Genomic DNA, 57671 nt, shown 5'->3' on the forward strand with positions numbered 1-57671 from the left:
ATGAATATCCCGGGCTATAAGTTGCATTCGCTCAAGGGCGGTCTGGCCGAGCATTGGTCAGTCTGGGTCAACGGCAACTGGCGCGTGACATTTCGCTTTACCGAGGCCGGTGCTGAACTGGTCGATTATCAGGACTACCACTAGGAGCCAATCATGATGCACAACCCTCCGCATCCGGGTGAAATTCTCCGGGAAGATGTAATTGCCCCCTTGGGGCTATCTGTGACCGAGGCTGCTGACCGGCTGGCCATGTCGCGGGTGGCACTTTCCCGGGTGCTCAATGGCAAGGCTGGTATCAGCCCGGATCTGGCTGTCCGGCTGGAGCATGCTGGGGCCAGTACTGCCCAGGCTTGGGTCGCAATGCAGGCCAACTATGATTTGTGGCAAGCGCTACAGCATGAGCAGCCGCCTGTTCGGCCCTTGGCCTCAACGGCAGCAGCGCACTGACCTAAACCATCCGCCAAAGCAAAAGGCCGCCCTAGGGCGGCCTTTTGCTTTGGATGTACCAACGGGTTTGGTATGGGGCGGCCTTTCCCACCGGCTGCGCCGGCGGGGCCGTCCTGCGGACTTCGTGAGCGTCCCCCGGACGCTCACAGGTGGCTTTAAGGCCCCCGCCGCCAGGGCGGCGGCGGGTCCCTTAAAGCCACCACACAGGACGCACCCTCCGGGTGGGTTCATCTCTTTGATTTTTTTGGGTTTCTCCTGAGTGGAGTTGTTTTCTTTTGTCTGACAACGAAAACGCGGAGGGCGGCGAAAGCCGCGTGCCTTCGAGCTGGTGAGGCCGTGCCCTCGTATACAAGATAGGTTTCGGACGCGCACGGCAGGAGCCCGGTGACACAACCGCGACATAGCCGCGACATAGCCGCGACACAACCGCGACACAACCGCGACACAACCGCGACACAACCGCCACATTACCGTGACATATCCGCGACACAAGCGCGACACAAGCGCGTCATCGTCCATTCTTTTGCGGCGGCCGGACGATCAGTGGGCTTAGCCACGCCCCGACAGAATCCGCAACGACACCGACTACCCAATCGACAAATTCCCAAGCGCCGAGACCTTGCCGTTGCCGTGAGCAGGAGCGCCTTGGCGACGGCACAACCAATCCGGACGAGGACTGGGGTGGCCGGTTGGCTCGTGTCATCAACATCTGATTGCTCAAGCAGCGGCGGGCAGACGCGCACGTTCACTGCTCCAACGAAAGCAACGGTTTCGATGTCCGCATATGGCCGGGAGCCGTCCTTGGCGAAAGACCGCGCCCGACCCATTGCTGCCGTCGGCTCTCGATGGCGGCGCCTTTCAGCACTGCGACTGACGGGCGTGCATGCGGGAACCGATCGTGCCCCCACGGCGCGTCAACAAGCGGACGCCGGAACCAACCCCGCTTTCATTGTTCGAGCTGATATTCACTAATCCATAGCCTGCGCCGCGCACGGCCTGCGCCACGTTATAACGGGCAGAACGGGCTATCCAAGTTCGTCGAGATTGATATTCGGTTTATCGAACTGACTATGAAACCCCTCGCACGGCTCCTCAGAACGCGCGATCGTGACTGCGCCGGCGCCGGGCGAACCGCCGGCGGCAAATTCTGCGCGATGGCTGCAGGGGGCAACGGCGACTGATGTTAGGTGCATCTACGCGGGCCGCCTCGCTAGCCTCGCACCCGGCGGTCGACGCCGCCCGGCGTTGGCCGTGGTCCGTACAGAAGACACTACGACCTCTGACAGCGCGCTCGTCCCGGCGACAGCTGAGCTGCGGCCGCTTTCGATACGGAGTTGAAACTGTCGACGTTATATCGAAGCTGTGCACCAAGGCTACTCGGCGCCCCTTTGTGTGCAGCGAACCAGGCGTCAAATTTTGCGATTTCGCTTTTCTGCGCCGTGAGGGTCTCCTTTGCCATTTGTCTCATCTCTGGATCTTGCGCAGCTAATCTCATGCCCACCAACGCGCGAATCGGTTGCCGAGCACTCCTCCTGCCAACAATCGCGACCCCGTAGCCCGATCGGCGAGGGGAGCGAAGCAAATGAAACCTCTCGCGATATTCTTTGATGGTTGGCCCAATCGCGCCGCTGCGCGTGAGCATTTCTCATCGACTAGGCATTAGGAACGAAGCTGTGCTCGCCCCACCAAAAATGGTCGCTCACGATCTGGCGGCGGCTGTGCGGTGACCTTCCCGGCGGTCGAGTACGACCTAGGCGATTGTTGAAGAGCACAAAGCCGAAGCAACTTCGAACTTATACCGGTTTCTGATCAACGAGCTGCGCATGGATATGAGATGAGCCGATGTTGAAGATGCTGCCACAGTGCGATGGGCGCAAGTCTGGAGCTCGTCCTCGGTCCATCTCCGTAGCAAGTCGCGGAGGCTTGCCAAGAGTTCGGCCCCTGTTGGGACCGAACCGGCTATAGCCAACAAACGCACCCACGCCGTGCTCCGCACGCTGTGCGAGCCAAGCTCCAGATAGTTAGCCGTTAGTTTCCGGATAGTCCAGTTCACCGAAAGAGATCTGGCCGGCGGCGTTAGCCGCATCGAGTTCAGCGCGAATTTCCCCGCGAGGTCTGGATTGGGACATCGTCTCGAGAAGCGCCGTTCGGATAGGCCTGTCCGCGTCGCTCACAAGCCCAGCAGCTTTCGCCGCGCGCAATTCCGTACCGCCCTGGGGCGCGTCTTCGAACTCGTGTGCGAACAGACGGGCGCATATGCCTGCTTGCAATACGTAATTAGCACGGCTGCCCGAGACTGTTGCAACTCTTGCAGGACCTGTTCTCTTGTCTTCGACTGTGCGTACGCAGTGGACGCTATGCCGACTGATGGCACAGAGACGAGAAGGGCAAATGTGAAACGATTCAAGAGTTTTTTGATAGTGAATAGACGTCCGCTGGAGGGCGAAACGAGCTTTCCATCGCCCAGCGACCGACCTCCAGTGCACGGCCTACGGTTGATCCGGGCTTCGGCCGCGCTTCGAGTATGCCGCTGAAGAACTCCGCGGACATGGACCACGGTGCGATCACAAATCTGAGTGCGATGGAGGAAGCGTCGTGCCTCAAGTTCCGAGGGCATTGACCCAACCCGCTTCGCCGTCCACAGCTTGCCAGTGTGGATGGGACGTCCGCGACAGAATGCTGGGTCGGTCACCCGGTGCCTTGCTTCTTCCGAAGGCGGCTGTCCATCCTTCCTCGCCGTCGGTCAATGTCCATCCATCGGCCGCAAATGGCCGCTTCTTCCAAGCTGCCAGGTCTTGAGCGACCTGCTCGCGTGTGACAGCAGAGGGCGCATAATGTGTCGCGACGCCGATTTCGTCGTTGGTAACTTCGAAGGTAGTGGATGCGCCGGCGATGGCCGGCCCGAGCGCTGCCGCAGTCACAATAAGTGAAGTGATTGATTTACGAGTGCTCATAAATAGTCCTTGGGTTCAGAGTTGAACGGCGTGGTTGTCTTACAGGCTGAACTCTACGTGGGCTGTCCTGACATGACTCGGACTGGCTGATTACATTTATGCAATGAATTGAGGTGGACTATGCGTATTCTGGTCATCGAAGATGAGCGCAAGCTTGCGCACTATCTTCAGAAGGGATTGAGGGAGCACAACTACGTCGTCGACGTTTCACTGGACGGGACAGACGGCAGGCATGCTGCACTGGAGAACAACTACGACCTGATAGTGTTGGATGTCATGCTTCCCGGTATCGACGGGTTCGGTATCTTGAGCGACCTGCGCCGGAGTAAGGACACGCCTGTGCTCATGTTGACTGCGCGCGATAAGGTGGAAGACCGCGTTCGAGGTTTGGAGGGTGGAGCGGACGACTACCTTGTAAAGCCATTCGCGTTTTCTGAGCTCCTTGCTCGGATACAGGCATTGCTGCGCCGCGGCCGAGGGCAAGAATCCACGCTGTTGCGACTGGACGACTTAGAGTTGGATCTAGCCCGTCGCAAGGCTCACCGTGCGGGAGTCAGACTTGAATTGACCGCGAAAGAATTTTCCTTGCTCGCGTTGATGTTGCGCCGTCAGGGTGAGGTGCTGTCCAGGACAATGCTCGCGGAGCAGGTGTGGGATATGAATTTCGATGGCGACACAAACGTCATTGAAGTGGCAGTGCGCCGACTCCGCGCGAAGATTGATGACCCATTCGAAAGAAAACTCCTTCATACCGTTCGCGGGATGGGCTACGTGCTTGAGGCTAGAGCATCGTGAGAGGCTGGCGCATACCGTCGATTGAAATTCGCCTGACGGTACTGCTGGGCGTGATCGCTTTCGTCGTTTCCTCCATTGCCGGCTATACCTTGTTCTGGGCACTTAAGCGGGAAGTGCAGCGCCAGGAGATGACTGAGGTGGCGGGAAAGTTGGAGCTAATAGACCATCTAATCGATATGCTCGATACGCCTCCGGACATGGAGCAATTTCGAGAGACTCTCGGCAATATCCTCGTCGGCCATGTCAATCTTAGGGTGTGGATCTTGAGCCGTGATGGAAAGGTTCTCTACGGCGCCGACGCGCCTCCCTCGCTGCGGCAAGTGGGCAAGGACGAAGTGTGGCTAAAGACTCAGGACGGATGGGACATGCGAGGTTTGAGTTTGAGGATTGACAGTCCGGTTCTCAAAGACGCCAACCTGATCGTCGCGGTGAATATTCGGCCAAGCATGCAGTTCCTGTATGCGTTCGCAACTGCACTGATTCTCATCTGTGCACTGTGGGTCGGCGCCACGGTGGTGTTATCCGCCTGGGCGGTTCGGCGTTCGCTAGTGCCGATACGCCGGCTATCCGTCCAGGCCTCCCGTATCCAGCCTGAGAACTTGGCGGTACGACTTCCTGAGCACGGGATCGACCGGGAGCTACGCGAATTCACGCATACGTTCAATAACACACTGGATCGTTTGCAAGCGGCGTATCAGCAGATGGAGGGCTTTAACGCAGATGTAGCGCATGAACTGCGCACTCCGTTGGCGACGCTAATCAATGGTACCGAGGTCACACTTTCCTCGGCTCACTCCGTTGATGAGCTGAAGGATCTGCTGGCCTCAAACTTGGAAGAACTGCAGGGCCTGACGGCCCTTGTCAATGATATGTTGTTCCTCGCTCGCGCAGATGGCGGGGAGCTCGCTCAGGATCGGCAACAAGTCCACCTGCTTGATGTAGCAACGCACGTCGTCGAGTACTACGAGGCGGCATTGGAAGAAGCCGGACTGTCGGTCACGATTCACGGTGGAGGGATGGTTGGAGCAAACCCGCGCTTGTTGCGCCGGGCTTTGGCAAACCTGTTGAGCAACGCCATAAAGGCGAGCCCAAGAGGTCTCAACATTGATATTTTCTGCAGCGGCAGTGGCAGCGAAGGCGACATCAAGGTCCGCAACATGGGCACCCCCATCGAACCAGAGGCGTTGCCCCGAATCTTTGATCGCTTCTTTCGGGCTGACACTGCCCGCAGCGGGAGAGCAGAGGGACATGGGCTAGGTCTGGCGATCGTTCATGCAATAGCACGTATGCATGGTGGTGCCGCGTTTGCGGTATCTAATCGAGGCGGCACAGAAGTGGGCATATCGATCGGCCATACAGCTAACATTACAAAAAAGTAATCTTTCTGACAGCTTGGGGTTGGGCGCGGCTATCTATAGTGCGAATACGACCTCCCCATCTAAGCACAGAGGATTGCGATGGCTAAGAAAAAGATATTGGCTAAAGTGGCTACAGCCACGGCGGCGTTGATGATCTCCCTGGGTGCGGTGGCTTCTGACGACCACGGCGGGGGGCATCGCGACGGCCATAACACGGCCACGATGATCGGCAAACCTGGTTTGTCCGACAAGGTGTCTCGAACGATCGACGTCAACATGACAGACGCCATGCGGTTCATGCCGAGCGACGTTGAGGTCAAGGCTGGCGAGACGGTTCGGTTCAACGTGACCAATTCGGGGAGGATTCGTCACGAAATGGTGTTGGGGACAGAAGCCAATCTCGATGCCCACTATCAGATGATGCTGAGCGATTCCGGTATGCGCCATGAAGAACCCAACTCGATTTCATTATCGTCCGGAAAGACGGGCGAAATCGTATGGCAGTTCGACAAGGCGGGGCGAGTCGCGTTCGCATGCCTGGAACCGGGCCACTATCCCGCAGGCATGAAAGGCGCAGTGTCGATCAAGTAACCAAGGCCGGGGGCCTAATGAGCCGCTCGGGGAGATAGCGAATGACAAGTGCAGTTTCAAACCATCGCCGCCGCTTTGTTCAGGGCTTGGCGGCCGGAGGCACGTTGGCCGGCCTCGGTCTTTGGCGCACGCCCGTCTGGGCAGCCGCCAACGCGTCGCAGAATTCAGTGCTGTCTGGCACCGACTTCAAGTTGGAAATCGCGCAGACTCCAGCGAACCTCACGGGTGCGCCCCGTATGGCCACAACGGTTAACGGGACACTCCCTGCTCCGACATTGCGCTGGCAGGAGGGCGATACTGTCACGCTACGCGTGACTAATCGCCTGAAAGAGGATACCTCGATTCACTGGCATGGGATCCTTCTTCCCACGGGCATGGACGGCGTGCCGGGGCTCAGCTTTCCCGGTATTCGTCCGGGGGAGACATTTGACTACCAATTTCAAGTGCGCCAAAGCGGCACATATTGGTATCACAGTCATTCGGGCTTCCAAGAGCAAACCGGGCTGTACGGCGCGATCGTCATCGATCCTGAACGTCCCGACCCGGTAAGCGCAGATCGCGAGCACGTCGTACTGCTTTCGGACTGGACCGACGAAGATCCGATGAATGTCTTCCGCAAGCTGAAGGTGATGCCCGATTACTACAACTACATCCAACCATCGGTCGAGAGTCTCCGAGAGGATGCGAAGAGGGTCGGATGGAAGCAGGCATTGAATGAGCGTCTGATGTGGCAGCAGATGCGCATGAACAATACGGACCTCGCCGATGTGTCCGGCGCCACATACACCTTTCTGACGAATGGGAAATCGCCCGCTGCGAACTGGACTGGACTCTTCAGGCCAGGAGAGAAAGTGCGCCTCCGCTTTATTAACGGTTCGGCAATGACCTATTTTGATGTCCGGATCCCCGGTCTGAAAATGTCGGTGGTGGCCGCTGACGGGCAGCCCGTCAGGCCGGTGGAAGTGGATGAGTTCCGGATAGGTGTCGCAGAGACCTTCGACGTTATTGTCGAACCGTCTGAAGACCGCGCTTACACCATCTTTTCGCAAGCTATGGATCGGTCCGGCTATGCGCGCGCGACGCTCGCTCCGCGCGAGGGAATGCAGGCGGAAGTTCCCGCATTGGACCGCGTGCAAGTCTTGACCATGATGGATATGGGCATGGCTCACGATATGTCTGGGATGGAGATGGGAAGCTCGAGTGGAGCGGCAATGGAGGGAATGGATCATTCCTCCATGGGAAGCACACCATCGTCAAGTCCAGACGCTATGGATCATGGTTCGATGCAGGGCATGGATCACGCCGGCATGAGCGGCATGGGCGCAATGTCAGGAATGGCAGGAATGAATCATGGCGACAACGGAAATGAAGGAGGCATGGTCGAGGTCAAGCACCCCTATCCGGGAGAACGCAGTCCAGCCAATACGATGCCCCCCGAGGTCGTCTCGACGAGATTGGACGACCCAGGCCCTGGCTTGCGCGATAACGGTCGCAGGGTTTTGACATATGCCGATCTCCATTCCGTGATGGAGCCGGCGGACAATCGAAATCCCACGCGGGAGATCGAGCTCCATCTGACGGGCAACATGGAGCGCTACATGTGGTCATTCAACGGTCTTAAGTTCACTGAGACAAAGCCCATTGTGCTCAAGTTTGGAGAGCGGGTCCGCTTTGTTTTGGTCAATGACACCATGATGACTCATCCCATTCATCTGCACGGAATGTGGAGCGACATGGAGTCCCCAGATGGGAAGTTCCAAGTCCGCAAGCACACAATAAGCTTGAATCCTGCGCAGCGTATCACCTACCGAGTGAGTGCCGACGCCCGAGGAAACTGGGCATATCACTGTCATCTTCTCTTTCATATGGAAGCTGGCATGTTCCGTGCAGTGGTCGTGGAGTGAAGGCAAATGACAAACCATAAACGTACGAGAAATTGGCTCGCGGCGATTGCGGGAGGGGCAGTTCTGGCGGGCACTGGTGGGTTAGCAATGGCTCAAACGAATCCCGGCGCGATGCCTGGTATGGACCACGGTTCGAGGGATGCCATGAACCACGGTTCGGCGGAAGGCTCTAGCCAGGATACGATGAAAGGCATGGATCATGGCTCGATGAAGGGCATGGATCATGGCTCGATGAAGGGCATGAGCCAGGATTCGATGAAAGGCATGGATCATGGCTCGATACAGAACATGTCGGGCGGAACGAATTCAGGCGCAGTGCCGGTTGGAACCTTACCCACAAGCGACGGCACAACGGAACAACGATATTCCGCTTACGACATCCATCCACACATGATGGACAACATGATCACGAGCCATCTGCTTTTTGACAAACTAGGTATGGCATATGACAGAGATGGCAACACTGGTCTTCAATGGGACGGCCAGTTCTGGGTCGGGCGTGATCTGAATAAGCTCTGGATAAAGAGTGAAGGCGATCGGGTCAATGGCAGCACTGACGGAAAGATCGAGGCATTCTGGAGTCACACCGTTTCACCATTCTGGGATCTACAGTTGGGCGCGCGGCGCGATTTCGGCACTGGTCCTAAGCGCAACTGGGCCGCGATCGGTGTTCAGGGCGTGGCTCCCTATAACATCGAGACGGAAATAACAGGTTATGTGGGAGGGTCTGGACGAACCGCGCTCGCGCTGAAGGCTGAATACGATCTGCTGCTTACACAGCGCCTAATCCTGACTCCAGAGATCGAAGCCAGTGTGTACGGAAAGGACGACAAGGCGCGAGGTATCGGTGCGGGCTTGTCGGATGCCTCGTTCTCTTTGCGATTGCGCTATGAGGTGACCCGCGAAGTTGCACCTTACATCGGTGTTTCGTTCGGACGAAAGTTCGGAAATACGGCGAGCTATGCGAGCGAAGAGGGAGAAAGCCGGTCTGAGCGCGCGATCTTGGCTGGGGTTCGTATCTGGTTTTAGCGTCTAGTGCCACCCAACGCATCTTGTCGGTATCCATGTCGAGCTAGCTCTCTTAGCACCGACACGCCGGCTTTGGGAATGAGCCTATTCAAATCGTGGTGCGAGTTGGATGGGATCCGAGCAGAGCAACCGACAATTGTTTGACACGTCCTGCATCCCTCATGGCCACGGTGGACCGCCGCTCCAACCTATCGGGTGGTGTTCATGCCGTGATTTTAATCCGCAGTGTATTTAGGGGCTCGCAATGCCAACCTTTTTCGCAACAATTCGCGCCGCAGTGACTATGGGCGCCATGCTCGCCAGCGCCGCAGCGATCGCTCATCCGAAGTTGCTTTCTTCCTCGCCCGGCGACAAGGCCGAGGTGACGGCACCGCCGAAGATCGAGCTGAAATTCTCGGAAAATCTGACAACGCAATTCTCTGGAGCGACGCTAGTCATGACCGGTATGCCCGGTATGGCGAATCACGGGCCGATGAAGGTGAACGCCAAAATCTCAGGTAGCGATGACCCGAAGGCTATGATCATCACGCCGGTGCAAGCGCTTGCGCCTGGCAACTACCGAGTGGATTGGCGTGCGGTGTCCTCCGATACGCATCCAGTCACCGGCAGTATCGCGTTTACCGTCAAGTGATTCCTGAATGGACTGGCCGACTGTCCTCGTGCGTTTCGCACTCTATCTTGACCTTGCCATGTTGTTCGGGCTGCCGCTGTTCAGTATGTACGCGCTACGCGAAGGAGAAATCGCCTCGTCAACGGGTGCGCGCTTCTTAGCGGTTAGCACGGCGCTCGCTGCTGTGGGCATCACCCTGTCGGTGGTCAATATTGCCATAATGGCCAAAAGCATGACCGGCGCCACATCCTATGCAGAGCTTCAAAGCCACGTCTTCGAAATGATCGTGACAGGCACTGACTTTGGCGCGGCATGGCTGGCTCGACTGGGTGCGTTGATACTATGCGTGCTAGTGGGAGTATTTGCTCGCACGCAACAAAAGTTCCGACTGGGCGTTTTTTCGATAGCCGGTGGCATCGCGCTGTCCACACTCGCTTGGGGCGGGCATGGTGCCATGGACGAAGGCGTTAGGCGGTACGTTCACCTCACATCGGACATCGCGCATTTGATCGCCGCCGGCGCATGGGCGGGCGCGCTTCTCGCGTTCCTCCTGTTATCTCAGCCGACAGCCACACCCGGCAACGTTGCCTTATTGAACCGCACTTCAAACGGCTTTGCCCAAGTGGGCACAGCCATCGTGCTGACGCTTGTCATTACGGGCACGGTCAACTATTTGTTGATCGTCGGTGCTTCGGTACCCGATATGTCGTTGACATCGTACGGTGGTCTGCTTGTTGCAAAGCTTGGTTTATTTGGCACGATGCTTGCCCTGGCTGCAGCTAATCGCTTCTATCTAAGTCCGCGTCTGGAGCACGCGGTCCGAACGGGCGATCATGCGATAGCTGTTCTTACGCTACGTCGTAGCCTCATGTTCGAGAGTACTGCTGCCACTCTTATCCTACTTCTTGTTGCAGCATTAGGGGTCCTGTCACCATCGCCCATGTCGTGATGACTTTTTGGACTCTAGTGCATTTTCTATACCGCCAACCGAGAAACTTGATGCGAACAGAAAGCCATACCGCCAATCTTCTGCGTAGAGCCCTATTGGCGACGATCGCCTTGTCTCCCATCCCCTTGATGGCCCAACCGAAGACGCTCATCGAAGTCTGGAAGACGCCCACTTGCGGCTGCTGCAAAGACTGGGTGAGCCATCTCGAAGCCAATGGCTTTGAAGTGACCACTCATGACGTCAGCGATACCTCGTCTGTACGGCAACGTAACCGCATTCCGGACGCGTTCGGCTCCTGCCATTCCGCAGTCGTTGGAAAATATGCTTTGGAGGGGCACGTCCCGGCCAGGGAGATCACTCGACTGCTGAAGGAGAAGCCTAACGCAGTCGGACTGGCGGTTCCGAGCATGCCTTTGGGCTCGCCAGGAATGGATGGCCCGGACTACGGAGGCAGGCACATGCGCTATGACGTGCTTCTCGTCCTGCCCTCAGGGAAGGCACAAGTATATCAGTCCTATACTTAGCGCACGGCTGCCGGTATCTCAAAGACTGATTCGATTTCTCAGATCATGGCCCTTTCAGAGCAACCCTCTAATAGGGGATTGACCTTCCGGCAATGGAAAGGCCTATGCTGTACATCTACGCCATCGTAGCGAGGAATGTCATGGCAAAGCCTACCAAGCCGCCAGTTGGTCTCAGTGGTCATTCCGGGCATTCGTCCAAGGGCGAGCCTAGCCACCATGCATGTCACCGAGACCGCGCCGACCAGCCTATTGATGACGCTGGCCGAGGAGATCATGCAACGGGAGGACGACATGTGCACCATGCCCGGCCCACAGAGCATGACGCGACGCATGGTGCCCCGCCGGCACCTGGGGAAATTGCCGCGGAGTACACGTGCCCCATGCATCCACAAATCCGACAAGCCGGCCCGGGCAGCTGCCCCATCTGCGGCATGGCACTCGAGCCCATAACGGTCTCTCTGGATGATGAGCAAGACGGCCATGAATTGCGTGACTTCAATCGTCGGTTTTGGATAGGCCTTCTGCTCACCTTGCCGGTATTTGTTCTGGAAATGGGTGGACACCTCTTCAACCTGCACCGATTCATCGGCCCGCAAACTTCCAACTGGATACAACTGATCTTCGCGACCCCCGTTGTGTTGTGGGCAGGCTGGCCGTTCTTTTCGAAGGCATGGCAATCGATCACGAATCGCAGTCTGAACATGTTCACACTGATCGCACTGGGAACAGGCGTAGCTTGGGTGTACAGCATCGTTGCCACTTTCATACCGCAACGGTTCCCGGAGGCCTTCCGTCCGCAAGGTGCGGTGGCTATCTACTTTGAGGCCGCAGCGGTAATTACGGTTTTGGTTTTGCTCGGCCAAGTCCTCGAGCTTCGTGCCCGCGAAAGAACTTCTGGTGCGATTAAGGCGTTGCTGAGTCTTGCGCCGAAAACGGCAGTACGAGTCAGTCCGAATGGTCAAGATGAGACTGTAGATCTGCAATCCGTGCAGGTGGGGGATAGTCTGCGCGTACACCCGGGAGAGAAGGTGCCTGTGGATGGCGAGGTCGTCGAAGGGAGATGCACGGTCGACGAGTCGATGGTGACAGGTGAGCCTATTCCGGTGGCGAAAACACCGGGCTCCCGTGTGACGGGGGGGACAATGAATCAGACCGGCAGTTTTATCATGCGTGCTGACCGTGTGGGTGCCGACACTTTGCTAGCTCGGATCGTTCAAATGGTGGCTGCGGCGCAGCGAAGTCGCGCTCCGGTGCAGCGATTGGTCGATCAAGTGGCCGGCTGGTTCGTACCTGCCGTCATCCTCGCCGCTGTTCTCGCATTCGGAGCATGGATGCTGTGGGGGCCGACGCCCGCCTTCACCTATGCCCTGATCGCGATGGTCTCCGTTCTGATCATCGCGTGTCCGTGCGCGCTCGGGTTGGCAACTCCTATGTCCATCATGGTCGGTGTCGGCCGCGCCGCCCAAAGCGGGGTACTTATCCGAGACGCGGAGGTGCTCGAGCATATGCAGAAAGTGGACCTCGTGATCGTCGACAAGACAGGTACTTTAACGGAAGGCAAGCCTACAGTTACAGAGGTTGTGCCGGTCGAGGCAATAGACAGGTCTGACCTACTTCAGGCGCTAGCCAGTGTGGAGCGCGCAAGCGAGCACCCCCTTGCCGCAGCCATCGTCGGCGCTGCGGAGAAGGAGGGAATCCAGCTGTTGCCGGTGGCCGATTTTGATTCCCCTGTGGGGAAAGGGGTGATTGGGTTGGTGGCTGGACGCCAAGTAGTGTGCGGTAGTGCCCACTTCTTAGAGGAGGAAGGAGTGGACGTGCCCGCCGAGCGCCACGGAGAGGCTATTCGAGAAAAGGGAGGCACCGTTATCTACGTAGGCTTGGATGGCCAGTACGCAGGATTAGTTGGCATCGCAGACCCCATCAAGTCGACCACGCCACAGGCGATCAAGGCCCTTCATCAGGCAGGAATCAAGGTGGTAATGCTGACGGGAGACAACAAGACGACGGCCCAAGTCGTTGCGAGGATTTTGGAAATTGACGAAGCAGTAGGGGAGGTGCTGCCAGAGGACAAAGGGGCTGCTGTACGGCGATATCAGGCAAAAGGTCACACCGTCGCGATGGCGGGTGACGGCGTGAATGATGCGCCTGCACTTGCCGCAGCGAACGTCGGCATTGCAATGGGGACCGGCGCGGATGTCGCCATGGAAAGTTCAGGCGTCACGCTGCTTCACGGCGATCTGATGGGCATCGTCCGAGCACGTCGTGCTTCCAAAGCGACGATGCGGAATATCAAACAAAACCTCTTTTTCGCATTCGTCTATAACGCTGCAGGAATTCCCGTTGCCGCGGGTATTCTTTATCCAGTCTTCGGAATATTGCTCTCGCCCATTATTGCTGCAGCCGCCATGGCCTTGTCTTCGGTGAGTGTAATTGGAAACTCGCTGCGACTAAGGTCTGTAGACCTGGATGCATAGCAGTCGTGGGCTCGCGCTCTAGCTAGGTGCGGCATGGATCGCTTGCTGGGGTGACCGCGGGGCGGGTGCGGTAACTGGTCCTCAGTGAGCCCAGGAAGCTAGCGTCGCCGCGTGGGGCGACATTACTCAAATGTAATGAAACAGAATACAGCGTTGGCGCTGCGGTCGGGTTGAGTTCGCCCGTTCCACCTCTGCGCTTAAGCAGCGACGTGATGGCAGATGCGGCATGAAACGTGCTGCTCGGTATGTGGGCGCTAATGCCCCATTCCATTGGAGATCTCCATGAACTCGACTCAATATGAAACCTGCATCCGCGAATGCTATACCTGCGCCCAGGCGTGCGACCAATGCTTCGCCGCTTGCCTAACAGAAGAAGACGCAACGAAGATGGCAAGATGCGTAAAGCTTGACGCTGACTGCGCGGAAATATGCAGGCTCGCGGCGGCATATATGGCCCGAAGTAGCGAATTCGCTCGCCAAATATGTGACGTTTGCGCGAAGGTGTGTGATGAGTGTGGCCAGGAATGCGAAAAATTCCAGAGTAGCCACTGTCAACATTGCGCGCGCATTTGCAAAGATTGTGCCCAGGCCTGCCGTGCCATGGCGTAGGCGGCGTGCTGCAATCCACTGCGGTGAGGGCCAGCCCCAGGCCCTCCTCGTTCATGTTGAACCGCGAAAACTGCAGGCATCTCGCCGTTCCACCGAGCCCATTGACAGCGGGCATCTGTGTCCGCCAGCGCCACCTGCTCGGGGTGGCGCTGGCTGCAGGGCGGCAAAATTCCGGGCATTCGACGAGGAGTGTTGCATTTCAGACGAGATCCGCGAGGCGCTAGCTGGGAGCGAAGATACGATTGAGGATCTGCATGTTTGGCAGATTAGCCCTGGTCACTTTTCCGCTATCGTCTCGCTCGCGACTCGGTGCCCCAGGGACAATTCGCTTTATAAGGCCAAACTATCGCACATTCACGACCTTTCACATCTGACTGTCGAAACACAGGCCATCGGATATCTAAGGACAGAGAGGCGGCGCGACGCTGCACTCCGTCTAGCCCCTGGGCTCGACGCGCAACGAGTCTCTATCGTACGACCACCGGGTCCAGCACTTTAATTTTTGTGTGTTGGACAGTGCTCCGAAATGGATTACGGCACCAGGGCGAGCAGTATGATCGCCGACGCGCTTACATCCTCCGATTGCTCCCGTGGCCTCGAGGTCGCTCTTCAATCGCCGCGCTTGAAGCGCTGTTCGCTTACCGGCGCGACAAAATTTTTCACCGCCGAGATTCTGATGACGAAAGTGCCTACAGAAATCCACGTCCACGGAGCATGTCCGAGTGGACCTGCGCAGTCGCGGCGAGCTGTCCGCATGAGTGCAGCTTTGTTGCGGCGAATGATTGTTTCTTGCCGAAGTTCGCCATTTTTGCTGTCCGCTTCTGGCCGCGAGCCGACTATCGCGGACGTCTGGTGTCAACGGCGGAATGCCTAAATCAGAGCACAACTTGTCCAGCCTCACATCCTGGCTCATAAAACCTCCTTGTGAGTTGTAGCGATCTAGTTTCTTCAAGCGCCGAGTTCCCTGCCTGGCGCGTCTTTTTGCGGCCGCCAAGGGCGTGTGGATTCCAGACCGATATCGAGTGCGGCCGTCTTCTCCTCCAGCCGGTTCACGGCGCCGGACAGCTTTGCGGCATTCTCGGTATAGATCTCCGTGTGAATGCGTGCCCGGGAAATCGCCACGTAGTAGACGTCGCGCTGCGTGGTTCGGCTAAAACTCTCAGAGTTAATCAGCGCGCGATCGCATGTCAGTCCCTGCGCGCTGTGGCTCGTGGACGCGTAGGCCCGATCTAAATGCAGCGGCGCCGTTGCCGCGTTCATCGTGATTCGTCGGCCGTTGCCGCCGATGGTGACCGTTGTGGGCGTGACCGCGAGCACTTCAAACCGATCACCGTTGGCCAGATCGAGAGCCGCGTTGTGTCTCGTCGCCCGAACCCAATCGCCGGCGGATAATTCTGCCTTGACCGGTTCGTAGACTGACAACTTGGCGGCGCGAGCAGGATTGAAGGTGGTCCGGACCTTACTTTCCATATGCTCAACGACTAGGTCATTGGGCTTTTCGGCAAGCGCGCCAATGACGCGGTACATCTCGCCCTGCCGCAAATTCCCGGCTTTGTAGTCCCGCTCCGGCTGCACAATATCCCCAGCGATGAAGTACTTGGCCACTCGCCGTTCTGCCTGCGTAGTGTCACGTCGGGTAAGCATCTTGAACTCAAAGCCGCGGCCGCCGAGGCCAAGTGCTTGATGGGTGGCCTCGTTTAAGGCATTCCGCGAATCGTTCGTCCCGGTCACGATAAGGGTCTCCCGCCGCTCATCATCGTTCAGCGTTGCGTATCGCTTCGCTATCGCGTCGTATCGTTCGCCGTCGTCCTTGATGGTGTGCACGGCTTTTAGCTTCTGATCTAACACGCCAAGGGAGGCCGAGGCCTGACCCTTTGCCGCCAACTCCACCGCAGCCTTCAATTCGGGCGATTTCTGTCGAATGATGTCGCCCATTAGGGCCGTAGCCATGCCAGCGACCTGCAACTGGTGAAACGGGCGGCCAGCCTCGATGGCCTTGGTTTGGCCCGTGTCGCCTAGCATGACGATGCGCGCGCCGTCCGCCTCGGCCATTTTCATCAGCCGTTCCATGAGGCGGGCTGGGACCACGCCCGCCTCATCGATGACCAGGACGGTTTTCGGGTCGAGTTTGAAGCGGTCTTTCTGACGTGCCTCTAGAACAGACGCGACGGTCCTGGATTCCATTCCGAGTTCCCGCAGGGCCTCGATCTGCTTGCCGTAGGACGCCACGGCCTGGACCTTGAAGCCCGCGGCTTCAGCGGCCTCCTTGACCTGAGCCAGCATGTGCGACTTTCCGGTTCCCGCCAGGCCTTGGACGCCGATGAACCGGTGTGGCGTGCTGAGGATCAGATTGGCGGCCGCCAGCTGGCCAGGCTTGAGCGAGCGGCCAGCCATAGCGCCTTGGGCTGCTTGAATATCCAAAATTGGCACGACCTGGTCACGCCCCTCGCGCTCGATCTGGAGGATTCGCTTTTCGCGCTCCCGCGCCACCTGTGTGGTGTACCTTGCGCCGGTCGGAACAAGCTCGCCGCGAGCAATCGAAATGCGGATTCTCTCTTCTGCATGTTTTTTGCTCGTGCCCCCGGCGACGAGGGCGGCGACCAAGTCCGACCGTGATTCGCCAGCGCCGTCTATGTCCTTCGCGTGCCGGTACTGAATCGTTCCAAGGATCAGATGGCCTTTGTCAAGTGAGCGCTTGACGGCCGATTTGAGGTCGCCCAGCTTAATGCCCATGCCGTGCGAACGGTGCAGCGCGGTCTTGAGCATCTCCTTTCCGTCCATTACGGATTCGCGTTCGGTGTGGTGTTTGATCGCCCACCGGATACACTCGTCGGCAATCAGAGCAGCCGCCTCCGGCGTCAATTCCTGCCGGGGTGGCTTGCCGCTTTCTAATTCGGCATCTTTTTCCAGCGGTTGCTTTGCTCCATTGAAATCAATGCCGAGTTCAGTCGCCTGTCGTTCCCAGTCACGCTGAAGCTCTTCGCGAGAAATTTCGGGAGCCTTGTCCAGGCGAGTTTTGAGGGCGATAGTTTGCTTGAGTGCTCTGCTCGCAGATTCGCGAGTTTCACCCAACGCCGCCAGTTCGGCATTGATGTCCTGCGAACGCTTAGAGAACCCTTCGATGTGGTCCCGAGAGATGTGCGCGAGTTCGAAGCTTTTGCCCTCGTAGCGAATTTGATGGCCGGACTTCTCCAGGGTGCTGGCCAGCTCGGCGTGATACACCGATTCCACCATGGACTTCAATCGATAAATTTCATCGTTCGATATGGCAACCCAGCGCCCATCGGCCCGTTGGGTGAGGTTCATCAACAGCGCGTGGGTGTGCAGCTGGGGATCCGAATAGGCACCATCGGTGGGCCTGGCCGTCTCGTGCCGAAACTTCGCGATAGCCGCGTTGCCCGTCCGCTCCGTAGTGGTTATTCCGTGCTCCGTCTGGCGCGCGCGCAGTAGCTCTTGTTCCAGAAATTCCAGCGCCTTGCCCACCGCGTAGTCGTGCGCCTCGATGACCGACGGATCCTTGCCAGCCAGCGCCTGGATGCTGACGCTCTTGGGCGGTGAAAACGTCATGTCCAGTGCCGCACGCGCCTCAGCATCCATCCTGATCGAGCTCGATAGTTTGACGTCAGGGCCGAAGTCACCGCGCAGCGCGCGCAGAAATTCCTCCTGCTGAATGGCGCCGGTCAATCCGAGCGCGTCAGCCGCCTTGCCTTGCCACTGGGCAGCGGTCCCGTCGCGGCTGTAGTAATCGTCCTTCTGGTCGGCGTAGTAATGCGAGGCCTTTGTGGCAGCGCTCCGATGGATCGATTTCAAAGAGATCATTAGATTTCCAGTACGCGCAGACCGCCATGCAAGGTGACGGTCCGGCGTGAAATGGTTATGCGGCCATGGTCGGATCTTCGGGCAGATCCACCGCAGTCCAAGGTTGAGGACCGCCGATGGGAGCATTGGCCATGCTCCGCGCACCGGCTCGCTTCGCTTCCACAAAAGGTGCGTTGCGAATGGCGAAATTCCTCGGCTTAAGGAGGAATTTCGCGATTGGCCGATCGCCGGCGAATGCGACCCAACCAGTGAGATCAGGCAATGTTTGAACCTGAGCGGCCGTCACGACACGTTCGATCTTTCGCTCCATGCGCTCGGTCGTGTTGGCCGTCTTTCCGGGGTTTCGGCTGTCGGAGTAGTCGGGCCGCAATACCTCGTGCTCGCCCAGGGACTTGGACATAATCTCGGCCGTTTCAAAGTCGGTCTTTGATCCGCCGAGCACCACCAGCGAGCGAAAGCTAGCCCGCAGTGTCTGCGACATCTTCTCTCCAAAGATATCGTCCATCTGCGATACGGACTGCAGGCCGGCCAGTGCGCGCCCGCCATTCTTGCGACCCTTGGTAAGGAAGTCCTCGAGGCTGGCCATCTTTTCCATCGAGCCCAACTCATCGATTACGAGCCACCAGCGTCTGGCCTGGTCTTCTGGCAACGAGAGCAGCGCCGAGCAGAAGACGTCAACGAAGGCGGAGATGAGGGGCTTCATCGCCTCCTTCATGTCCTCGCGCCAAGTGATGTAAAGGCTGCCGTGGCCGTCTTCCATCCAGTCGCGGATGCTGAACTGGCCGGCGGGCATGGTGACGTGTTCTGCCAAGTATTTGGAAAGGACAAAGCGGGCACTGGTCAGGGCTTTGCTGGCCTCGGAGGAGCCGGCAAATAGCGATTCAGCCAGCGTGCCGGACAGAAAGGTGCGCAGGTCCTTGTCCGAGGCGATAGTGGTCCATCGGAAAAGCTCGTCGATTGAAGGCGTTCCCAGCTCGTTGAGCTTGCGGGCAGTCTCTCGCAAAAGAAGACGAGCGTAGCCGTTCCACTCTTCAGCGTTAGCGTCCTTGCCAAGCGGGACAATTGACAGCGCCAACCGCTTCCAGTCGTAATCAGCGCGGACTTCGTTGAAGAACGACCACCCCTCGGTACGCTGGTCGTATGGGTTGAGCAGCACATCGCTTTCACGGCCGAACTTGCCGTAGAGGTCGCCGTTTGGATCGACTACGACCATGCGATCGCCCCGGCGGAGGGCTGAATAGACGAGGTTTCGTAGGAGGACAGACTTGCCGCTGCCTGTCGCGCCGTTCAGAAGGATGTGGAGGTTCTCAATGCTAGTCGGCATCGGGACGCCGGCCACATCGATCTGCTGCCTGTCTCGCTCTGTGCAAACCTTCTGGAGCTTTCTAATCGGCACCGCCTCGGTGCCGCGTATGTGCTTCTTGTACCCTGCGCCGTCAAAGCCTTCTTTGGTCGAGTATTTTTTGAGCGTGAGCGAGAGTGCCAGGGCCAGAATGAAGCCGATGCTGGGCGCCGCGATCAGAGCGGGGTAGTCCGGCGTCGATATGACCCAATGCGACAGGACTAGCCAGGTAACGTGCGATAGCGGAATGCCTGACATGATCTTGGCAGTGAGAATCCAGGCAGAAAGGGGCAGGAATAAGAGGACGAATTTGATGATTCGCCGGCGTATGTCGGGTGCCATGAAAGTCCTTTTGGAAGATGATTAAGGCGCCCGGAGCGCCTTGGAGATTGGGCCTGCGAGGGCTACTGGCGAAGAGCGAGGGCCACCAACGCGCCGCCGATTCCGCTTCCGACGAGCGCGCATACGCCGCAAAGCACGCCGGCTCGCCACGCGGCCGCGGGCAATGCTCGAGTTGCAACGCGCGTTGCGATACGGGCGTCTGTGGCCGATTTTCCGAGCGTGCGGCTTGCTTCTAGCAGAGCACGCGTCGCGTTGCCGCTCGCGTGCGCAGCCGCGTCCAAGCCAGCTTGACGCACCATGACCGGAACTGCCTGCATCGTTTCCGCGATTTCTTGTTGCCGGACGGTCAGCTGCTCGATCAGAACGACGAGCTGCGCGCTTTCCTGCAACATGTCGCGGTACAGAAGCTCCATTCTGCTGCGGGGAATGACGGAGGAAGTGGCCGGGCTTTCGTGCGGAATCGCGGTCATAGTGCCTCCCTACATGAAGAGGGCGCCGAATGCCTTGTCCAGCTGCATGTCGACGGGCCTCGCCAGTGATTGCAGGGCGTGCATGTCGCTGAGATGGCTGACGAGCTTCTGGTCGTTTCGATCAGCTTCGCGCAGTTCCTGACGGTAGTTGCGCGGATCGGCAAGGATCTCCCTGATCGTGGTGCGCTTGTTGGCGAGCAGATCGAACACCTCGTTCTCAAAGATAGCTGCTTCCGGATTGGCCAGAAAGTCATTCGAACGACGTGCGTAACCAAAGATCGCGGCGAATTCCTCGTGCACATCCGAATCAACGCGATTGAAAAGCACCCGCAGGCGTTCTGCTGGCACTCCCATCTGCGCGAGCATCTCGATTGTTTTGATGGTTTCGCGCTGCGCCTTGCCCGAAGCGACAACGGGTAGCACGTAGTAATCAATTTCCAGGTGGGCCTGGTCGTACTTCACCAGCTCGGCCAGAAAGTCCTCGATGTTGGAGGCGCCGACGTCGACGATTGCAGCTTCTGCCATGAGCAGCTTGCGAAATAGGCGGCCGAATTGCCCGCCACGCATCTGTTCGACATCCAGCCCCAGATCGGCTGCGCTTTCGTTGGTCGATTCAACGGCGATGATTTCGGCGTCCGGGATGCGGGGCGCCAGCAGGTGGCTGGTCGTGATGGTTTTGCCCACAGAACCGGAATAGTTGACGGTTGCGATCTTCATACGAGAGTTCCTATTTTCTTCGGCCGAGTTCGGCCAGTTCATTGAGATCAATGTGATCTGAGGCTTTGCGAAGCCGCACAAGGTCGGCCTTGCTTGTAATCGTTGGCGGGACTGCGGGATGTGCAGGGGGATTGGAGGGCGGCGTGGCGCCGGAGTCAGGTGGCGGTGGAGGGTTCGTCGCGACCGGGTTGGCGGATGGCGGGCCGACCTGACGCTTCCGCCAACGGAGAAGAGCCTGGCGGACAGACTCGGCCTTCAGCGTGTGCCCTTCCATGGCGAGAGCCTCTGCCATCTCGCTATACGGGACGCCCTGTCTTTGCAACGCATCCAGCGTCGGCAGCAACGCCCGAATCCTGGCTTTTCGGCTCGTGGTCCCCAGGTTGTTTAGCCGCTGAACTGTGGTGGGCTGAACGCCGTACTGCGATGTGTTTTTCTTTTCCATGGGAAGTCGTTACACCGTTTCCGGTTATCTGCTGGCTTGTCTAACGTTCGAGGGGGGGGGGCAGTCGGAGATTTTCATGAGATTTCCTCGGGTGTGTGATGGTGCGAAACGGTCCATGCTGCGCACGGTCGTGGGGTTAAGTTGACGCTGGCGTTGGCGTCCCTCCTGCTGCAGAACCGTGGGGTTGAAGGAGGGGGAGCCGCGCCCCTGCGCGGGCGCGGGGGAACCGTTGCGGTTCCCCGGGGGGTCGGAAGCGCGGACGCCGCCAGGCGGCCGGCCAGGGGGGCAGCAGCCCCCGCGCTTTTGGGGCCTGCCGATCCCCGCCCGGCGGATTCGCCGGGAAGGGGACGGACCTTTTCTCCCGCACGGCAGACACCGACGCAGCCTCGGAGGGCTGCAGCGGTGGTGTGGCGTTGACGGTGTTCAGCAGGCAGGGTCGTGGCGCTCGGGGCGGGGCGAGGCCAACGGCCCGCGACGCCGGGGGGGATGCCTTTCCCCCGCCTGGCGGCGCATTGCGCCGGCGGGGAGGGGGACTGAAGCTAAGGGGTTCAGGCCGGCGCCGCAGGCGGCGGGGCGGAGGGAGCGTAGCGACGGGAGGGTAGGCGGATCGGCGTTCGCGACGAGCCAGCGCCTCGCGCGCGACTCTCTCTAAAACCTATAAAACCTATATATACCTATTGGGTACCGTTTTTGGTACTGGCAAAAAGCCGTTTTCGGTACTGGCGAACGAACAAATCGGGACGGGCAAAAACACTTTTCGGGCTAGGCCCAAAACTGGGACTGATCCCGATATGGGTCCAGGCTGTGGACAACCTTTAATGGGACGGCACGAGTCCGGCGGCGAGGAATACGCGCGCCTTGAAATGGGGCGGCGGCTCGTTCGGAGCCTGCTCAACGCCGAGCTTCTTGCCGGTGGCCACGATGCCGGTCCAACTGTTCTGCCAGGCCATGCCCGCCGTCTCTCCGGCGTCGCGTTCCCGGAAAACCCAGAGCCGCCATGACTCGAACCAGTCGGGTGACATGCCCAGTTCTCCGGGCCTGGACCGCATGTAGGCGCTGAAGGTGGCGGCCATGGCGTCGATCTTCTCCTGCGTCCAAAGCGGCCGCTGCTCCTGCGTCCAACTTCGCCACCGCTCCGGCAGGGTCCAGGTTGCTGGAAGCCGGGTGGGGCTGGCGCCGGCAGGGCGCCCATCAGGCTCGCGTCGTCGCCCTTTTCGCCTGCCCCCCTTCGCTGCTCTGCTGGTGGGCATATGCCGTGTGGCATCGGAAGTAGGAGGACGTTCAGCGCTGACGCGAGTATCCGTTGCATCGATTGATCCGCCCGTGGGAAGGAATGTCGCGTCGGTCCCCTCGCAGTGCGGCGACGAGGCGTCGCGCTTGGAAGGAAACAGCGATTCGTCGATCGCGGATCCATCCCGCTCTGACGGCTCGCTTTGGCCGGCATTCGCCCCGCGGTCGCCCTCCGGAGCTGCCAGCGGCACAATCCCATCCTCAAGCTCAAGCCCGTCCTGCAGCGCGAGATCTTGCTGCGTCGACTGCGATTCGCCGCCGGCGACGGCACCAGAGGCCGCAAGGTCGATCAGGGGGACTGCATTCGGGCACAAGCGATAAATGATGCTGCTACGGTTGTCGCCCGCTCGTCGCCCTGTGTCCTGGATCGCGCCCAAATCGCGAAGGCGGCCGAGGGCTTCGATAACCGTCTTGCGATTCAGATGGGTGACTTTGGCCAGGTAGTCGATCGATGCGAAGACCGTCCAGTGGTCTGCATCGTAACGAACGAGCTGTGCCAGGTTCAGCAGCACGAGCTTGGATGAGGATTTCTGGACGTCGGCCATTCTGGCCCATTTGGATGCTTCGACGCTCATGTTCGCCCCTTGCGTTGCTGCGAGTTATTGCCGGGTAATGAATCTTGCTGGTACAGCGTGCCGGTCACGAGTCCGTCTCCAGTGATTCAGCGATAGTGCGGCGTGCCCGCAGGGGCAGGCCGTGTGCTTCATAGAACTCGCGGCGGGCCATCAGCCACGCCTTGTAGGGCCACGCGCGGCGCTCACCCCAGGGGTAGGCGTCCTTGATGGCCTGGTGGGTTTGTTCGGCGGTGAGGCCTTCGGCGCTGCAGCGTTCGAAGACGCTTTGCATGATCTTGTAGGCCATGCGGGTGCGTGCTTCCTGCGCGCCGCGTTGGCGGTTCGCTCGAGTCATGGAAGTCTCCGGGAGGAAATGACGGCGGGACGCTGGATGGTCGGTCGCCGGCGGCGCGAGCCCCGAGTAGAGGGTGCGCTGGGATTAGGAAACAGAGAAGAAATAGCGCGCGCCGGCCACGTTCGGCGGCGCTTGCTAGGACTGGCGCCTCGCGCTCAGCCGAGACTTCGAGCGTGCTCGGTCGGTTGGCTTTGAAAGACGTCCCACGACAAGGAAAAAGCGTTGAAACGCACTTGGGTGCGTGGACGGTCGGACAGAGAACGTGCGCTGATCAGTGCTCGTCTGGCAGTAGGCGCCAATGCTGGCTATGACGGGCGTTAGCGTGACAGCCGGTCTTCGCGTTCGATGGCGTGGATCGCGTCCATCAAGCCATCCACAAGCTGGTGCATGTCGGCAGTGGTAAGTGCTGCGGATCCAGTCGCCCCGCCAGTCAAGCCACAGCCCTCCATGGACAGAACTGCGGTTTTGCCTTTACCGCACTCGTGCTGAAGCCGCAGAACACCTGGCAGTCCTACCGGCGATATAAACGGAAGTTCGACGTCTACAAGCGTGTTCATTGCACGCGTCCAGGGCTGAAATAGACCTGAGTGAGCTTGTAGTTGGCGAAGCACAGCGAAATGTCCAGGGTGGAGAACAGGTAGCGCCGAATCGTGTCGATATCCATCTGGTTGCCGGCCGCGGACTGTTTCACGAGAAGCGCAACGCGCTCAAACGTATCGCGCGCACTGTTAGCGTGGGTGGTCGTCACTGATCCAGGGTGGCCTGTGTTCAGAGCGTTCAGGTAGTCCCACGCTTCGGGGCCGCGCAGTTCGGATAGGAAGATCCGATCGGGCGAGCTGCGCATGGTGGCCTCGATGCACTCTGTGGCCGACATCCGGCCAGCACCTTTGCCGTAGATCATGTGCACGCGGTTGGGATGGTTTGGCAGGAAGAGTTCGTGTACATCCTCGATGGTCAAGAGCCGTTCGAAGGACGGCACGCAGTCGATGAGACTGCGCGCAAACGTCGTCTTTCCTGAGCCGGTCTTGCCCGCGACAATGATGTTGCGGCATTGAATGACTGCGCGTCGAAGAAACTGAAGGATGTCCCCTGCCTTCATGAGGTCGAGCAATTCCTTGTCGTGCTCGGTCAGATTGTCGGCGCTGCCCATGGGGCCGCTCACATCGACCCAGTTAGCAAAGGCTCCTTCGGCGGCCAGCTCGTCCAAGGTCTTCACGACGCTGCTGTGCTTGCGAATGTTGATCGAAAGCGTGCCGTCGATCACGGCCGGCGGCTGGGCCACCTGAGCGCGCTCACCGTCGGGCAACAGCAGCGACATGATGGGGCTGAAGTTGACGTTGTTATAGCTGGCCATGGCCGACACCAGCGCTTCCAGGAAGCTGAACGTCAGCTTCGGATCATGGCGTTCGTGCCATTGCCCGTGAGAGCGCGTAAAAATCACGCCAGGCCGCGTAATGGTGATCTCGCGGACGGCGTCATCTGCCATGTAGCCGGAGATGGGTCGCATCATCTGGCGTAACGCGGTGTCACGACCGCCCGAGTCGATGGGCGATGCGTTGTGAGAATCTTTCATGGGATGCCTAGTCAATGAACGCTGGCCCCGCGATCGAATGGTCAGGGGCCAGGCGCTTGGTCGAGTAAGAGGTGTCGGTGCGCGAGGCGTCATTACCGGCGCGCGACCGCGCTGCTACCGAGCGACGGATCTGAGCGTGTAGACCGGGCTGAAGTCCAGATCTCGAGCGACATAGATTCCCAGCCGGCCGCCCTGGTTGCGGTAAAGCGTCGGCGGGATGTTGATGGTGTTGTCGAGCACGGTGGTTACTGCGTTTGTGGCCGCCTCGCCCGTGGTATTGAACTGGACCTGGCTGTTGTCGCTGCTGCCACGCGAGGTTGCCCACGTACCCAAATCGCTGATCAAGCTGACCATGATGGCCCCGCCGAATCGCTCAGCGAAGTGCGTGTCGATGAAGCCATCCAAGCCTGCCTCACCCAGGGGGCCCGTGCCCGGAGAATCTAGCTGGATGACGACGCCCTTGGGAGTTTCGAGACGTGACCACACTACGCCGACACGAGGCTGGCCTTGTGCCAATACACCTTGCTGATAGCCGATGAATCGCGTCCCCTTGTCGATCAGCACCACGCGGCCGCTCGTCGAGCGGATATCGTGCGGCGCAAAGCAGCTGAGCATGCCCGCCTGTGCAGTCACGAGCTTGGTTTCCTGCACACAATCGATCATTGATCCTTGCGTGATCAACATATCTCGATTGCCAACCAGGCCAGCCCGAGAACCGGAGAGCTTCATAGGGGTGAGCTTGCCGGCCATCGGGCCGCTGTCCGCTTCGCGAGGCTCCGGCTGGGATGAGCTTTGCTGAGCAGAGGACTGGTCCCCTCTCCCTTGGTGTTTCGCAGCCCGCTGCTAAGGCGCCGTTGTGTGACAGCATCGACAGCAACGGTCTCTGCCAGGTTTGAAAGCGTGCCTTTCTGCTCCGTCTTGCCTTCCGGCCCGGGCACCTTGGGCGCCGATTCAGGCGGCTCTGGCGGGGCTGGCGGGGGTGGTGGTGGATCGGGTCGGAGCTTCAGACCGGGAAGCACGTTCTCGATCTTGGCTTGCATCGCCGGTGCGGCCTCTTCGCCGGCAGGCGTATTGAATGCTCGCCAACCCATCGTGCCGATCACCATCAACGCCATCAGCGTGATGAGCCACATGAAGGCCTTCGCACCCTGTTGCATCGGCCTTGCAGTACCCGACAGGTCCGGGCGGCCGCGGCCCTCGATCTGCGCCTGGTGCTCTTCGATCTCCGCCACCGCGTCTATGGTTTGACCGGGTTTTTTTCGCCTTTTGAAGAGATTCATGGCGCAGTTTCCTCACGAATGACGCGCTCGACCTGCGGCGAAACGGTACCGGTGGCCAGACTGCGTGTAACGGGCGCCCCGTCGTTGTGGACGGCCAAGACCAGGTTTCCAATACGCAAATGCCAGCGCTTAGCGACCCGATGAAGTACGACAGTCTGCTCGTCTTCCATATGCCGGTTCACGATCACTTCCTGGCCGTCAGCGTCTACGAAATAGATCGCAGGCAGATCCTGGCCAGGAGCAAACCGAAGCCATGTCTGCGCGCCGTCATCCCATGCGGCGACCGGCGCCAGGCTGGTGTCGCCGCTCATCGAATAGGCCTGCCAGTTGATCGCGACGTCGGCGGTGGCCAGATCGCGCTGCACGCGCTCGCGCTCCTCCTGGGCCGCAGACTTTGCCTGCTCCAGTTCGGGATAGCGCAGTACAACGCGAAAGACGCCGCCGCTCTTACGCGCCTTTTCATACTTCAGCAGGAACGAGTAGTTTCGCTTGGTGGTGATGTAAAGGAGGTTGGTGTCGGCTTGCTCGACGATGGGCTTGAGCAAGAGGTGCTTGCCCACTTGCTGGAAGTCGTACGCCGCCGAATCGCCAAAGGCGTGCGTCACGTAGTCCTCATCATCGTTCAGTTGGACTTGAGTGGCCACACCAAGCGTTGTATCGACCTGAATGACGTCGGCGGCGTCATAGTCCGTCCAGCGGATTCGCTGATCCTTGGGCGAAGCTGCAGGTCGGTCGAGCGACCAGGCAGGCGCTGCGGCCGCGCAAAGCGCGACTGACAGCACCGCCACGGCCAAAGGCCTGAAGCGGATGTTCATCGGGCGTGTCCCATCTCGAGGTTGCTTTCACGTTGGCGCGCCGACTCGTGCGTACGTTGATGGTCCATCCCCATCCCCGCCTGCTTGTCGTGGTCAGCGTCGCGCACAAGGCCCACGCCGCCTACCGCCTTGAAGGGGTAGCTGATGGCGAGCGCCTCTTCCTTTCCGCTCATCTCAAAGGATCGGTTCAGCGTGTTGCGGGCATGGACGATGAGGTCCCCCGTTTCGTTGTCACGCTGGATCAAGCAGTTTGGCGTTGTGCCTACGATCGGACCCTTGTACTCTCGCCCATCTTCCGGCTGACGGATTTGCCGGTCCTGCTCGCCGTACAGTTCCACCGGCCGACGCGCTTCGCGGATGCGCTCTTCAAAGTGCTTGCCGATACGATCGGCAGCCAAGACAGGTGTGGGAAGACGAAGGTTCGCGTCCTTGGGGAGATGGTCCTTGCAGAGGCGCGCGGCGCCGTAGAGATCGCTCTTCGCGTACCGTTCGATGTCGCGCAGCAGTGCCGTGCGCTCTGCGTTGCTCATGCGTCCTGCATCTTCGAGGCGGCGGGCGAGTTCGTTGATTTGTGCTTTTTGCATGACGATTACCTCAGCGTTTCGACAGCGGTCGAGTAGGAAATGACTTGAAAGCCCAGCGGGTTGTCGCGAATTACGCTTTCCGACATCGGAGCGTTGACAAACCTGTAGGCGATGGTGGCGATGAACTGTTCAGTGTTAGGTGAGCGCTGGGGGCCCATCTCGCTGCGCGTAAACCGGACCGTGGCGGTCTGGTTGGGTCCCGGAGTGATCGACCGCACGCTGATGACCAGGCGGGTGTGCTCCCCATACTTCTTGTCCAGGGCTTCCCGGCCGGTCCTGGGGTCGTCTTCGAACTTGGCGTGGTACTGCTGTTGCACGTCCGGCGAGCTGAACAGTCCGCATCGGTCGTACATGTTCTGCAGGGTGCGCCAGTCGTAGCCCTCGCAAGACAACACGTACTGAGTGACGAAGTAGCGCGCGATCCGAGGGCCATAGTCCTCCTGTGCGTCGCCGAGCTGGGATACGTTTTCGACCTCGCCTGTCGCATCGTTGACGCGCACGACGTAAGGCGGCTGGGGCGTGTAGCTCAGCATCAGTGAGGCCACGGCGCCGACCGCCAGGAACGCCAGCACGAATGCACCTACTGCGACGCGCCATGCTTTCGCTCTGGATGAAAGGACCTCCGTCAGGAAGTCCTGGTCTAGGCTCCGGTTTCTGTCCAGCTCTTGCTGAAGCGAAAGCTTCGGGTCTTCAAAGGACATGTTGGTCCTCCGATTGGTGGACGGGACGGAGGCGCCGCACGTTTCGTACGGGCGCAAATGGGCGAGCCGCGGCGAGCGCGGCCGAAATGGCGAGCTTCATCTTTTCTCCGGAGAGATGAGGGGATTTAAATCAGAGACGGCTGGCTACTGCGCAGCGCAATGAGAAAGGCACAGCGATTGCTGTGCCATTTACAGGGTCTGGACACTGTCGCGTCCCGACCGGCCTACTAATGATGCTTTGGGAAGCTTTAACGCTCTTGGCGCATGTCCCGAGTCATAGCCTCGGTCATCTTCATGCCCTGCTGGTGGTCATGCTCCCGGCGCCAATCCCAATTGCTCTTTGAGCGGGGCGTTGACATTCCAATCAGGAACAATTGAGACGGCCACTTGAAGCAGAGATACCACAACGGACGGAGAATCCAAGTCCAAGTCGCCTTGGCAAGGCTCATCCATTGGAAAGCTGATATCGGCTGATCGGGCGCAACACCGGGCGGCACCGATAGCGGCACATCCGTGCTCATCAAGGGGTTCTGAGAAAGGGCCTTTCCCAGCGGCTTTAAAGGATCCATCTATATCCTCGAATTATTGTGCTTGTCAGGGAGGGCGGCTATTTGAAACTCAATATTAGCCAATCTTCCCAATGAAGGGAACTGCAATTCCGCCGCCGGCGCCGCTGCCAGTTATTTTGGTAGCCACCACTGAGACCTGTTCTAGCATGAATTTGGAGCACATCATGAAGAACACGATAGCCGTGAGCATGGAAAATATATTGATCTGGTCCGCTTTCGATAGATCGATTAACCCTTGCTGGAGTTGTCCGAACATTCCCATGATGAACATGAAGACGACCATAAAAAGGCCTGCGTAAATAGCATAGTAGAGGGCCTGGCCGAGCCAGCTGTGGAAGAACTGCTTGGTCGGTTCGAACAGCAGCGCCAATATGCAAAGCGGTCCGAGTACGACGACTAAGCCCATCCCAACTTTTACCGTGATCAGCACTAGCATCCCGATCGCGCTCATGACCGCTGAGATAATGGTGATGATGACCGAGACAACCACGAAGACAAAGGCCTGCGCGATTTTCTTCAGACCGCTTGGTGCGCGCTCCTGCAACCGTGTGCCGATTTCTGCGCCATTGTTCGCTGCGTCGTCCATCATTTCGGATGGGGTTTTTACGGTGCCCGTGAACAGCTGGGCCACGGAGGTGGGTAAGTCGAGCATTACACCGACAATCTCCTTTTGGTATAGCCCCCCGGTGCCGGCGATGGACACGATGATCGCTATATTGAAGACCCGCCGACACGCATGTAGGACGGGAGTCTGGATCGCCCCGGCGCAGATGAGCCAACCGTACCAGACAAGCGCAACAGACAGGCCAACCGACACGAACGGCAATAGCTTCGCGGTGATGGACGCGACCATTGGCGTGATGACGCTCGTTAGCATCTTAGTCACCGACTGGTCGATCCAGTTCGCGATCCCGCCAAGACTGGCCAGACTGACCGCGGTGGTGGCCATTATCTCGCTCCAGGAAGCGGCGCGCGGATTGCACCAAGGCTGAAAGAGCTATCGGCCAGCTTTTCGGCTTGCTGCTCCATCAGGGCTTGCTCGGCCACAATCTGGCGGGTGAGCATGTCCGCCCGGGTTTGGTCGGCCTGGATGTTTGCCTGCTCGACGAGCAGCCGGGCCTGCAGGTCAGCGATGGCCTTTGGATCCTGGGCCTGATTGATCTTGGCCTGGAGCTGGTCCACCTGCTTGACACGGGCGGTCATCGCCTTCTGGGTCTGCTCCATCATCGCCTGACTGCGAACGGCGATCTTTTCGGCCCGGGCGTCCAGGTTCTTTTTGTCCTGTTCGTAGTTGCCAGTTAAGCGTTCCTCGCGCTCAATGCGCTCCACAGCGTCCGAGATCCCGCCCAGCCCGCCATTGGAGGCGCGAAGAATATCCCGTGCGTCTGCCGGCAGTGCATCGCGAATCGCCGGGTTGTTCAGGATGTCGCCCAGGTTCCGTGTCCCGGTTAGGGCTTCCAACTGACGCTTCTGGCTCTCAAGCTGATCCCTGAGGACAGCAATCTGCTCGGCATACTTGGCCAGCGTCTCGACGTGCTTGATGGCCCGGTCGGCGATGCTGGCCGCATCCACTACAGGAATGCCACTCGCGTGGACAGGGGTCAGGGAGTTGGAGAAAAGGACAGCAGCCAGGAATGCGGTAAACCGCACGCGCCGGGCGCGGCTCGGGCGGTGGTTGGGGGTGTGCGTCTGGGACATGATCAGCTCCTTGTCGCCTCTTGGGCGAGCTTGAGGTAGTGGGGCAGCCAGAGGGCGGGGTCGTCACCATGCTTGGCAACTGCCGCTTCGGCGATTTCGGCCAGGTCTTCGGATCCGGAGAACACCAGCAGCGCCTCGGGACATGAGGCGAGGTCCAGTTCGGCCGTGACGGCAGACTCGTTTTGTTTGACGACGAACTGGCGGCTGAACGGCGGCAGATCCTTGACCATCTTGAAGACAGCGGGAGACAGCTTGAATCCGTCGACGTAGTCCTCGGCAGTGGCCTTGGGATTCTCGAGAAACATGGCGGTCGCGGACTGCTGAATAAGCGAGCGACCTACAGGGTTCTCCAGGATCGCGGCGGGCTCCTGCGTAGCGAAGACGAGGACACCGTTTTTCTTACGGACCGTGCGGCTGGCATCCTGCATCGACGCCTGGAAGTAGGGCACTTTCAGAGGGTGCTGAACTTCGTCAAAGAAAAGGGCGATTCGCCGCCCGTCCATCATCTGGTCCGTTCGGTAAAGCAAGTACGTTATTGCTGCGTCACGGACGGGGCCTTGCTCGAGGAACTCCGTCAAGTCAAATCCAAAGAGGTTGTTAGCCGCCAGGTCAAGTTCGTCTTTGGGGTTGTCGAACAACCAGCCATACTCGCCGCCCGCGCACCAGCGTTTGAGGCGCTCTTTCAGGCTCAGCTGACCTTCAGGTGCAGGCGCGGCGGGGAGAAAATTAACCAGGTTGGACAGGCATCGATCCTCCAGGTCGATGTGCTTCACAAGCTGGTTGACGGCCATGGCGATTTGCTTCTGCTCGGAGGGACTGGCCGCCTCGTCCCCGTTTGCCCCCAACAGCTTCGTCATGCTGGCCATGAACGTGACGTTTGAAGCGGTGTCAGGCAGTTGCAGGTAGTTCCAGCCGGTTTTCACGCCCAGGCGCAGCGGGAAATACTTGCCGCCCATCGCCATGACGGTCACCTGCATGCCGCGATCCTTGTCGAACACGATGCCCGTGTAGTCGAACTTGCGTGCCTGGGTGATGAGATGACCCAAGAGGACCGTCTTGCCGGCGCCGGACTGGCCGATGATGGACGTGTTCCCGAGGCGGCGTTTGCCGGTTTCGTCAACGTCCTGAAGCGAGGCGTGAAAGTTCAAGTAGTAAGGCGTGCCGCCCGTCGTCTTCAGCATCGTGACCGCCGGCCCCCATGGATTGCCTGCCGGCTTTCCGAAGAGGTAGTTGTGCATCGAGGAGAAGCTCAGGAAATTCAGCGAGGTGATCGGCGCCGGGCGAGGGCGCCATTTCCAGTTGCCCGGGAACTGGGCGGCCCACGCGGCCAAGGATGAGCGATCACACAGACGACCGATGATTTCTTCGTCAGCCAGCGCGCCGCTGATACTCGCGGCCGCCCGAAGGGCCCCCTCGCTGTCATCGCCAAACACCTGGATAGTGGCGTGGTGGTCACCCATTACGAAGCGGCCTGCGGCCAGTTCGTCGCGGGCCTTCTTCAGATCTTCGATCTGGGACGCGGAGTAGTCGCCAGAGTCTTCCAGCCACTTGATTTGGCGTGACAGCGCCTTCAGCCCATCGGGCTTTGACATCGCGCCAAAGGACTGCGACAGCACAAACTCGTGCGGCTGGTTGAGCAGGCAGTTCAGGTGGCCGGCTTTGGTGTTGTTGGAGTACTCCCGAAGTTCCAGCATCACGTAGCGACGTGTCCAGTCAGGCCCCCGCATCTCGGCGAGTTCGCCGTGCGTGGAGAAGAACTGACGACTGGTGGGCAGATAGTTGTACAGGCGCGCGTTCACCAGCGGCACCGGCTGCATCTTGCCGTTGAGCAGAAAGCCGAGGAATTCGGCTGGTTCCGAGAACCGCGATTTCCGGCGGGGAGCCTCCTCGCCGCTCATGTCGTGCGGAGACTCCCGCTCGACAATGGTTAGCAGCTCCGGTGAATAGAGCTTGAGCGATCCGCGAAGTTTGCGGTTGACGTCATCGAGCTGTTCGATCGCCTGGTTCTGCCACGCAAGCGCCGAGCGCGCCGTTCGCTTTTCAAAGTTGGACAGCAAGCGCAGGGCGGGATCGATCTGCGCCCGTGTCAGCACGGTCAAGTACATCTCATTGATCATCGGCGGCTTACCGGCGAAGACCTTGCGATACGCGGCATCGTGATCGCGGGAGAACTGGTCCGGATAGTCGCTTTCGGGATACTCGAACACCCTGCGACGGACAAGGTGCGACCAGATCCCGAATCCCGTTGGGAACCCCCGGAACACGTTGTTGAGCTCCTCGACCCAGCGGTAGTGCTCCTCATCGCTGTAGCCTTGAAAGGTGCGCCCGTCGATGCGCCAGACCGAGAGGTACTCCCAGTCGCGGGTTGCGATGATGGTGGGCGTGACGTGGTGCGAGTAGGGGACGTACGTGCTGACCGGCGGCTCATACGCCGGCAGCGTCACGATGGATTGTTGTTTCATCGGTCGTGAACTCCGAGCCAGCGGGCCCAGGGGCGCCGCCGGCTGTAGGGTGTTGGCGTGAGGGATATCGCACCCCAAAAGCGCTTGTTCTTTGCCAAGAACTTGGTCTTGACCCAAAGCTCCCAGATCCAGAAGGCGCGGTCATCATGGCGGCTCAGAATGGCCATCACCGGATAAAGGACGGGAAAGAGCAGCCAGCCCCACAGCGTGAATGAAGCGGCGGTGACGGTCACAAAGACCAGTCCAGCAAATGCTCGTGTGGGCACTCCCCCGGGGACGGTGGCGACGCGGGTGGCACCCTTGAAAAGGGGGAAGCGGTTAAGGGGCACTTCTGACCCCACCGCAACTGGGGCGGCTGCAGCTGGGGCTTTGGCCTTTTGCTTGGGCGAGGTGGCCATCAACCGAAGACCAGCTTAATGATGCCGCCAGCGATGGCACCGGAAAAGACGATACCCACTGCCCATTGATAGGCGGTTTCCTTGCGAATCACGTCGAACGAATAAAGGATGCCGATAATGCCGGCGGAAACAAGGCCGATGACGGGGATGATGAGCCACAGCCAGTCTTTGACCTTCTGCACGGTAGTGGTGGCCTTCTCGAACTGCGCCATCGCCAGTTCCGGTTGCAGCAGGAGGAGCAATGCAAGGGTCGCGTATGCCAGGGCGACAAGCGTGCTGCAGCTCTTGGACTGCGAGTCGCCAGGGGAGATATTGGATGCTGCGGTCATTTTGAAACTCCAATGGGTGACGCCACCCGGCTGATGAGCGGGGCGGCATTCGTTGAGGTAGATGAGAGGGCCGGTGTTTAGCTGCTAAACACTGGCGAGGGGTGCGCTTCTACTGCGCCGGCAGGCGCGAGGACTGCGTAGGGATCGGCCTGCCGAATGTGGCATCTGGGCGCGGTTCGAATGCGTCTTTGCGGGGCGCCACAAAAGCGTCGTCGCGGGACTTCTGAAAGGCATCGGGTTTGGACGGCTTCGGACGCGGGCGGCTACGCGTCTTGGTGTCAGCATTGGCGGGCGCGCCGCCCTCCTTCACGATGGCCGGTACAGCCAGGCCAGCGCCGGCGATGACCTTGCCGACATACCCATTCCTGAAGCCCGAGGTCAGGTTGCCCGTGTTGTAGCAACTGAATGCCGCATACAGCGCGTTCTGTCCGGGGCCGTGCAGCTTGGCGGCTCGCTTGTAGCAATCAACGAGGACACGCTGGGCAGATGCAAGGTTGACGCACGGGTCGAAGATGCTTTCGGATGTGACACCAAGCCACTTCCAGTTCCGCACGTTGATCTGGCCGTAGCCGACGTCGAAGTCCACTCCTTTGGCCATCAGATCGCGCACCGCCTGGACTGCCTCCTCTTTGGACTTCGGGCGGATGCTTACGTGGGGCTTGGCGTTGACGCCAATGGCCAGCGGATTGAATGCGGACTCGTGACGGACCACAGCGCTGAGCGTACTGATGTGCACGTCGGGCGCACACTGCCTGGCGAGGGTTGGGAAGTCCATCGGTCAATTCCCCACCATGCCGAAGCCAGGCCCCTTGCCGTTCTGCTCGCGCTCTTTGCGTTCTGCAAGCGCCTTTTCGTACTTGGCAAGCTCGTGTTGGTAGTCCCGTGGCTCCGCCCAGTAACCGCCGTCGGCGGGCGTCCCAACGTAAAGCGGTAGACCATCGTCAAAGGCGGTGTATTCGTGCGACTCGTAAACGCTGCAATAGCCGGGGCGTTTGTTGCCGATGATGAGGCTGCCGTCGTCGTTGCCGCCGCGCCAGGTTCGAAGCGCGACATTCAGCGCAGCGGCGTCGCATCGGCCGGCACCTTGTGAAATGGCACGCACCAAATCGCTCATTTCCTTGGAGTCTTCAGAAGCGGGGCACAACGAAAGAAAGTCTCGTCGTGCTTCCAAGGTGTCGGATAGCTTCTTCATGCTGATGCCGAAGTACCGGGAAAGCGATGGCGCGCACTCGCTTGGACGTGTGCCGCTGGACAGACAAAGAATGGCTTCGCATGCCAAGCGCTTGTCGCCGTCCAGCACGTCACCGAGGTCAACGCTAGGCGATCCGGCTGAATAGACCGGCGTTGCCACAGGCGCTAACGTCACCGTCAGCAGCAGTATGAGGTGTCGAAGGGTTCGCATATGCGTTCTCCTGGCTTAGTTGCAGATGCCATAGTTGCCGACATCGATAAGCTGGCCGCGCAAGCGCGTCTCAGTCGTGACCGTGCATCCGCTGACCGATGTGATGTTGACCACCCGTGTCGCGCTCTGGCAGTTGTCGGCATCGCCGCCACTACTGCTATCGCAGCTGCCGAATAAGGTGGCGGTCCGATTTCCGTTGGAGAGCTGGCAGTAGCCCGACACACCTTTGGTCACGGACGCGCCGGGCGGCATCAGCTGGCCCGTCCATACGCGAGTGGTGTCCCCTGATGTCGTGCCCGATGCATGTATGCAGTTCAGTTCTGCAGTCGGGCGATAGATGGTGGCGCCAAACATCGTCCCGTAGTTGACTTGCATCTGCGCGGCGATCGTGCCGCCCAAACTGTTGTCGAGCGTCTCGCCTGTCTCGTTGCCACGGGCCTTTGCGATCACGACATCGAGGACACCGCCAGCGCGAGATGCCGTGCAACCGTTTTGCCAAGGTCCCCAGCCCTCGTAGGCGACATCGTTCGCGTTGGCTTGCAGAACGTAGTAGGTCCTGTAGCGGACCTGATTGCCGGTGTACCCGGCAGGGCACTGTGAATACTCGGCCTGCGTCTGGGCGATTCGGCATCCGCCGTAGGTTGTGTGCCACGAGTAGCCACCGACGCAGCCGCCAGGCGGTAGCGGCGCGCCTTGGTCGACCCGGATGACCATCGTGTTGAGCTCGGTTCCCAGTTGTACGTCCGCTTGATTGGCGGTTGATGCCTGGCTGACCGTGGGCAGGAGCAGCGTGAAGAGCAGGGCGAGCAAGGCCCGGCCCTTGCCTCGCGTGGAGGGAAGGAACATGGATATCTCCGATAGATGAGCCGCTTGATTGGCGGCGAAGGGAAGGCCTGTGGCGCTGGGCTAGTTTTTGCAGCCCTGAATGACCGAGGCGCGTGCGCCCATGTCTGCGGGTGTAATCACAACGCGATCACCCGCGATCGCGGCGCGCTGCGCCATACGGACATAGCTATTTCCAGAGTTCTGAAATGTGCCACTGAAGGAGCCGCCAACCGACACGGCGCCAGCGGCATTGACATAGCCCGAACCCTGGATGCTTCCGCCGATCGCGCCACCGATATTGATATCGCCACCGCGTGCGGTTGCGTCAACGCCCTGCAGGGCGATCTGACGCCACGGCAACAACCCAGCAGGGCACGTTACCGCGGGGATTGCAGCGTCGTTGGGAAGGTCGCTGTACGTGCCCGTGATTACGTGACCGTTCTGGGCGAACCACACACCGCCCGTGCAAACGGCGAGCAGCTTGTTGGCGGTCGAAGCGTATAGGCCTTCAGGCGTGCACGCAACGCCAGGTGCGACGGCCGTGTTGAGCAGTAATCCGGTATTGGTCTGAATTGCACCGGCCACCGTCAGGGTGTTGTTGAACGTGACCGGTCTGGTTTCTCCGTGGCGAACAAACTGGCCGAACGGCGTGGCGCCCAGACCGGCCGCCAGGACTGCATGGCCGGGCTCCGCTCCGAAATCGAACCACCCGCGTGGAATGTTCATGAGTGGGCCGCGTACATTGGTCCCGCCGTTGGCGTCATGACCGCCAAATCCTTCGGACGCTGCCATCACCTTGCTGAGCAGCACTTGATTGAACCGAGCCGCCTTACCGGCCGGTGCGGTGCAGGTGTCATTGAGGCGACGACTACGCACATCGCTGATTGGTTGGCAGGTATATACATAGGCGCCCGTGCGGCAGCTGTCGCCGGGGCAGGTTCCTTCGCGGACCAGGATGAAGCGGGCGGTTTCCCCGAGGGACGGAAAGCGGGGCGTGCTAGGTGGTAGGAGGCCCAGCGTTGCGAGATCTGCCACACCACCTCGCGCGACCTGTGCTCCCGGGACGGCGACCCAGCTAAGTGCTGGCGGCGGGGGGTAGGTGCCCGCTGGGGCGCTGGCGATATTCTCTCCGCGAATCCAAGCTTCGTGCTTTACCTGAAGGTCGACCACTGCACCGCGGAGTTGCGCTAAGTAGCGGCCGGTGGATTCCGCAGCGGTCGCGTCAACCTGCCGCTTTAGTGACGGTCCACTCAGGACAACGGCGAGGGTGAGAAGTGCGAGCACGACCATCAACTCGATGAGCGTAAAACCGGCCTGGCGGTGAACTGATCGAGGCACAGTAACTTCGGAAGGGCACATGGCAGGTTCGCCGTCTATGCAATGTCAGGCGAGGCAACGCCTCGCCCGGATTGCGGGTTTACGGATTTATCGCGTGGCGAAGACGAACGTGTTGTTGTCACCCTTCACGCAAAGGTCTTGAGCCGTGACTGCATTGAAGGATCCTGGCTCGTTGTTCGTGCCTAGCGTTTTTGCTGCGGTTCCGTTCACGCTGATCGTCTCGGACACGGAGTTCAACGTGGTGGCAAGACCTGGGCACGCTCGGTGGTTCACATTGGTCAACGTCAGCCCAAAGCCGCTGCCGGCAGCGCCACCCCCGAGAGCCACAGGGCCGATAGTGATCGTGCCGTTCGAACCCGCGCCTGAGCCTCCCAGTCGGTGGGCCACCGTGGCACCGTTCACTTTGAATACCGAAGACTCGCTCATGGCCGGCGCAAGGTTCGACGCGTTGCTGATGGCTGCGTAGGGCGTTACAGAATCGCCTTCGCCCAGCAAACGGGTCGCCGTCATAAAGCGTTGAAGTTCGGCCGACGCCGGACCAACCCGGGCTTGAACAAAGATGCCTTTGATGGCGGGCATGCTGATAATCACCAGGAAGCCAATGATCGCGATCACGGCGATGACTTCTACGATGGTGTAGCCGCCTTGGCGAAGGCGTTGCCTGGCCGCATGGCTCTTCAAATTTCGGGGTTGCATGGAGAATTTCTTCATGATGAATTCCAGGTGTTTAAAGGCTGAAGTGATGGAACATGTTTGCCGCTTGGGCACGCGTGATGGTTTGGATTTGTACTAGCTCATGGCGTCGAGAACTGCTGCGTTCTGCATGTCGTTCAGAACGCTCAGATGCCAGGCATAGAGGCCTGCCATTGCGAACAAGGCGCAGCCCAAGATGACCCAGCGCAGTACTTGCGCGCGTCCTTCGACGCGCTTGAGGACGACCGTTTCCATCCTGTGGCGGGTCTTCTGTAGAGCGATGTCCAGGCCAAGGGTGCTGGTGAGATCTTCGAGATACCAATAAGTCTCTTGATCCATCAGTCCGACATCGAAAACTTGCGCGCCCGATCTTGAATCTTCAAGACGATTCTGAATGGCCTGCAAGCGCCCGGTCAGCCAACGAGAGGCACCGTCGAATTGAAGTTCGATTGCCTCGCGCAATTGCATCGTCTTTCCGGTCCTTGGCTTGACCGCAGTTGCCGCTGTGCTGATAACGCCAATGCCCTGGACATCCCGGTAGAGGCTGTATGGACCCCAGCGATCCAGAAATCTCCGTATCGGTCCGTCGAGGTACGGGAACGACAGTTGGACCGCAATCCCCGCAACGAGCGTGCCCACCCAAACCCGAGCGCCGCTCTGGCGTATCCATTCGGCGAGGTCGAAGAATGCCAGGCTGTGTGGACTCAGGTACGCACGTGGAGCCGCCGGTAACGATCCGAGAATCATCGGGGCGGTGAAGTAGGGGATTCCAACCATGATCACAAGCCATAACAACGCCATTGCCATGGCCGAAGTCATGAGCGTGGTGACGAGGATTGTCTTCAGCCTGGAGTTCAAGCGCACAAGGCTGGCCATATCCCGCAGTCCGCTGGCCAGCACTGCTTGGCCCTGGCGTTGCAAAGAAACAAATTCAGCAACCTCCTTGGCGGGCAGTGTGCCGTGTAGGGTTTTTCCGATTTCGCCAGTTTCGACAATCTTGTGCGCCCAGTGGGCAGAGAGGATGCCCCGCGCACTGCGCCCATACCGCTGGGCGTCACTGTCGAGGATATTGAGGATCGTCCGTTGGCCTTGAGTGTCCTCGGTCATGTCGGCCAGATACTCGTACCAATCCGCCCGCTGGCGGGAAAACTTGCGCGCGGCCTGGCCGGCCCGAGTCAGAGCGAAGGGCAGCTTCATTTCCGCTCGCTTTGTCGAAGCAGCGTGGCAAAGGCTTGGAAATGCGGCTCAATGTCCCGCGGATCGATCAGGCCTTGACTCATCTTGTAGACAGCGCAGTCCATGGTGGTCTTCCCTTCCATGTCGGGGTGGTCATATGCGGCGGTCCTGTGACCGGCGTAAATCTCACGGAGACGCAGCTCATCGCCGCTGCTGATGGCACGAAGCGCTTCTGGATCTGACGACGGTTCGAACATTTCCGCGACAACTGTCCGACCGGCGTACCCGAACAGCTCCGGAATCCCCTTGATCCGACATTTCTCACAACCGTCCGGGTTGCGAACTTTGATGCGACTGCTGCCGAAGTCGTAAAGGGTTTCGATGTCGTCTAGGTAGCGGGCCCAGTCATCCCGCGTCCGGCGCACTCCCAACCGATCGGCTGCGCCTTCAAGCAGTGAAGCTGCCGGCAGTGCGCAATCGCAGGTGACAGGCATCAGTGCTTGGTGTGAGAGCAGCTTCAGGACGCCGGGCGTGCCCAAGGTCGTTCGCGGAACGCCGATCTCGCTGGAAGCAAATCGCTGCGGAATTGAGAGCGCGTGGCCAACGTGTGTCGTTGTATAGAGACTGCTTCCCGACAAGACGATGTCCTGAAATGCTGATCCGGTGAGTGAATCGCGGATTTCGCCAAGAAACACGTCGCTCGCCGCAGCCCGCTTGAGTGCCATGAGCTTGGACCGCATCGTGTCGCGGTCCGAGCCATCAAGCGAGCGAGAGACACTCGCGGCCAGAGCGCGCGGGATGGTCAGTTCGACGGGATCCTCGATCGTCATGACCTTGCGTGTTGCGGGCAACCGCACGATGAGTTGGGCGTTGGTGACGGTTTTTCCCGATCCGGGAATGCCGCCCGTCACGATGGCGCCGCCCTGGCTTTGCAGGCATCGTTCAAATTTCGCGACGTGCGAAGGCATAAAGCCCAGCGTTTCCATGTCCACGGGCTCAACTTTGGCATCCATGTCCAGAATCCGAAGGGTGATGGAGGGTCCCTTGTCTGCCACAAATGATCCCCAGCGCAGCATGTAAGAGCGGTCATCCACAACTTCGTAAAGCCGACCCTGCTGTTCATTGGTCATATCGAGGAATAGCCCGTTGCCGCCGTGGACATCCAGCCATGCGACGTTTCCCATCTCAATGAGCCGTTCGGTCGGCATCGCCAGTTGCTTGGGCGTGGTGTACTGCCCGTCAATCGTTGCGCTTACATGAGAGATGGCCGCCGTGGTGTCAATGTTCAAGTGCATGTCGCTGGCGCCGTTACGAACAGCCCAGGCGGCCAAGTCATGGAACCCTACGCGTACCGCAGAGCGTGCGCCGAGCGCGCGCGTCCTGGATGTGCGCTGCTTAACGTCCTTGGCTTGCATGCGCTCACGGACCAAGGCAAGCAGCACGACGGGATTGACTGTGTACACGTCCACGTTGTCGCGTCCGGCGGCTTCCCGAGCACGTAGCAGAACGGCACGGTACAGATCGGAGTCCTGTTCCCCTTGCTTGACGAAGACCACATACCGCTTGCCTTCGAGTTCTGCCACGCAAGCTTTCGCAGCGGCTTCGGAGCCGCACCAATCCACGCGCAGAAGTTCGAAGGCCGGACGCATGTTTTCCACATCTTCGAAGGAGTCAAGATGGCCTTCCGGAGAGTCGTCAGTTTGGATTGGCGTCACCGACATGCTAAGGACAGGCGCCGGCTCTTCTTCCCGAAACCCGATGCGCAACATACGCGTCATTCGCCGAGCCCATTGGAAAATGCTGAGTTTCATGGTGCCCTCTCGTCTAGGCAATAGGTGAACGTCTCTTCCGCTTGAGACAGGAACGTTGCGCAGGGAGGAGAAATCTCCAGCAGACGCATGCCCTGGCCAGCGCCTGTGACCGGAGCGGCCTTCCCGGTCAGATAGACGGCCTGTCTGTTGTCCAGTTGCAGATGCGCGGCGAGGTGGCGTCCAACGCCCACGATGGCAATTAGCCGCGCCAGGCGTTGTTTCGGCGGCGATGCTGAGGGCGCGGCAGCCTGTTCCGCATCCGCCGGCGCGATTTCTGTCACAGATGGCACTGCGAGTGGCGAGCCGGCAAGAGCAGTCTTCGACTTCTCGCGTTCAATGGCGAGCGCCTGTTTTGCGTCATGCTCCAGCAGCTCGCGCACCAAGTGGCTTGGCGGTGCAGCCGGCGCTTCCGGCGCCACGGAGAGAGTGTCGGATTGCGCCGATACCACGGCAGGTAAGGCAGCCGCCAGGGCGAGGCCCGCCAGACAAAGGGCAAGCCGATTGCGCAGCGAAGTGTCACGGCGCGAGTACATAGATATCTCCTTTCAAGGTGGCCGAGAACGCGCTCGCGGCGAGCCCGGGTGCGGAGTCTGGCTGGTAACGCACATGCAGCTGCGTTATCTGGGTTGTCGTCGGCAAGGCCAGGCCATAGAGCGAGCGCAGGGGCGCATTGATCACCAGCGCGCGGCTGGCGGGTAGCTTCGTGCCCGACGGCATCGGCACAGGTTCTTCCAGGCCGTTCGGCAACTTGATGTTGGGCACGAGGATCTGCACGCTCGCAGGTTTTGACAACGTGAAGTCTTGCAATGCGGGCCGAAGCGCTTGCCAGCTCGGTTCCCAGGTTGTCTGGATCGCCAATGGCGTCGGGAGGTCCCGCAATGGCATCGTGGGCGCGGAGAGTGCCTTCGGAAGTGGCCATGTTGCGGTAGCAGTATCCAAATCCGGATGGACGATGCGAAACGATTGGGCTAGCGCCGCCCGCAGCGTATGGTTGTCGGCCAGACGTGTACGGCGGTAAGTGGCGGTGCAAGACCCCGTGCTTGGTCGGCAGTCGACTTCCGTCAACCGCCACCGCCCGGGCTCTACTGGCACCGTCAGAATGACATTGAGCAGTTCGGTCATGCCCGTGCTGCCCTGAGTTTTGACCGACTTCGCCCAGGCGCTGATGGCGTTTTCCCATAGCGCATTGGCGTCGAAATGGGGCTGTGCCGCCTGAGCCTCTTCGTGAAGTTTCGCCTGCCGTTCGTCCCACCAAGCGGATCCGTAGTCCCATGCCTCGTAGGCGACGACCGCCGCTACGAGCACCCACCAGATGGGCGACACCATGGACAGCCTAAAGGACGCCCTGCGCAAAGCAGACTGTCCATTCACATGTGCAGTGAGCTGTTGCAAGGAGAACAGGCGCGCTTGCGTGATGTAGTTGCTGTGGACCTGGTGTTCCCGGTAGCGTGCAGTCAGTTCCTCGACGGCGTTCTTAGCCTTGGCCTGGTCGGGAAATATCGTGTCGCCGCCCGTCTGCACCACCCCGTCGATGACCACCGCCAACCATACGGATTGGTCGGGAAGCGTGCATGCAACGATATGCGTGCCATGTCGATGCATCTGTGCAAAAGCAGCGGCGCCAGAGAAAAGCGTTGTTCTGCTCTTTGCGCGTGTTTCGCTTCCTTTGGCTGTCAACAAGCCGACCGACGAACTACGCGCATCACTCTGCACAAAGTGCGTTGCCCGTGCTTTGCGGGCGGTCTTGAGGGCAAGTTTTTCCAGGTCTTCCCCGAGGACGGTGCGCCACTTGAGCCCGAGGACAAGTTGATTCGGCGAGCCCGGTATCGCAACGAGCTTGTAGCTCGTGCGCCGAGCGACTTTCTGTCGCGTTGCCACGGTCAGAATCCTTCTTCTGGGATTGCGGTTACCAACACCACTGTCAGTAGTTGCTGTTCTTGGGAGGCGTCGGACCCTCCCATGATCATCGGTGCCTTGTCGTCGAGACGGCGGTGGGTCGAACTGTCGGCAAACTGTTGATATCCGCCAATGACCACCTGCTCTCCGGGGCGAACCATCACCTGTTGGACTCGTCCCTGGCCGCCGATGTTGGTCTGCTGCACAAAGGACTGATCGTCACGTGACCCGAGCGGCTGCTTCTTCATTTCGATGAGCCGGGTGTCGTCGTAAGCGATGGTCAGCAGAACCTGGCCGTCATCTTGCGCGTCAGGCACGACCGTGAGGAACGTCCCGACTGTCTTTTCGTCTTGCGTGACCGTGACGGTCGGCGCCGAGCTGTCGGACGTGCTTTGTGTCTGTTGCAGATCCTTGATGTATTGGAACGTGTTGCGCGTGTCGTACTTCGCGGGGCGGCGGTTCTGCGAAAGAAGCGGAATGCTCTTGTGATTGACGATCGATCCGAGTTGCGAAAGCGCGCTCAGTGCGATATTGGTGCCGGCGAAGGGGCCGCTGCCCACTGAAGCGCCCACTGAGCCCGCCGCCTGGGCTGCATCTAGCAAGGGGCCTACGCCGGTTGCCGATGCTGTGTTACCGCGCCCGAGGCTGTTGAACAGAATTTTCCAGTCGATGCTGCCCTGGTTCAGGCGATCGCGCTGGACGGTGATCTCTTCAAAGACGAGGCGCACCCGACGCGTCATCTGGCGATTCTCAGCGTCCAGAAATTCACCGATTCGATCCTGCGCATCCTTTGTATCGGTGACCACGATGGTGTTGGCCGCACCGTCCGCAGACTTGATTACGCCTGCGCGACTGAGGAACTGGCTGAGCTTGGTGACGACGGCCGCCAGCTCGCGGGCTTCTTCCTTCGAACTGTTGGACGACTTGTCCGCGAGCGTCGAATTCGCCGATTTGATATCGCGTTGAAGGTTTTCTTCAGCGGCTTGGGTGGGCGTGCGGACGACGTAGCTCTTGGTCTCCGTCCGATAGAAGCGAAGCGCACCGATCTTTTCGTCGTAGCGCCAGTAGACGCCCAACCGCAGCGCAATCGAGTCCAACACGGACGCCAGCGGAGCTTGGCCAGCGGGCAAAGGAGCCATCTTCGTGCGCGCAACCCCCTGGGGCAGTACCGGGCCTGCCGTGCGGTCAACGGCAATACCGGGGATAAGGGCCGGAACCAGCGTGTCGGCCGTGGCCGCCGTCAAGCTGGCACTTGCGGTGGCAATGCCCTGTTCGATTGCCAGGCGCGGAAGGAAATATTCGGCCGGCAGCAACGCGTCTGCCGACACGTGGGTCAAGATGCCGGTGGCGAGTTGGATGCGGTCGGCGAGCGTCTTGAGGTCTGCCGCGCTGTTCTCGAACAACAGCGTCGTGTTGACGTTCGCACGCAGCGCTGGAGGCAGCGTGACATCGCGGGCAAGCGGCTGGGGCCGGCCTGCGATCCACGGTAGTTCAACGACTTGGCCTTTGGCGCGGTCGGTGTCTCCTGCCATGCCCTTGAAGGCGTCCATGGCAAAGGCGCCCTTGGAGCCTTCGTGGTCAGCACGGGCGTTAACTCGGTCTGTGGATTGGAGCGCGGAGCAGCCGGACAGCGCGGCAAGCGTCAGCGCGGCCGCTACAGTGCGGTATGCATTCATGGATATTCCTGGTCAATGCCACGGCTAGGATTGCGGGGCGGGGGAGCGATTGCAGCTGCGGGTGAAGGGCAACATGCGCAGGACGCGGTTGCCGTAGAAGCAGGGGCGGATAGGCGATTCGCTCATCGCGACCGCCTGGGACAGCGCCTGGGTGGCCTCCCGGAAGGAGGCCTCCTCGAACTCGGCCGGAGCCTGTATCGGTATGTCGAAATTCAGTTCCCACTGATCAGGCCCAAACGTCCAGTTGGCGTCGGACGCCCAGCGCACGAGCGCTTGGCGGACCGTCCCGTCCTGCGGGCTGATGCGCCAAATTTTCTTGGGCGGTTCCACGATCTCCGGTTCGGCGACAGGCTCCGTCGAAGCCACCTCCACGGTGATGACGGGGCCAGGCGCGGCCGCGACCTGCTGCGGACTTGTGCTCGCCTCAGTGGTCTGTGCCGTCGTCTCGGCAGCCGGTGCCGGCGTCGCGGCGGTGCTGGCGCCAGGGGTAGCAGCCGTTGCATCGGTAGCCATCGGCGACGGGGCGCTGGCGGGCGACGCTGGACTTTCAAGCTTGGGCGGCGCTTCGGGCACCGGAATCGGGGGGATGTCTGCCGAAGCCAGGGCTGTCCGCGAATTACCCGGTAGAACGGTGCGCGGATCCGCATGGTTGATCAGGATGCGTCCTGAGTCCGGGGGTGTCGGAGGGGCGGGCGGCACGAATCCGCAGGCCGAAAGAAGGCAGGCTGCCGAGACGACGGCCGCCAGAAGGGGTGCTTGCATGGGGGATCCTAAGAGTTACTTGAAAGTCCGGGGCATCACGCCCTGCCGTTCAAGTTCATGATGGACGGCGCGCAACTCGCCGGGTTGGCTCTGTCGCCTCGTGAGTAGCAACAGTTCGAGGAGGATGGGCAGCAGCGAAGCGTCCGATTGCCCGCTCGGAGCGTTGTCCAGCAGGGTGAGGCGCAGCTGCGAGACATGTTCGGCGACCTGGTCGTCGACTTCGAGCCGATCCCGCAGGTACGCAGAAAGCGTCATGCCACGATCCGCAGCTGCTTGCTCGTACCGCCGGCGGGCAGCATCGGAAAGCCGAAACGTTATGGGGCGTTCAAGCAGGGAGCGCATGGAAGCGTGCTTCTTCTACGACGATATGCCCCATAGCTTCGGCGAACGCCTGTCTGAAGGCCGCCCGCCGGATCCTGCGCTCAAGGGCAGAGTCGGGCTTGTCTTTGCAATGGTCCCGGAATTGCTGATCACGGAATTGCGCGGGAGTAAGAGTGGGAGCGGTTTCGAACCATGTCCGGGCTGCGTGACGTGCTGCGCGAGCCGTAGAAGGGAATTCAAAGGCGGCGGCCGTGGGATAGGCCGTGGGCGACTTGGCCATACGGGGCTCCTGCGTTCGATTTTGACGAGCGCGAACGCTTGCCCCCAATGGGAGGCAAGCGATTCAGTGCACGAGGGGGACGCCGTCCCGTTGGCCTCAATATGGTTTCGGGAGAGCGCGGCGGGGATTGAAGGGTTAAACGGAGGGCTTGCTGAAGCGGCCAGAGACGGGATGGCCCACGGGGGGAGCGTGTGACGAGCCTGATGGCGGCTTTGACCAGATCTTGTCCATAATCATTGAAAATGAACCTGAATCTCTGCAAATCCCTGGTTGAATGTCCAGTTGATGGATTAGGGCTATCACTGCAAGTCGTTGATTAAAAAGACATTGTGACTTACAGGGATTTGCAGATCGGCGGACTTTTAATCCGTTGGTCGCGAGTTCGAGTCTCGCTCAGCCCACCACAGAACATTGCAATGCCAAGAAAACGCCGCTAAGTCACTTAGCGGCGTTTTTTTTCGCCTGCGGTACGCATCAATGTGCCCATGCCCTAGAGCGTAGACGCTCCGCCCAGTATCACCCTGTACTGCAAAGACAAGACGCCCCCGTTTGCCGTGCGCCAGCGCAACCTCGGCGCTCCGAGCTGGAGCAGTTCTACCAGTCAGAGATCAAGCGTGTCGGCGATGGAATCAAGAAGCTGAATCTGTCGGCGCAGTAAGTCCCACGGCGTTGCCCCCGACAGTCGGATCCGTGTCCGGCTTTCGGGGGCGGTTCGCACGTAGTGCTTTTTATTGCTTTCGCTAAGCCCTAGCGCATGGGTTTAAAAGCGCATTGCCAACTTGAGCATGCCCGACTGTTGCCGGTTGCCGCCGCCGAACTGCGCGTCGTAGGCCACGCCTGCCGTGGTGTTGCGGGCGATGGACATGTCGACGCCAAGGCCGAACACGGCGGCGTTGCGCGCGATGGGAACGCCCGTTACCGAGAACGTGCTGCCGCCTTCAAACGCCAGTTGCTGCTTGGGTGTCACATCGCCCATTGCGTGGCGCCAGCCCAGCGTTGCGGTCAGGCGGCCGGGAGCGCGATTGGATTCGAAATCCCAGGTGCCGCGCAGACCCAGCGTGGTGCTTGTCACGTCGTCGGTGTTGCCCGACCCGTGCAATGCCGCCGTACCACCCGATTCCTGGAAGTCGCGCGTGCGCAATTGGTTCCAGGCCAGGCCGGCGTAGGGTTCGATGCTGGTGGCATCGTTCAGCGGCAGCTTGTAGCCAAGCTCGGTGAACAATTGCGTCGATGAGGCGTGATACGAAGACTCCAGCCGCTGGTTCAGGCTGCCTGCCGCGATGTCGCGTTTGGTGTCGATATCGTGCCAGGTATAGGCTGCGCCGGCCATGAAGCGGATGTGGCCTGGGCCGGCGGCAAAGTTTCGTCCGCCGAACATGGTGGCCGTATAGCTGTCCACGCTGCTGCGCGACGCGGCATCCGCGACCGAGCTGTGGCTGCCGGTGTAGCCTACCGCGCCACCCAAACGCCAGCCGTTGCCCACGGCGCCGTCGCCGCCCACAAAGAAGCCGCCGGCCGACTGGCTTACGCTGGCCGCGTTGCCGTCACTGCCAAACTTGCTCCAATTGCCAAACGCTTGCGCCCAGAGGGGATAAGCGCCGCTTTGCGGCAGTGCGTCGGACGACGGTGAACCCACTTGGGCCGTCGGGCGTCCTGCCAGCATCGGCGCGTCTAGGTTGCCGCGCAGGTGGGCCAGCGGCAACGTGCGCGCGGTATCGCCCTGGCTTTGCAACACGCTGGCGGTGCTTGCGTACGCTTCGCCGGAAAGCAGTGTCAACGCCGAGCGCGCTTGCGCCGGCGTCATGGAAAGAACCGCCGTCGTCACCTGCCTGGCGCCAGTGTTGTTGCCCGCGGTGCTGCCGCTGGCGATGAGCGACGAGCCGGCTTCGGGGGAGGGCGATCCGTTCCCGTTCGACGGCGATCCGCTTGCGCTGACGGGCGGGTCTTCCTGGTCCAGGGCATCGCCCACGCTGCTTTCGTTGTTGGTTTCGCCGACGCTGCCAATCGGCACGTCGTTGCGCGTCAGCGTCATGAAGGCGTTATTCGCGTCGTAGCTGAGCGTGGGCGTCAAGAATGCATACGCGCTTGATGCGCCCGTGAACCTGCCCTGTATGCCGCCGTCGGCCGTCAGAATGTTGTAGGTGGTGCGCGGCGCATAGGTGCCGTTGGGGCCCACGTGCGCCACGCTGCCATCAAGATAAGCCACGCCGGTGACGTGGATGCGGTCGCTGGCGCTGCTGGCCGGATCGGCATGCACGCGATAGATGGCGTTTTCGCCGAAGGTGAGGTTGCCGTTGATCGTCAGCGTGCCGATGGGCGACCCGTCATTGCCCGGCGACACCACGGCGGTGGGGTAAAGCGTGGTGGAGCCCAACTGGCCGACACCGGCCAGCACAACTTCGCGGCCGATATCGACGGGGCCGTTCAACTTGCCATCGATTTCCAGCGCGCCGTCGGCGATCAGGATGGGGCCGGTCAAGCCGCTGCTGTCGGCGGTCAGGATGACCGAGCCGGGTCCGGTCTTGACGAAACCTTGGGTGCCTTGCAGCGGGTTGTCGATGATGTCGACGAATTGGCCCGACGCATAGGTGCCGTCACCCACCACGATGACCGGCGGGTTGCCGCCGCTGCCGACCAGGGTGATGGGCGCGCCTTGCAGGCGGTACCGGTCGGTGGCGAACTGCAGGCCCGACACGCGCACGGGGCCCGCGCTGCCATCCACGGTGACCGTGCCGGCCGCGCCCGTGAAGATGGCGTAGCCGCCGTCGGGCAGGGCGCCGGTGGCATTGCTGGGGCTGTTCCAGTTCGTGCTGGCGGCGGTCCAGGTGCCGCTGCCGCCGCCCGCGCGCGTTGCGGACGCCACACCGTCGCCATTCCACAAGTTGGTCGTGCTGGGACCCAGGATCAGGTTGATCTGCTTGTCGCCCGTCAGCGATTGAATGGTGGCTGCGGGCGTGGAGTCGCCGGTAACGCTGCCCAGCGTCAGGCCGTTGCCGCTCAAGGTGCCACCGTAGGACAGGATCCGGTAATAGCCGGCATTCACGCCAAGGGTGTTTACCGTGACGTTCAAGGTCGTGTTGTTGATGGCGGCGTTGCCGCTGACCGTGATGTTGTCGCCGGTGCCGGGCTGCGTGATGGGCAAACCCGCATAGCCGGTCTCGAAGGCGAATTCGGCGTTGTTCATCGACAGGTTGCCGTTGACGACCAGATTGCCGTTGGAAACCCCGGTCGGCGTGCCGACTTCGTATCCGGGCGCAACTCGCGCGCCCGTCACGTTGAGGTCGCCATTGATGGAGCCGAAGCCGGCGACGATGCCGTTTGATGTTGCGTTGACGTTTCCACCCAGCGTGACACCGGCGCCACCGCCATTGCCGCCGATCACCAGCGTGCCGCCATTGACGTCAATACCGCCGGGAAAATTGGCCGAGCCATCGAATACTTGGGTATTGCCCGGGGAAACGGTCAGGTCGGCGGCCATGACGCCGCCGCAGTATGTCGTGCCGAGCGCCAGCGTCGCCGTCAGCCACTTCTTCGTGCCGTAGTTCAAAACTGCATCCTTTATCTCGATTAATAATCCGAGGCTCAAATAATGCTGAATGGCTTTAAACGTATTGCAACGTAACAAGCCAAACTGCTTGAGCCTAAGGGGCTATCGAAAAAAGGACGCAATTTATCTCAGTTTTTTTATATAACCAAGAATTAATGAATGGATACCATCCAGATTAAAAAATATAGCGGTATTGGATACCAGCCAACATATTAATTAATCAGTTTTGGATGCCATCCTGGTTATATAAATGGTGCGACTTGAAACATTAATTATTATTGAAAGACAAATTCGCACTGAAACGTTTTGACGCAAGGATTGGATCCCGCATCCCCGCATTCAAACTCTGAATGCGGGGATTGGAGGGTCAATATCGCCAGGTCATATGCAGCGAACCCGCGTTTTCACGGTTGCCGCTGCCGAATTGGCCGCTGTAGGTCAGGCCGATGGTGGCGTTTTTGGTAATGGCGGTTTCGACGCCAAGCTCGGCCAAGGCGGCGTCGCGCGCGATGGGAGCGCCCGTCACGCTGAAGGCCTGGCCACCGTCGAAAGACATGACGGTTTGGGACTGCACATCACCAAAAGCGTGACGCCAGCCCAAGGTGGCCTGCAGACGGCCTTCGGTTTGTCCGACCGTGAAGTCCGTCAATGCGCGCAAGCCCAACGTGCTGGTGGTTTGTTTGCTGCTGTTGCCTTGCCCACGCAGAGCAGCCGAACCGCCAGACTCCGAGAATCCGCGGTTGCGCGTGTCGCTCCAGGCCAGGCCGGCAAAGGGTTCAAGGCTGACGTGCTCCGAGACGGGCAGGGCGTAGCCAAGTTCTGCGAACAGTTGGGTGGTGCTGGCGCCATAGTCGGCGCTCAGTGTCTGCGACACGCCGGAGACGCTGGCATGGCGCTCGGTGGAAATGTCGTGCCAGGTGTAGGACGTGCCCGCCATCAGGTTCAATTTACCGGGGCCGACGTCGAACACTCTGCCGCCAAACAACGCCGCGCTGTAGCCGGCAACGTCCGCTTGGGACGAGCGATCGTCCACGCGGATGTTGCTGTCGGTGAAGCCCAGCGCACCGCCCAGGCGCCAGCCGCCGCCCAAGGCGTGGTCGACCCCGGCGAAGACACCGCCTGTCTTCTGGCGGACTTGTCCGGCATCGCTATTGCCCTTCAAGGTCTGCCAATTGCCAATGACCTCGGCCCAGGCGGGCTGCGCGTTAGAGGAGGGCAAGGCGGAAGCGGACAGGGTGCCGCCGGCTTGCGCAGTGGGAGCGCCCGCCCGCATGCCCGCGCCCAGATTGGCGCGCAGGTAGGCCAGGGGCACGGTACGCACCGTGTTGTTAAAGCCGGTCAAGCTGGACGTGACGCTCGCGTGCGCTTCACCCGACAAGCTGTTGAAGGCCGCGGCCGTCTCGCCTTCAGGCAGCGTCAGAATGTAGTCGTGCAGCGGATTGCCCGCGGGCAGGCTGTCCAGGGCGTTGGCCACGGCACGCTGGTTGCCGCTTTGCGCCGCGTCGGCAAAGGTAATGGGGCGGCCTCCGGGCCCCTGCTTGCGGCTAAGCTGCATCACCACGTTCTGGGCGTCGTAGCGCAGGGCCGGGTCCAGGTAGGCGTAGTTGGACGATACGCTGCCGAATTGCCCATTGACCGTACCCGCGCTAAGAATGGTGTATTCGCGTTGGGCCTGGAACCCGCCGTCCGGCCCGATATGGACCGCCGACCCCGCCAGATTCGCCGTGCCGCTGACCACGACGCGGCTGCTGGTCGATGATTGCGGATCGGCCGCCACTTGGTAAGTGGAACCCGGCGAGAACGTCAGGTCGCCTGCCACGTTCAGCGTGCCGCCGACTTTGCCCGGCGCCAGGGTGGCGCCGCTTTGCAGCGTGGTCGTGCCGACCTGGCCCACGCCGTGCAGTGACGCGCCGCTGGCCACGTTCAGCGCACCGCCGAGCTTGCCGTTTACCGTCAGGGCGCCGCCCAACACATTGGTCTGGCCGCTGAAGTCGCTTGAATCGCCCGTCAGTGTGGTCTTTCCCGCCAGCACATTGATGGTGCCCATGCCGGGAGACAGGGAGCTGATGGCCGGGGCGAAGACGTAGTCGGTGCTGGAATGGTTGAAGACCAGCGTGCCGGTGCCGTTGCCAAAGCGCACCCCCAACGTTGCCAGCACCACGCCCGGGGCCGTCGCGGCATCACCCGCGGCGGCGCCGATGTTCACGGTGCCGGTCGAACCCGCGACATCGGCAATTCGGAGTCGGTTCGCTGTTTCGATAGTGGCGCCATTGGACACCGTGGCGGTGCCGTCGCCGTTATAGCCAACGAGGAAGATGCTGGAGGTTCTGAGTTTGGTCTGCGGGCCGTCGGCGATGATGGTGCCTTCGGTGGATGCATTGAAACCGGCGATGATCTGAAACGCATCGACCAGGGCGCCATCGGTTGCGATCAGTTCGCCCTTTGATCCTGTGTTGAGGCCCAGCGAAATGAAATCGTTCAACGAAGAAAACTGGCTGCCGGCCCCGGAAACCGATAGCTTGCCAACGCCGCCGTCGTACATGCCGACGTAGGTTCGGGCTCCGGACGTGGCCGAGGCGCCACCCTTGATCTCTACCGTGCCCATACCACGGGAGCCAATTGTCATGCCGCCGGTTGTCGTCAGCGAAGCCCCGGGACCAGTGATTTCGACGGTGCCTTGCGAGCCAGCGCTATTGGCCATCAGCAGGCCGGAGGCTTGTGCCGTGCCGTGATCAGAAATTGCAAGGAGGCTGACGCCGTTGTCGCTGACGGTGAGTTGCCCGGACTGCAAAGAACTGCCTGCGCCCGAAATATTCAGCGTGCCGTGGGATCCCACGTGGGATCCCAGCGAGACAGTGGTGGACGCGATGGCTTTGCCGCCGCCCGTAATGTTCAACGTGCCCGTGCCATAAAAGCCAACGTTTAACGCTTCCGCATTCCATTGGGAGCCAAGGCCGTTAACGGTGGCCGTGCCGGATTCAAGCTCAGAAACGCCAGCCGTGAAACCATTCGTGCTGTTGCTGATAATGGCGGTGCCGCTGGTTAACTGCCCGCCATTTTGCAAGGTGAGCGAGGGTCAACCGATTGCGCCAAGAAATATTGTGCCTGCCAGCGCGCTGCTGTTGTCGATAACCGGTGCGTTAGGCGTCACGCTATTGATAAATAGATAACCGGTTGAAATCGGAAGCGATGCCGACGACCAATTCAGCGGGTCCTGCCAATTACTGCTTTGCGTACCGTTCCACGTAATGTTCTGGGCCGTTGCCGGCGAAGTGGCGGTCAGGCTCAACGTGCAGGCGCCGGTCAGGCCAAGCGCTTGCAGGGCGAGGGACATCGCCCTTTTTTTCAACTGGTAAGGAGGCATTTTCGCTTTTCAATAATTTATGTGGGCGACGGCGTGGGCGCGGCCCCTGCCGTCAGTCAACAAGCACAAGATAAAAACGTGGAATGGCTCGCTGCCCTGCAGATTATTGAATTGGCGCGAACGGAATGCGGTGACTCAAGCTTGCCAATCGCGCGGGCGATACTGGGATTTGCACGCGCGCGAGGTATCTTACGAATAGCTGACAGGTTCAAAAGCCCAAAAAGCGCAGAAATAACCGCCTATATCTCGGGTTGTTATACGTCCCTTAATTTTTCCAAGTCCAGAATGGGGCGGTTTTTTATGTCAGGACGGCGTGCGCGTTGATACGCCCGACAACGCATGCAGGCTTAATCCACAACTGCGAGCACGTTCGGACAGCGATTCACTTTGGGCCAACGCGCGCTGGCTTTCCTCCAGCAGCACATCCAGCTGTTCTTCCAGCGTGGCGGCCATCACCCAGGCCCGTTCGGCAAAGCGTTCGGAGAATTGCTCTACGCAAGCCTTGCAGATGGCGGCGCCATTCTTTTCAAGCAGCGGCGCGCCTTGGGCCAGCGTTGAATGGCAAAAAATACAGGCGAGTGCGCGGTTCATGCGGCTGGCGGCTCATCGTCGGGGGGCGTGGCGCCGTCGGATGGCGGCGCCTTACCCTAAGACAACGGCCTGCCGAGCCAAGTCTTAAACCGGAATCTGTCCCAGGACAAATGTCCTAAGACAAAAGCATGAGTCTGGCCACACCGCTCAGCTGGCGTAAGCGCGGTGTAACGCGACGGGTTGCGGGGTGACGTCGATAATCGTTTCGGCCGGCACCTTGAAGAATGCGGCGGTCGCAGCCAGGCGTTTGGCCTGTTCTTCCAGCGAGGAGGCGGCCGCGGCGGCCTGCTCCACCAGCGCGGCGTTCTGTTGGGTCACGTCGTCCATCTGCGTAACGGCCCGGTTGATCTGGTCGATGCCCTGCGACTGCTCCGTAGAGGCTTCCGTGATTTCGGCCATGATCTGGGTCACGCGCTGCACCGACGAGACGATCTCCTGCATGGTGTCGCCCGCCTGACGCACTTGTTCGGCGCCACTATCGACATTGCCGGTGGATTGCTCAATCAGGTCCTTGACCTCGCGCGCGGCTTGCGCGCTGCGTTGCGCCAATGACCGCACCTCGCCCGCCACCACCGCAAAACCCTTGCCTTGTTCGCCGGCTCGGGCGGCTTCCACCGCCGCATTCAGGGCCAGGATGTTGGTCTGGAATGCAATGCCGTCGATGACGGAGACGATCTCGGCAATGCGGCGCGAACTGTCCGAGATGCGGGACATGGTCTGCACTACCTGATTCACCGCGTCGCCGCCGCGCATCGCCACGCCACGGCTTTCCGCGGCCAGTGCGTTGGCCTGGTGGGCGTGTGCGGTGTTCTGCTTCACGGCCGTGGCCAGTTCTTCCATGCTGGCGGCGGTTTCTTCCAGCGAAGCGGCCTGTTCTTCCGTGCGCGAAGACAGATTGGTGTTGCCCGATGCGATCTCGGCCGCGCCGGTGTTGATTTCATTCACGCTGCGGCGGACTTCGGCCACGGTGCGCGTCAAGCTCTCCTGCATCCGCTTCAAGGCCGCGAACAACACGCCGATTTCGTTGTCGGCCATGGCAGCCACGCGGTGCGTCAGGTCGCCCGAAGCGATGCGGTCAAAGTGCACGGCGGCGTCTTTCAGGGGCGACAGCACCTGGCGGCTGATGAACCGCCAGCATCCGATCGCCAGGATCAGCGCCAGGCCCAACATGACGATGGCGGCGGCTTCGGCTTGCAGGTAGCGTCGGTCCGAGTCGTCATTGATCTCGATGGCGCGGCGCTCGGTGTGGTTCAGGATGGCGCTGACCCGTTCTTCGAATTGGGCATCGGCGGTACGGGCCTGCGCCACGGCGTTCACGTAATTGTCGGCGGATTGCTTTTGCAGGGCGTCCCCCAACGCGTCGATGCTGCGCACGTAGGCGTCGAACACTCCGTCCAGGTCAGCCGTCATCTTCCGCGCGGCGTCCGACAGTTTGGGCACACGCTGAAAGACGGCATAACGCTGACGCGCGTCGGCCAGAAACTTGGTGGCCTGGTCTACGCTGGCCTGCGCCTGGGAGGCGCGGCCGGCCTGCACATCAAGATAGGCGGCCACAAGCGTGATGCGGGTGCGCAGAAGCAATACCTGGGTTTCATAAAGCGGGCGGGTCTGTTCCGTGGACACCAGGTTCAAGTCGTCGACGGCATCGTCGGCCGCCTTGACGAAAGACCAGCCCATGGTGGTGGTACCCGCCAAGGCCAGGACAAAGAGGGTCAGGACGGCGAACAGTCCGGTTCGAATTTTTAGGTTCTTAAGCATGCGCGTGGCTCCTGCAAAGGTGGCCAGGCAAACGCTGGCCACCGTGATCTGGTGATAAACCCGCGTCAAATGTAAATATGCATTACAAATTTAACAATTGATCATTTTTCACTGGCCTGTTCTTGTTTCGGCAACGCAAAGGCGCGACCCGAGGCGCCAGCGCCCAGGGGGCGGCATCGCGTGGCGGTCAGAACAAATCCGCAGTGTGGCTGCGCATGAAGTGCAGAAAGCGGTGGGCGGCGTCGGGCAGCGGCCGGGACACATGGGTCTGGACCTGGATTTGCCCGCCGTTGAGCAGGGCGTCCTCAATCGGGCGGCAGATGAGCTTGCCGTCATTCAGTTGTGACGCCGCGGTCAATCGCGCGCACAAGGTCACCGCATCGCCCGCCAGCACATAGTGGTAGACGGCTTCGGGATGGTTGGACGTAAAAGCCGGCGACAGGGTGGTGTTGTACAGACTTGCGGCCGTGTCCAATAGCCGCCGCAATGCGCTGGCGCCGTCGGGTAGCGCCAGCGGATACGCCGAGAGTTGGGTCAGTTGCACCGTGCCGTGGGAAGCCAGCGGATGGCCGGGCCGCATCACCGCGACGATCTCAGCCTGGCGCGCGTAGACCACGGCGATGTCTTTTTCAGCGGCGTGGCTGTAGGTCACCCCGATGTCTGCCTGTGCAGAGCGCACACGTTCGGTGACCAGGCCGGCGTCCAAGACCGTCAAGTGAAAGCGCACGCACGGGTGATGAGCCTGGAAAGCGGCAAACTTCGGCGGCAGCGCACACGCCGCGACGCCATGGGCGCCAGCAATTTTCACGGTCTGCGTGTAGCGGCTGTTATGTCCGCCGATCTCGGCGTAGGTGCGTGCCGCGTCGGCTTCCACGCGGCGCGCGTGGTCCGCCAGGATGCGGCCCGCCTCGGTCACGCGCATGCCCTTTGGGTGCCGTTCGAATAACTGGCTTTGCAGTCGCTGTTCCAGGCCCGCGATCTGCCGGCTGACGGCGGAACTGACGACGTTCAGCCTTGCGGCGGCGCCATTGACGGACCCCGTGTCGACGACGGTGAGGAAATAACGAAGCGCTGTGCTGTCGAAGTGGAATCGCTTCATTGATGGGGAGCCGTAAATCTCAATGTCGAGTCCAGGTGCTTGGCAGCCGCAAAATCGGCGCGCGCGGGCGGATGGCATCGGAAACGGCCTTCGCAAGCGTGCAATTTATGCCAGCTACACCTTCTGCCACAATCGCAAAATTATCAATATTGCATTCTAATTTCGGCAACCTCGGGTATGCGGCTGCGTTGTGGGCAGACACGGCAGACGGGCAGACAGGGGGGGCTGAAATGCAAAGCGCGCCCGAAGGCGCGCGCCATCTTTTAGCCGTGCTTGGCGGTCACGATGGAAAAGCGGGATCGGTCGTGAAAGAAAAAGTGGTCGGGGTTCATTCGAATTCTGCGTGGGCCATGCCATGCTTCACATGGCTATCGCGTCCGCTCGGCTATGAAAGCTCCAGCGCCTGCATCGGCAGCTTCCGTGCCGCCTTCGGCATGGCGCCCACGCGTTAACTCGCTGAGCTGCAGGCGCTTTAAGCCGCCGCCGGCTGATCCGGATGCACGGGGCCTTGCGGGTCGTTTTCCGCGTCGGGGCGGGGCGCCACCGGCGGCAGGCCCAAGCCCAATCGCAGGCGCTGGCAGTCCGGATTGGGTGATCCATCCGGCATCCAGATATCGAATTCGCGGCAAGGCGTCGGGCGATTTTCGTAGATGGCGCAGTGGATGCCGGGCTGCCCCAGTTCACCGCGCAAGGACACGCAGCGGCCGCCGCCCATTTCGGTGCCCTTCATACAGGCGCGCAAGGGACTCATCTGGGTCACCAGTTCCAAAGGCACATGGCCGCCGTTTTCGCCAGCCAGTTCGCCGACATAGAACGACACCCTGAAATGCGAGCAACAGGCTCCGCAATCCAGGCAAGGGTTGGCGTCCGGCTTGTCGCCGGCCAGGACGGCGGGCGACACGAAGGTAAGGACAGCGGTCTCTAGCAGCGACATGTTGGGGGTGGCGACATGTGGGGGGGGGCAGACGCAAAACGGGCTTGCATTGGCGCAAGCCCGTAGGGGGATCCGGGCGCGCCGGGACATGGCCGGCGCGGGATCAGCGCTGCAAATAGTAGCGGGATTCCGACCGCGGCCGCTACGACTTTTTTCAGGGACGTTGCTGCGGTAGCATCGGTGCCTGACCGCCGCCTGGAGCTTTATCTTGAAC

At 60.4% G+C, this 57671-nt stretch carries 53 protein-coding genes and 2 pseudogenes (2 of these 55 running past the window's edge); 14 read left to right on the forward strand and 41 right to left on the reverse strand.

Features of this window, described 5'->3' with window-relative positions:
- On the forward strand, positions 1-144 hold the 3' portion of the coding sequence (locus tag ELS24_RS04600) for a type II toxin-antitoxin system RelE/ParE family toxin (protein ID WP_046804265.1). 135 nt of this gene lie to the left of the window's left edge; 144 of the gene's 279 nt are visible here — the last part of the coding sequence; its start codon lies off the left edge, out of view; its stop codon occupies positions 142-144.
- Positions 145-156: 12 nt separating this feature from the next.
- On the forward strand, positions 157-447 hold the full coding sequence (locus ELS24_RS04605; RefSeq protein WP_198158204.1) for a HigA family addiction module antitoxin: 291 nt from the start codon (positions 157-159) through the stop codon (positions 445-447).
- Positions 448-3047: 2600 nt separating this feature from the next.
- Here ELS24_RS04605 and ELS24_RS04615 read toward each other — a convergent pair.
- Positions 3048-3401: a DUF4148 domain-containing protein gene (locus tag ELS24_RS04615; RefSeq protein ID WP_127183508.1), complete on the reverse strand. Its 354-nt coding sequence runs from the start codon at positions 3399-3401 to the stop codon at positions 3048-3050.
- Between the two features lie 120 nt (positions 3402-3521).
- On the opposite strand from ELS24_RS04615, the gene ELS24_RS04620 reads away from it, so the two are divergent.
- From ELS24_RS04620 to ELS24_RS31590, 10 genes are all read left to right on the forward strand, one after another.
- Positions 3522-4196 (forward strand): heavy metal response regulator transcription factor, encoded by a 675-nt coding sequence (locus ELS24_RS04620; RefSeq protein ID WP_127183509.1) that lies wholly within the window; start codon positions 3522-3524, stop codon positions 4194-4196.
- The gene (locus ELS24_RS04625; RefSeq protein WP_127183510.1) at positions 4193-5575 is read left to right on the forward strand and encodes a heavy metal sensor histidine kinase; all 1383 of its coding nucleotides are present in this window, start codon (positions 4193-4195) and stop codon (positions 5573-5575) included. Before ELS24_RS04620 ends, ELS24_RS04625 begins: the two co-directional genes overlap by 4 nt.
- 78 nt (positions 5576-5653) lie before the next feature.
- Positions 5654-6145 (forward strand): cupredoxin domain-containing protein, encoded by a 492-nt coding sequence (locus tag ELS24_RS04630; protein WP_127183511.1) that lies wholly within the window; start codon positions 5654-5656, stop codon positions 6143-6145.
- A gap of 41 nt (positions 6146-6186) precedes the next feature.
- Positions 6187-8049 carry a copper resistance system multicopper oxidase gene (locus ELS24_RS04635; protein ID WP_127183512.1) on the forward strand — a complete coding sequence of 621 codons (1863 nt, stop codon included), beginning with the start codon at positions 6187-6189 and terminating at the stop codon, positions 8047-8049.
- 264 nt (positions 8050-8313) lie between these two features.
- Positions 8314-9078, forward strand: coding sequence for a copper resistance protein B (locus tag ELS24_RS04640; RefSeq protein ID WP_240669539.1), 765 nt, complete (start codon positions 8314-8316; stop codon positions 9076-9078).
- A gap of 244 nt (positions 9079-9322) precedes the next feature.
- Positions 9323-9709, forward strand: coding sequence for a copper homeostasis periplasmic binding protein CopC (copC, locus tag ELS24_RS04645; protein ID WP_127183513.1), 387 nt, complete (start codon positions 9323-9325; stop codon positions 9707-9709).
- A gap of 7 nt (positions 9710-9716) precedes the next feature.
- Positions 9717-10637 carry a copper homeostasis membrane protein CopD gene (gene copD, locus ELS24_RS04650; RefSeq protein WP_127183514.1) on the forward strand — a complete coding sequence of 307 codons (921 nt, stop codon included), beginning with the start codon at positions 9717-9719 and terminating at the stop codon, positions 10635-10637.
- A gap of 50 nt (positions 10638-10687) precedes the next feature.
- Positions 10688-11161, forward strand: coding sequence for a DUF411 domain-containing protein (locus ELS24_RS04655; protein WP_127183515.1), 474 nt, complete (start codon positions 10688-10690; stop codon positions 11159-11161).
- A gap of 140 nt (positions 11162-11301) precedes the next feature.
- Positions 11302-13635, forward strand: a complete 2334-nt coding sequence (locus ELS24_RS04660) for a copper-transporting P-type ATPase (protein ID WP_428839696.1) — start codon at positions 11302-11304, stop codon at positions 13633-13635.
- A 450-nt stretch (positions 13636-14085) separates the two neighbouring features.
- Entirely contained in the window at positions 14086-14244 is a 159-nt protein-coding gene (locus ELS24_RS31590) for a four-helix bundle copper-binding protein (RefSeq protein WP_306424010.1), read from the forward strand.
- Positions 14245-15192: 948 nt separating this feature from the next.
- On the opposite strand, the gene mobF is transcribed toward ELS24_RS31590, so the two are convergent.
- The 39 genes and pseudogenes from mobF to ELS24_RS04855 form a co-directional block, all read right to left on the reverse strand.
- On the reverse strand, positions 15193-18063 hold the full coding sequence (gene mobF, locus ELS24_RS04670) for a MobF family relaxase (RefSeq protein WP_127183518.1): 2871 nt from the start codon (positions 18061-18063) through the stop codon (positions 15193-15195).
- A 55-nt stretch (positions 18064-18118) separates the two neighbouring features.
- Positions 18119-19747 carry a type IV secretion system DNA-binding domain-containing protein gene (locus ELS24_RS04675; RefSeq protein ID WP_127183519.1) on the reverse strand — a complete coding sequence of 543 codons (1629 nt, stop codon included), beginning with the start codon at positions 19745-19747 and terminating at the stop codon, positions 18119-18121.
- 62 nt (positions 19748-19809) lie between these two features.
- The gene (locus ELS24_RS04680; RefSeq protein WP_127183520.1) at positions 19810-20217 is read right to left on the reverse strand and encodes a hypothetical protein; all 408 of its coding nucleotides are present in this window, start codon (positions 20215-20217) and stop codon (positions 19810-19812) included.
- Between the two features lie 9 nt (positions 20218-20226).
- Complete coding sequence (stbB, locus tag ELS24_RS04685) at positions 20227-20934, reverse strand: StbB family protein (protein WP_127183521.1); 708 nt, start codon at positions 20932-20934, stop codon at positions 20227-20229.
- A 10-nt stretch (positions 20935-20944) separates the two neighbouring features.
- Positions 20945-21376, reverse strand: coding sequence for a hypothetical protein (locus ELS24_RS04690; protein ID WP_127183522.1), 432 nt, complete (start codon positions 21374-21376; stop codon positions 20945-20947).
- 815 nt (positions 21377-22191) lie between these two features.
- Positions 22192-23241, reverse strand: a complete 1050-nt coding sequence (locus tag ELS24_RS04695) for a helix-turn-helix domain-containing protein (RefSeq protein WP_127183523.1) — start codon at positions 23239-23241, stop codon at positions 22192-22194.
- Positions 23242-23305: 64 nt separating this feature from the next.
- Positions 23306-23575, reverse strand: coding sequence for a hypothetical protein (locus ELS24_RS04700; RefSeq protein WP_127183524.1), 270 nt, complete (start codon positions 23573-23575; stop codon positions 23306-23308).
- A 317-nt stretch (positions 23576-23892) separates the two neighbouring features.
- Complete coding sequence (locus ELS24_RS04705) at positions 23893-24132, reverse strand: hypothetical protein (RefSeq protein WP_127183525.1); 240 nt, start codon at positions 24130-24132, stop codon at positions 23893-23895.
- Positions 24129-25148, reverse strand: a complete 1020-nt coding sequence (virB11, locus tag ELS24_RS04710) for a P-type DNA transfer ATPase VirB11 (RefSeq protein WP_127183526.1) — start codon at positions 25146-25148, stop codon at positions 24129-24131. The genes ELS24_RS04705 and virB11 overlap by 4 nt, the downstream gene beginning before the upstream one ends.
- A gap of 114 nt (positions 25149-25262) precedes the next feature.
- Positions 25263-25898 (reverse strand): type IV secretion system protein VirB10, encoded by a 636-nt coding sequence (gene virB10, locus ELS24_RS04715; protein ID WP_127183527.1) that lies wholly within the window; start codon positions 25896-25898, stop codon positions 25263-25265.
- Positions 25874-26428, reverse strand: a complete 555-nt coding sequence (locus ELS24_RS04720; RefSeq protein ID WP_127183528.1) for a hypothetical protein — start codon at positions 26426-26428, stop codon at positions 25874-25876. Before ELS24_RS04720 ends, virB10 begins: the two co-directional genes overlap by 25 nt.
- Positions 26425-27243, reverse strand: coding sequence for a TrbG/VirB9 family P-type conjugative transfer protein (locus ELS24_RS04725; protein WP_127183529.1), 819 nt, complete (start codon positions 27241-27243; stop codon positions 26425-26427). Before ELS24_RS04725 ends, ELS24_RS04720 begins: the two co-directional genes overlap by 4 nt.
- Positions 27240-27827 carry a hypothetical protein gene (locus ELS24_RS04730; protein ID WP_127183530.1) on the reverse strand — a complete coding sequence of 196 codons (588 nt, stop codon included), beginning with the start codon at positions 27825-27827 and terminating at the stop codon, positions 27240-27242. The genes ELS24_RS04725 and ELS24_RS04730 overlap by 4 nt, the downstream gene beginning before the upstream one ends.
- Positions 27828-27832: 5 nt before the next feature.
- A complete protein-coding gene (locus tag ELS24_RS04735; protein WP_127183531.1) occupies positions 27833-28528 on the reverse strand; it encodes a virB8 family protein in 696 nt (231 codons plus the stop codon).
- Between the two features lie 624 nt (positions 28529-29152).
- The gene (locus ELS24_RS04740; protein WP_127183532.1) at positions 29153-30046 is read right to left on the reverse strand and encodes a type IV secretion system protein; all 894 of its coding nucleotides are present in this window, start codon (positions 30044-30046) and stop codon (positions 29153-29155) included.
- Positions 30046-30795 (reverse strand): P-type DNA transfer protein VirB5, encoded by a 750-nt coding sequence (gene virB5, locus ELS24_RS04745; protein ID WP_127183533.1) that lies wholly within the window; start codon positions 30793-30795, stop codon positions 30046-30048. Before virB5 ends, ELS24_RS04740 begins: the two co-directional genes overlap by 1 nt.
- Before the next feature lie 2 nt (positions 30796-30797).
- Entirely contained in the window at positions 30798-33257 is a 2460-nt protein-coding gene (locus tag ELS24_RS04750) for a VirB4 family type IV secretion/conjugal transfer ATPase (RefSeq protein WP_127183534.1), read from the reverse strand.
- A complete protein-coding gene (locus tag ELS24_RS04755; protein WP_127183535.1) occupies positions 33254-33655 on the reverse strand; it encodes a type IV secretion system protein VirB3 in 402 nt (133 codons plus the stop codon). Before ELS24_RS04755 ends, ELS24_RS04750 begins: the two co-directional genes overlap by 4 nt.
- On the reverse strand, positions 33655-33984 hold the full coding sequence (locus ELS24_RS04760) for a TrbC/VirB2 family protein (protein WP_127183536.1): 330 nt from the start codon (positions 33982-33984) through the stop codon (positions 33655-33657). Before ELS24_RS04760 ends, ELS24_RS04755 begins: the two co-directional genes overlap by 1 nt.
- A gap of 109 nt (positions 33985-34093) precedes the next feature.
- Positions 34094-34759, reverse strand: coding sequence for a lytic transglycosylase domain-containing protein (locus ELS24_RS04765; protein WP_127183537.1), 666 nt, complete (start codon positions 34757-34759; stop codon positions 34094-34096).
- Positions 34760-34762: 3 nt separating this feature from the next.
- Positions 34763-35386: a TrbM/KikA/MpfK family conjugal transfer protein gene (locus tag ELS24_RS04770; protein WP_127183538.1), complete on the reverse strand. Its 624-nt coding sequence runs from the start codon at positions 35384-35386 to the stop codon at positions 34763-34765.
- A gap of 15 nt (positions 35387-35401) precedes the next feature.
- On the reverse strand, positions 35402-36232 hold the full coding sequence (locus ELS24_RS04775) for a hypothetical protein (protein ID WP_127183539.1): 831 nt from the start codon (positions 36230-36232) through the stop codon (positions 35402-35404).
- Positions 36233-36292: 60 nt separating this feature from the next.
- On the reverse strand, positions 36293-37021 hold the full coding sequence (locus ELS24_RS31200; RefSeq protein WP_240669451.1) for a hypothetical protein: 729 nt from the start codon (positions 37019-37021) through the stop codon (positions 36293-36295).
- 471 nt (positions 37022-37492) lie between these two features.
- Positions 37493-37570 (reverse strand): annotated as a pseudogene (locus ELS24_RS31675) (prepilin-type N-terminal cleavage/methylation domain-containing protein); the annotation flags it as partial.
- Positions 37571-37636: 66 nt separating this feature from the next.
- Positions 37637-38260 (reverse strand): type II secretion system protein, encoded by a 624-nt coding sequence (locus tag ELS24_RS04785; RefSeq protein WP_127183541.1) that lies wholly within the window; start codon positions 38258-38260, stop codon positions 37637-37639.
- A gap of 78 nt (positions 38261-38338) precedes the next feature.
- Positions 38339-39439: a hypothetical protein gene (locus ELS24_RS04790; RefSeq protein WP_083036965.1), complete on the reverse strand. Its 1101-nt coding sequence runs from the start codon at positions 39437-39439 to the stop codon at positions 38339-38341.
- On the reverse strand, positions 39436-41229 hold the full coding sequence (locus tag ELS24_RS04795) for an ATPase, T2SS/T4P/T4SS family (protein WP_127183542.1): 1794 nt from the start codon (positions 41227-41229) through the stop codon (positions 39436-39438). The genes ELS24_RS04790 and ELS24_RS04795 overlap by 4 nt, the downstream gene beginning before the upstream one ends.
- Positions 41226-41762, reverse strand: coding sequence for a hypothetical protein (locus tag ELS24_RS04800; protein WP_127183543.1), 537 nt, complete (start codon positions 41760-41762; stop codon positions 41226-41228). Before ELS24_RS04800 ends, ELS24_RS04795 begins: the two co-directional genes overlap by 4 nt.
- The gene (locus tag ELS24_RS04805; RefSeq protein WP_127183544.1) at positions 41746-43107 is read right to left on the reverse strand and encodes a type 4b pilus protein PilO2; all 1362 of its coding nucleotides are present in this window, start codon (positions 43105-43107) and stop codon (positions 41746-41748) included. Before ELS24_RS04805 ends, ELS24_RS04800 begins: the two co-directional genes overlap by 17 nt.
- A gap of 2 nt (positions 43108-43109) precedes the next feature.
- Entirely contained in the window at positions 43110-44801 is a 1692-nt protein-coding gene (locus ELS24_RS04810; protein WP_127183545.1) for a type II secretion system protein GspD, read from the reverse strand.
- A gap of 24 nt (positions 44802-44825) precedes the next feature.
- Entirely contained in the window at positions 44826-45563 is a 738-nt protein-coding gene (locus ELS24_RS04815) for a toxin co-regulated pilus biosynthesis Q family protein (RefSeq protein WP_127183546.1), read from the reverse strand.
- A gap of 15 nt (positions 45564-45578) precedes the next feature.
- Complete coding sequence (locus tag ELS24_RS04820) at positions 45579-45905, reverse strand: hypothetical protein (RefSeq protein WP_046804238.1); 327 nt, start codon at positions 45903-45905, stop codon at positions 45579-45581.
- A 1019-nt stretch (positions 45906-46924) separates the two neighbouring features.
- Positions 46925-49711: an autotransporter outer membrane beta-barrel domain-containing protein gene (locus tag ELS24_RS04830; RefSeq protein ID WP_127183547.1), complete on the reverse strand. Its 2787-nt coding sequence runs from the start codon at positions 49709-49711 to the stop codon at positions 46925-46927.
- A gap of 367 nt (positions 49712-50078) precedes the next feature.
- On the reverse strand, positions 50079-52607 hold the full coding sequence (locus tag ELS24_RS04835) for an autotransporter outer membrane beta-barrel domain-containing protein (protein ID WP_240669452.1): 2529 nt from the start codon (positions 52605-52607) through the stop codon (positions 50079-50081).
- Between the two features lie 33 nt (positions 52608-52640).
- Positions 52641-52775 (reverse strand): annotated as a pseudogene (locus ELS24_RS31680) (hypothetical protein); the annotation flags it as partial.
- Between the two features lie 12 nt (positions 52776-52787).
- Positions 52788-53075: a hypothetical protein gene (locus ELS24_RS04840; RefSeq protein WP_127183549.1), complete on the reverse strand. Its 288-nt coding sequence runs from the start codon at positions 53073-53075 to the stop codon at positions 52788-52790.
- A gap of 303 nt (positions 53076-53378) precedes the next feature.
- Positions 53379-53666, reverse strand: a complete 288-nt coding sequence (locus ELS24_RS04845; protein ID WP_050447560.1) for a ClpX C4-type zinc finger protein — start codon at positions 53664-53666, stop codon at positions 53379-53381.
- 147 nt (positions 53667-53813) lie between these two features.
- Entirely contained in the window at positions 53814-55424 is a 1611-nt protein-coding gene (locus ELS24_RS04850) for a methyl-accepting chemotaxis protein (RefSeq protein ID WP_127183550.1), read from the reverse strand.
- 187 nt (positions 55425-55611) lie between these two features.
- Positions 55612-56523 (reverse strand): LysR family transcriptional regulator, encoded by a 912-nt coding sequence (locus ELS24_RS04855; RefSeq protein ID WP_127183551.1) that lies wholly within the window; start codon positions 56521-56523, stop codon positions 55612-55614.
- A gap of 35 nt (positions 56524-56558) precedes the next feature.
- Here ELS24_RS04855 and ELS24_RS04860 point away from each other — a divergent pair, with 35 nt between their 5' ends.
- Positions 56559-56975, forward strand: coding sequence for a hypothetical protein (locus ELS24_RS04860; protein ID WP_127183552.1), 417 nt, complete (start codon positions 56559-56561; stop codon positions 56973-56975).
- A 20-nt stretch (positions 56976-56995) separates the two neighbouring features.
- Here the strand turns inward: ELS24_RS04860 and ELS24_RS04865 are convergent, their stop codons facing one another.
- Positions 56996-57457 (reverse strand): YkgJ family cysteine cluster protein, encoded by a 462-nt coding sequence (locus ELS24_RS04865; RefSeq protein ID WP_050447557.1) that lies wholly within the window; start codon positions 57455-57457, stop codon positions 56996-56998.
- A gap of 208 nt (positions 57458-57665) precedes the next feature.
- On the opposite strand from ELS24_RS04865, the gene ELS24_RS04870 reads away from it, so the two are divergent.
- Positions 57666-57671, forward strand: partial view of a DNA-3-methyladenine glycosylase I gene (locus ELS24_RS04870; protein ID WP_050447556.1) — the 5' end (the start) only. 600 nt of this gene lie beyond the right edge of the window; 6 of the gene's 606 nt are visible here — the first part of the coding sequence; it begins with the start codon at positions 57666-57668; the stop codon falls past the right edge of the window.

It is taken from the genome of Achromobacter spanius (assembly GCF_003994415.1).
Lineage (GTDB): Bacteria > Pseudomonadota > Gammaproteobacteria > Burkholderiales > Burkholderiaceae_B > Achromobacter > Achromobacter spanius_C.

What these genes read in the sequence shown, in the direction of transcription:
- ELS24_RS04675 (WP_127183519.1), bottom strand. Translation starts at nt 19,747, where the DNA reads ATGGCACCCGACATACGCCGGCGAATCATCAAATTCGTCCTCTTATTC.
- ELS24_RS04790 (WP_083036965.1), bottom strand. Translation starts at nt 39,439, where the DNA reads ATGAAGCTGCCCTTCGCTCTGACTCGGGCCGGCCAGGCCGCGCGCAAG.
- ELS24_RS04690 (WP_127183522.1), bottom strand. Translation starts at nt 21,376, where the DNA reads ATGGAAAAGAAAAACACATCGCAGTACGGCGTTCAGCCCACCACAGTT.
- ELS24_RS04660 (WP_428839696.1), top strand. Translation starts at nt 11,302, where the DNA reads ATGGCAAAGCCTACCAAGCCGCCAGTTGGTCTCAGTGGTCATTCCGGG.
- ELS24_RS04820 (WP_046804238.1), bottom strand. Translation starts at nt 45,905, where the DNA reads ATGCGCTCCCTGCTTGAACGCCCCATAACGTTTCGGCTTTCCGATGCT.
- ELS24_RS04640 (WP_240669539.1), top strand. Translation starts at nt 8,314, where the DNA reads ATGGATCATGGCTCGATACAGAACATGTCGGGCGGAACGAATTCAGGC.
- ELS24_RS04705 (WP_127183525.1), bottom strand. Translation starts at nt 24,132, where the DNA reads ATGAACACGCTTGTAGACGTCGAACTTCCGTTTATATCGCCGGTAGGA.
- ELS24_RS04720 (WP_127183528.1), bottom strand. Translation starts at nt 26,428, where the DNA reads ATGAATCTCTTCAAAAGGCGAAAAAAACCCGGTCAAACCATAGACGCG.
- ELS24_RS04775 (WP_127183539.1), bottom strand. Translation starts at nt 36,232, where the DNA reads ATGTTCCTTCCCTCCACGCGAGGCAAGGGCCGGGCCTTGCTCGCCCTG.
- ELS24_RS04850 (WP_127183550.1), bottom strand. Translation starts at nt 55,424, where the DNA reads ATGCTTAAGAACCTAAAAATTCGAACCGGACTGTTCGCCGTCCTGACC.
- ELS24_RS04740 (WP_127183532.1), bottom strand. Translation starts at nt 30,046, where the DNA reads ATGGCCACCACCGCGGTCAGTCTGGCCAGTCTTGGCGGGATCGCGAAC.
- ELS24_RS04760 (WP_127183536.1), bottom strand. Translation starts at nt 33,984, where the DNA reads ATGACCGCAGCATCCAATATCTCCCCTGGCGACTCGCAGTCCAAGAGC.
- ELS24_RS31590 (WP_306424010.1), top strand. Translation starts at nt 14,086, where the DNA reads ATGGCCCGAAGTAGCGAATTCGCTCGCCAAATATGTGACGTTTGCGCG.
- ELS24_RS04605 (WP_198158204.1), top strand. Translation starts at nt 157, where the DNA reads ATGCACAACCCTCCGCATCCGGGTGAAATTCTCCGGGAAGATGTAATT.
- ELS24_RS04755 (WP_127183535.1), bottom strand. Translation starts at nt 33,655, where the DNA reads ATGGCCACCTCGCCCAAGCAAAAGGCCAAAGCCCCAGCTGCAGCCGCC.
- ELS24_RS04765 (WP_127183537.1), bottom strand. Translation starts at nt 34,759, where the DNA reads ATGGACTTCCCAACCCTCGCCAGGCAGTGTGCGCCCGACGTGCACATC.
- ELS24_RS04695 (WP_127183523.1), bottom strand. Translation starts at nt 23,241, where the DNA reads ATGAGCGTCGAAGCATCCAAATGGGCCAGAATGGCCGACGTCCAGAAA.
- ELS24_RS04630 (WP_127183511.1), top strand. Translation starts at nt 5,654, where the DNA reads ATGGCTAAGAAAAAGATATTGGCTAAAGTGGCTACAGCCACGGCGGCG.
- virB11 (WP_127183526.1), bottom strand. Translation starts at nt 25,148, where the DNA reads ATGAAAGATTCTCACAACGCATCGCCCATCGACTCGGGCGGTCGTGAC.
- ELS24_RS04840 (WP_127183549.1), bottom strand. Translation starts at nt 53,075, where the DNA reads ATGCCTCCTTACCAGTTGAAAAAAAGGGCGATGTCCCTCGCCCTGCAA.
- ELS24_RS04635 (WP_127183512.1), top strand. Translation starts at nt 6,187, where the DNA reads ATGACAAGTGCAGTTTCAAACCATCGCCGCCGCTTTGTTCAGGGCTTG.
- ELS24_RS04795 (WP_127183542.1), bottom strand. Translation starts at nt 41,229, where the DNA reads ATGAAACTCAGCATTTTCCAATGGGCTCGGCGAATGACGCGTATGTTG.
- ELS24_RS04855 (WP_127183551.1), bottom strand. Translation starts at nt 56,523, where the DNA reads ATGAAGCGATTCCACTTCGACAGCACAGCGCTTCGTTATTTCCTCACC.
- copD (WP_127183514.1), top strand. Translation starts at nt 9,717, where the DNA reads ATGGACTGGCCGACTGTCCTCGTGCGTTTCGCACTCTATCTTGACCTT.
- ELS24_RS04655 (WP_127183515.1), top strand. Translation starts at nt 10,688, where the DNA reads ATGCGAACAGAAAGCCATACCGCCAATCTTCTGCGTAGAGCCCTATTG.
- ELS24_RS04735 (WP_127183531.1), bottom strand. Translation starts at nt 28,528, where the DNA reads ATGTCCTTTGAAGACCCGAAGCTTTCGCTTCAGCAAGAGCTGGACAGA.
- ELS24_RS04700 (WP_127183524.1), bottom strand. Translation starts at nt 23,575, where the DNA reads ATGACTCGAGCGAACCGCCAACGCGGCGCGCAGGAAGCACGCACCCGC.
- ELS24_RS04725 (WP_127183529.1), bottom strand. Translation starts at nt 27,243, where the DNA reads ATGAACATCCGCTTCAGGCCTTTGGCCGTGGCGGTGCTGTCAGTCGCG.
- stbB (WP_127183521.1), bottom strand. Translation starts at nt 20,934, where the DNA reads ATGAAGATCGCAACCGTCAACTATTCCGGTTCTGTGGGCAAAACCATC.
- virB10 (WP_127183527.1), bottom strand. Translation starts at nt 25,898, where the DNA reads ATGGCCGGCAAGCTCACCCCTATGAAGCTCTCCGGTTCTCGGGCTGGC.
- ELS24_RS04815 (WP_127183546.1), bottom strand. Translation starts at nt 45,563, where the DNA reads ATGCAAGCACCCCTTCTGGCGGCCGTCGTCTCGGCAGCCTGCCTTCTT.
- virB5 (WP_127183533.1), bottom strand. Translation starts at nt 30,795, where the DNA reads ATGTCCCAGACGCACACCCCCAACCACCGCCCGAGCCGCGCCCGGCGC.
- ELS24_RS04865 (WP_050447557.1), bottom strand. Translation starts at nt 57,457, where the DNA reads ATGTCGCTGCTAGAGACCGCTGTCCTTACCTTCGTGTCGCCCGCCGTC.
- ELS24_RS04680 (WP_127183520.1), bottom strand. Translation starts at nt 20,217, where the DNA reads ATGACCGCGATTCCGCACGAAAGCCCGGCCACTTCCTCCGTCATTCCC.
- ELS24_RS04730 (WP_127183530.1), bottom strand. Translation starts at nt 27,827, where the DNA reads ATGCAAAAAGCACAAATCAACGAACTCGCCCGCCGCCTCGAAGATGCA.
- ELS24_RS04620 (WP_127183509.1), top strand. Translation starts at nt 3,522, where the DNA reads ATGCGTATTCTGGTCATCGAAGATGAGCGCAAGCTTGCGCACTATCTT.
- mobF (WP_127183518.1), bottom strand. Translation starts at nt 18,063, where the DNA reads ATGATCTCTTTGAAATCGATCCATCGGAGCGCTGCCACAAAGGCCTCG.
- ELS24_RS04845 (WP_050447560.1), bottom strand. Translation starts at nt 53,666, where the DNA reads ATGAACCGCGCACTCGCCTGTATTTTTTGCCATTCAACGCTGGCCCAA.
- ELS24_RS04750 (WP_127183534.1), bottom strand. Translation starts at nt 33,257, where the DNA reads ATGAAACAACAATCCATCGTGACGCTGCCGGCGTATGAGCCGCCGGTC.
- ELS24_RS04810 (WP_127183545.1), bottom strand. Translation starts at nt 44,801, where the DNA reads ATGAATGCATACCGCACTGTAGCGGCCGCGCTGACGCTTGCCGCGCTG.
- ELS24_RS04785 (WP_127183541.1), bottom strand. Translation starts at nt 38,260, where the DNA reads ATGAAGAAATTCTCCATGCAACCCCGAAATTTGAAGAGCCATGCGGCC.
- ELS24_RS04770 (WP_127183538.1), bottom strand. Translation starts at nt 35,386, where the DNA reads ATGCGAACCCTTCGACACCTCATACTGCTGCTGACGGTGACGTTAGCG.
- ELS24_RS04615 (WP_127183508.1), bottom strand. Translation starts at nt 3,401, where the DNA reads ATGAGCACTCGTAAATCAATCACTTCACTTATTGTGACTGCGGCAGCG.
- ELS24_RS04800 (WP_127183543.1), bottom strand. Translation starts at nt 41,762, where the DNA reads ATGTACTCGCGCCGTGACACTTCGCTGCGCAATCGGCTTGCCCTTTGT.
- copC (WP_127183513.1), top strand. Translation starts at nt 9,323, where the DNA reads ATGCCAACCTTTTTCGCAACAATTCGCGCCGCAGTGACTATGGGCGCC.